We start from the raw sequence: 56350 nt of genomic DNA, 5'->3' as shown, positions 1-56350 counted from the left end.
CGGCATCACGGTCCGCACACCGGTCCCCTCCGCGCTCGACCTCGGAACCGGTTCCGGCATCCAGGCGCTGCACGCCGCCCAGCACGCCACCCTGGTCACCGCCACCGACCTCAATCCCCGCGCCCTGGAGTTCACCCGGCTCACCCTGGCCCTCTCCGGGGCCCGGGAGGCCGAGCTGTTGACGGGCTCGCTCTTCGAGCCCGTTCGGGGCGCCACCTACGACCTGATCGTTTCCAATCCGCCGTTCGTGATCTCCCCCGGCGCCGGGTTGACCTACCGGGACGGCGGGATGAGCGGCGACGACCTGTGCCGCACGCTCGTGCAGCAGGCCGGGGAGCGGCTCAACGACGGCGGTTACGCCCAGTTCCTCGCCAACTGGCAGCACGTCGAGGGAGAAGAGTGGCAGGACCGGCTGCGCTCCTGGGTGCCGCGCGGCTGTGACGCCTGGATCGTGCAGCGCGAGGTCCAGGACGTCACCCAGTACGCGGAGCTCTGGCTGCGGGACAGTGGCGACCACCGGGGGGACCCGGAGGCCTACCGGGCGGCGTACGACCGCTGGCTCGACTCCTTCGAGGCGAGCAAGACCCGTGCCATCGGTTTCGGCTGGATCACGATCCGGCGGAGCGAGGCGGTGGCCTCCGGTGCGGTCGAGCCCTCGATCCTCATCGAGGAGTGGCCGCACCCGGTCGAGCAGCCCCTCGGCCCCGCCGTCCGCGCCCACTTCGAGCGCCAGGACTATCTGCGCGACCACGATGACGCCGCGCTGCTCGCCGACCGGTTCGTGCTCGCTCCCGAGGTGGTGCAGGAGCAAGTGGGACTGCCGGGTGCCGAGGATCCCGAGCACGTGGTGCTCCGGCAGAACCGGGGCATGCGCCGCGCCACCAAGGTCGACCACGTGGGCGCCGGGTTCGCCGGGGTGTGCGACGGCACGCTCAGCGCGGGCCGCATCCTGGACGCGATCGGTCAGTTGACGGGCGAGGACCCGGTCATGTTGCGGGACCGCACGCCCCAGGCGATCCGACTGCTCGTCGAGGAGGGCTTCCTGGTTCCCGTCGGCGGGGAGGAGCACGCCGCTTGATACGGATCGAGCTGAACGAGGCTTCGCTCGGGGCCACCCGGATCGCGATCAGCCCGCTGCGCGACGCGTTCTGCGCGATGCACCTCGCGCTGCCGCACCGCCACCCGTCCTGGCCCTACCAGGGATGGCTGGGACGGGCGCGCGAAGTGTGGCGCGAGGACGATCGACTCCGCCCGCTCTGGGACCTGTTCACCCAAGGGCCGACGGACGTCTCCGATTTCCTGCTGCCCCGGCCGTTCGGCACGGTCCACGTCCGCGAGGAGCTCGCCGCGCTGCGGGACACCGACCCGGAGTTCGTCCGCGCCCAAGTGGCGGTCTGCTACCCCGGCATGGCCGACGCCCCTTTCGTGCGGCCGTACCTGAAGGACCCGGAGGCGGCCTGCGCGGCGCTCGCCGACGCGTACGAGGCCTACTGGGAGGGGGCGGTCGAGCCGTACTGGCCGACGATGCGGCGACTGGTCGAGGACGAAGTGCTGGTCCGGGCCAGGACGTTCGCGACCGAGGGCGTCGACGCGCTGTTCGCCGGCCTGGAGACGCGGGGCCGCTGGAATCCTCCGGTCCTCGAACTGACCAAGCACATCGACGCGGAGTACGCGCCGGGGGAGCGCCGACTCGTCCTGGTGCCGCTGATCTTCGCGGAGGGCTGCCGGTTGTACTCGACGGACGACCCCGAGGTGTTCGCGCTCAGTTTCCAGGCCCGGGGCGCCGCCGCACTGCGCGAACCGCCCGAACCCGTCGCCGAGGACCGGCTCGGACTCATGCTCGGCCGGGGCAGGGCCGCGGTGCTGCGGGAACTGGGCGGGCCCCTGACCACGGCCGGACTCGCCGACCGCCTCGGGCTCGCGCCCAGCACGGTCTCCGAGCACTTGTCGGTGCTCGCGGAGGCCGGGGTGGTCACCCGTCACCGCGTCGGGCGTTCCGTCTACTACCAGTTGACGGACACCGGCCGTTCCCTGCTCGCGCTCCTCGCGGGGGAGGGCGTTCTCACGGCCGTCGCCTGAGGGCGGGCCGCGGGCCGCGGGCCGCGGGGCCGGTGGGGGCCGGGGTCGGGGACGGCCTCGCAGCCGATGATTCGGGCGCGCCCGAATCGATGGTCCGGTCCTCCCACCCGCTCCTACCGTCCGGTGCATGCTCGCAATCGAGGCGGACGCACTGCGCCGCACCTTCACCAGCAGGACCGGATGGCCACGGCCCCGTCGCACCGAGACCGAGGCCGTGCGCGGGGTCACCTTCGAGGTGGCGCCGGGGGAACTGTTCGGCCTGCTCGGACCCAATGGCGCCGGGAAGACCACCACCATCAAGATGCTCAACACCCTGCTCCTGCCGACCTCCGGCACGGCCCGGGTGTTCGGCCACGACGTGGCCCACGACCCCGTCGCGGTGCGTCGCAGGATCGGCTACGTCTTCGGCGGCGACCGGGGCCTGTACGACCGGCTTTCCGCGCTCGACAACCTCCGCTACTTCGCCGAGCTCCACGGCGTCCCCGCCCGTGGTCAGAAGCGCCGCATCGACGAACTCCTCGACCTGGTCGGCCTCGCGGGCCGGGAGCGGGAACGCGTCGAGGGGTATTCGCGCGGCATGCGACAGCGCCTCCACATCGCCCGCGGCCTGCTCCACCGCCCCGACGTCCTCTTCCTCGACGAGCCGTCCATCGGGGTCGACCCGGTTGCCGCCCGCGATCTGCGCCGTACGGTCGCCGACCTGGCCGGCACCGGCACCACCGTCCTGCTCACCACGCACTACATGGCCGAGGCCGACGAGCTCTGCGGCCGGATCGCGGTGATCGCGGGCGGTCGGATCCGTGCCCTCGGGACCCCCGACGTCCTCAAGGGGCGGGTACGGGGGCGGGACGTGCTGGAGGTCGAGGCGTACGGCGTCGACGAGGCGCGGCTCGACCGGCTGCGCCAGGTCCCCGGAGTGCGGGGGGTGTCCGTGGAGGACCGCGGCGCCCTGCAGACCGTGGCCGTGCAGACCGGGCGTGGCGCCTCCGAACTGCACGGACCCGTCCTGGCCGCGCTCGACGGCGTACGGATCGGCAGGGTCACCAGTCGCGAACCGTCCCTGGAGGACGCCTACATCGCGATCGTGGAGGAGGCGGTGCGGCAGGAGGCGACGACCGAGGGTGCGGAGGGCACCGCAGGAAGGGGCCCGGGCGGGGAGGGGGCCTTCCGCCCGCCCGAGGGCGGCACCGCGGACCTGACCGGGGGCGTGATCGCGGACCCGTCCGAGGGCGTGACCGAGGAGGCGTCCGCATGAGGCGCCTGCCACGGCTGCTCCTCGTCGGGATGCGCATCCACGTCTCCTCCATGTCGCGCTCCCCGATCGAGATCACCTTCGCCGTCCTCGTGCCGCTCGTCCACGCCACCCTCGCCGTCTACCTGTTCCGCGCCGCCGGCGATCCCGACCGGCTGCTCACCGCCTCCGTCGGAGCCGGGCTGATGGGCATCTGGGGCTCCGTGCTCTTCGGCTCGGGCGGTGCCGTGCAGAACCAGCGCTGGCTGGGCACGTTGGAGACCCTCGTCGTGGCGCCGACGCCGCTCGCCCTCGTGCTGCTCCCGATCACCCTCGCGACCGCCGTCATCGGCACGTACGCGATGGGTGCCACGATCCTCTGGGGCGTCCTGCTCTTCGACGTGCCCCTCGACTTCGCGCACCCGCTGCTCTTCCTGCTCGCCGTTCCGGTGTGCGTCCTGGTCCTGGGGATGACGGGGCTGCTGCTCGCCGCCACCTTCGTCCTGCTGCGCAACGCCAATGCCCTCGCCAACCCGCTCGACACCCCCGTCTGGCTGCTGTCCGGACTGCTCGTGCCGATCACCGTGCTGCCCGCCTGGACCCGTCCGATCTCCTGGGCGTTGCCCACGACCTGGGGAGCGCGGGCCGTGCACGCGGCGACCTCCGGCGGGGACGTGGTCACGCCGCTGCTCACCGCCGCTGTGCTCGGGACCGGATGCGCCCTCGTCGCCGTCCTCGTCCTCGGGCGCGTGGAGCGCCGGGCCCGTGCCGCCGCCACCCTCGCCCTCACCTGAAAGGTCAGCAGTCATGTTCCGTTTCCTTGCCACGGCCAGGCTCGTGATCGTCGGCGGGGCGATTTCCTACCGGGCGCTCTTCAACTGGGCCACTCCTCCGATGTTCATCGGAACGCTGCTGGTCGGACCGCTCCTCCAGGTTTTCTTCTTCGTCTTCCTGGGCAGGGAACTGGGTGTCGCCGACGATCGTTTCCACCTCGTGGGCCATGCCGTCCTCGCAGCCTCCGCCTCCTGCGTGTACGGCGGCACGATGGCCGTCGCCAACGAGCGTCGGTACGGCACCCTCGGGGCCGTTCTGCTCTCGCCGCGGCGCCGGGTCCCGTTGTGGCTCGGACGTGCCGTCCCGTACGTCCTCAACGGACTGTTCGTCAGCGCCTTCGTGCTCACCGCCGCCGTACTCCTGCTGGGCTTGCCCGTGCCTGCCGGGTCAGTGCCCGCACTGGGGCTGGTGCTCCTCGTCGCTGCGGGGGGCTGTTCCGCCTTCGGGCTCGCGCTCGGGGCGCTCGGGCTGCGCTTCCGCGATGTGTTCCTGGTGTCGAACGTGGCCAGCTCGGGGCTGCTGCTCCTGACCGGTGCCGCCGTGCCCCGGGAGACGCTGCCGGAGTGGATGCGGAACGTCGGGGAGCTACTGCCGCTCACCCACGCGGCGGACGCGGCACGCGCGCTGACCGGGGGCGATGCCCTGGACGGGCGTCTTCTCGGTGCCGAGCTTGCGGTCGGCGTCGGATGGGGGCTGCTCGCCGTCGTGCTCCTCGCCGTCTTCGAGCGGGGCAGTCGGCGCCGGGCCACGCTCGACGTCATGTGACACACGCCTCCCTCCGTCGCCGGCCACTGCCGAGCATCGGGACCGGTACGGAGCATCGGGACCGGTACGGAGCATCGGGACCGGTACGGAGCGGAAGGAACCGCACAAAGGTTTTCACCCGAAAAGGAGGGAAACACCCCTTGGGTGACGTTTCGCGTGATGCCCGCGGTGCGGTGGCACCACCGGCGGAGGGCGGCAGGGCGGCAGGGCAGGAGGGCGGGAGGAAGGGGGTGGGGAAGGCCACTTGCCAGCGGATCACTACCGGCCATCTTCGTGAAACCGCAGAGGTCGGCCCGCGCCGTTCACCCGGAATTCGTGCCCCCGACGCCCGGAGCTGTCAGCCTCGGCCACGGGAGACGAAGATCGCAGGCGAACGGAACGGGGTACGGGCATGGAGAGCGGGCCGGCGATCTTCGCGGGGGCGGCGTTCACGCTGTTCGGAGGCGCGCTGCTGCTGTGGACGACCGTGCGCGCGCTGCACCGTGAGCCCGTCGTCCACGGGGTCGCTCCGGGTGCGGCGGTCGCGCTGACGAGCCTCGCCGGCTCCGTGTCCCTCCTCCTCGGCGTCTGGTGCTTCGGCCGGATCTGATCCCGCTCCGCACCGTCTCCCGATCTCCTTCTGACCTCACCGGCCCGTCCGCGCGCCCCGCCCGACCGGGAGTCCGGGCGGCAGGAATGCCAAGACTCGGGTTACCGTTCGAGTGGCCGTTGCGGGCTTTCGCCGTTTGACACGGGGGCGGGTTGTACCGTCACACTCCGCAGCGACGGGAGCGTCACCGTCCGTGCCGCTGCCGTGCGTGCCCACGTGCCGTGCGTGCCCGCACGGGCCAGAGAGTGTCGACCGGAGAGAAGAGCCAAGTTGTCCCCGACCAGCGAGACCGCACACGGCGGCCGCCGACTCGTCATTGTCGAGTCGCCCGCCAAGGCGAAGACGATCAAGGGCTACCTCGGCCCGGGTTACGTCGTCGAGGCGAGCGTCGGGCACATCCGTGACCTCCCCTCCGGCGCCGCCGAGGTGCCGGAGAAGTACACCGGCGAGGTGCGCCGCCTCGGCGTCGACGTCGAGCACGACTTCCAGCCCATCTATGTCGTCAACGCCGACAAGAAGGCACAGGTCAGGAAGCTCAAGGAGCTGCTCGCCGAGTCCGACGAGCTCTTCCTCGCCACCGATGAGGACCGCGAGGGCGAGGCCATCGCGTGGCACCTCCAGGAGGTTCTGAAGCCCAAGGTCCCGGTCCACCGGATGGTCTTCCACGAGATCACCAAGGACGCGATCCAGCAGGCGGTCCGCAATCCGCGCGAGCTGAACAAGCGGATGGTCGACGCCCAGGAGACCCGACGCATCCTCGACCGGCTGTACGGCTACGAGGTCTCGCCGGTCCTGTGGAAGAAGGTCATGCCCCGGCTGTCCGCCGGCCGCGTGCAGTCCGTCGCCACCCGTCTCGTCGTCGAGCGGGAGCGCGAGCGCATCGCCTTCCGCTCGGCCGAGTACTGGGACCTCACGGGCACCTTCGGCACCGGTCTCGCCGGTGACCCCTCGGGACCCTCCTCGCTGGTCGCCCGCCTCGCGGCGGTCGACGGCAAGCGCGTCGCACAGGGCCGTGACTTCGGCTCCGACGGCCGGCTGAAGACCGCGAACGTGCTCCACCTCGACGAGCAGGGGGCCCGCGCGCTCGCCGCCGCCCTCGCCGACGCCCGCTTCGCCGTCCGCTCGGTCGAGTCCAAGCCGTACCGCCGCTCCCCGTACGCCCCCTTCCGCACCACGACCCTCCAGCAGGAGGCGAGCCGCAAGCTGGGCTTCGGTGCGAAGGCGACCATGCAGGTGGCGCAGAAGCTGTACGAGAACGGCTTCATCACCTACATGCGTACGGACTCCACGATCCTGTCCGACACCGCGGTGACGGCGGCCCGTGCGCAGGTCACCCAGCTCTACGGTGCCGACTACCTTCCGGAGAAGCCGCGCGTCTACGCGGGCAAGGTCAAGAACGCCCAGGAGGCGCACGAGGCGATCCGACCTTCGGGTGATCGTTTCCGCACCCCTGCGGAGACCGGTCTGACCGGCGACCAGTTCAAGCTGTACGAGCTGATCTGGAAGCGGACCGTTGCCTCCCAGATGAAGGACGCGACCGGCAACTCGGTCACCGTGAAGATCGGCGGCCGGGCGGCCGACGGTCGTGACGCCGAGTTCAGCGCCTCGGGCAAGACGATCACCTTCCACGGCTTCATGAAGGCCTACGTGGAGGGGGCCGACGACCCGAACGCCGAGCTCGACGACCGCGAGCGGCGCCTGCCGCAGGTCGCCGAGGGCGATGCGCTGACCGCCGAGGAGATCACCGCGGACGGCCACGCGACCAAGCCGCCGGCCCGCTACACCGAGGCTTCGCTGGTCAAGGAGCTCGAAGAGCGCGAGATCGGCCGCCCGTCGACCTATGCCTCGATCATCGGCACCATCCTCGACCGCGGCTACGTCTTCAAGAAGGGCACGGCCCTCGTGCCGTCCTTCCTCTCCTTCGCCGTGGTCAACCTCCTGGAGAAGCACTTCGGGCGGCTGGTCGACTACGACTTCACCGCACGGATGGAGGACGACCTCGACCGCATCGCCCGTGGCGAGGCCCAGGCCGTGCCGTGGCTGAAGCGCTTCTACTTCGGCGAGGGCGGTTCCTCCGGCGAGGGCGGTGCTGCGGACGCCGGGAACGGCGACGGCGACCACCTCGGCGGTCTGAAGGAGCTCGTCACCGACCTCGGCGCGATCGACGCCCGGGAGATCTCCTCCTTCCCCGTCGGCAACGGCATCGTGCTGCGCGTCGGCAAGTTCGGCCCCTACGTCGAGCGCGGCGAGAAGGGGCAGGACGGCCACCAGAGCGCCGACGTGCCGGACGACATGGCACCGGACGAGCTGACCGTCGAGCTCGCCGAGGAACTGCTCGCCAAGCCGAGCGGCGACTTCGAGCTGGGCACCGACCCGGTCAGCGGTCACCAGATCGTCGCCAAGGACGGCCGCTACGGCCCGTACGTGACCGAGGTCCTGCCCGAGGGCACCCCGAAGACCGGCAAGAACGCGGTGAAGCCGCGCACGGCCTCCCTCTTCAAGTCGATGTCCCTCGACACCGTCACCCTGGAGGACGCGCTCCGGCTGATGTCGCTGCCGCGGACCGTCGGCGCGGACGCCGAGGGCGTCGAGATCACCGCGCAGAACGGCCGCTACGGCCCGTACCTGAAGAAGGGCACGGACTCGCGGTCGCTCACCGACGAGGAGCAGCTCTTCACCATCACCCTCGAAGAGGCGCTCGCGATCTACGCACAGCCGAAGCAGCGGGGGCGGGCCGCGGCCAAGCCGCCGCTGAAGGAGCTGGGCACCGATCCGGTCAGCGAGAAGCCCGTGGTCGTCAAGGACGGGCGCTTCGGCCCCTACGTGACGGACGGCGAGACCAACGCGACCCTGCGCACCGGCGACAGCGTGGAGACGATCACCCCGGAGCGCGGCTACGAGCTGCTCGCCGAGAAGCGGGCCAAGGGACCGGCGAAGAAGACCGCCAAGAAGGCCCCGGCGAAGAAGACCGCGGCCAAGAAGACGGCCACGAAGACGGCGGCGAAGAAGACCACCACGGCCAAGAAGACCGCGGCGAAGAAGACCACCACGGCCAAGAAGGCCCCGGCCAAGAAGACCGCCGCGAAGAAGACCGCGGCGGCCCAGCCGGAGTAGTCCGTCGAGCCGTGCGGTGCGGGGGAGAGCGGGGGTTTCCCGCTTTTCCCCGCACGTCCGGAAGCACCCCCTGGGGCACTCGTTTCCGACCCCCTTCCTGCGGTCCGTCCTACTGCCCGGGAGGAGGCCGCTCGGGCAAGTCCGGCCGGATAGGGTGGACGAATGACGCGAGCAGAGCAGCCAGACCGCTTGGGCGATTCCGACGCCACACTCGTCGCGGACTCCCGTGAGCGCGCCGTACGTGCCCTGTTGCGCCATCAGCCGCTGCGCAGGTTGTGGAGCGCCCATGCACTCGGCAGCACCGGTGACGCCCTCGCCCTCCTCGTCCTCGTCCTCCTCGGCTTCCAGGCGGCCGTCACGGAGGGCGCGCTCGGAGGCGGCGAGCGGGGTGCGGCCTTCGCCGTGGCCGCCGTCGTCGGTGCCCGGCTGCTGGCCGCGGTCCTCTTCGGGGCCGTCCTCCTCGGCCCGCTGACCGTGCTCACCGGGCCGACGGGCCCGTTCGACCGCCGCTGGACCATGATCGGTGCCGATGTCCTGCGCATCGCGCTGCTGGTGATCGCCCCGCTCTGGATCGACTGGACCCCCGACAGCGCCCTCTGGTACCTGCTCGGCACCGTCTTCGTCACCGGCGCGGCCGAGCGGCTCTGGACCGTCGCGCGCGAGGGCGCCGCGCCCGCACTGCTGCCCGCCCCGCCGGTGGAGGGCAGTGCCGTGCGGCCGCTGCCCGACCACCTCGGTGCGCTGCGCCGACTGTCCCAGCGCACCGCCTTCCTCGCCGTACCCGCGGCAGCGGCGGTGCTGCTGGTCGCCACGCTGGTCGGAAACCTGCTCGGCCTCGGAATCGACTGGTTCTCGCTGCACCAGGCGGCCCTCGGCTCCTACGTGGCGGCCGGACTGTTCGCCGCCACCGTCACCGTCCTCCACGCGGTGCTGCTGCCCACCGGTGCGACCCCCCGCCCCCGATCGCCCCTGGAGGGCCTGCGGCGGCCTTCGGCGCCCAAGAGCGACTCCGAGGAGGACAAGGGACGGACGCCGGAGAAGGGCCGCACCGGAGCCCTGCCGCTGCTCGTCCTGACCTGCGCCGCGGTCGCCGGGGCGATCGCCGCAGCAGCGTCCCTCGCCGTGCTGCACGCGTACGACCTGGACGGCGGACCCGTCACCTACGCGCTCCTGGTGCTGGCGCTCAGCGGCGCCACCGCCGTCGGCATCCGTACGGCGGGCTCCGTCCTGCCCGTCCTCTCGCGGCGCCGACTGCTCGCCCTCGCGACCGCCGTCACCGGTGTCGCCCTGATCGCGACGGGCCTGGTGCCGGACACGGCGACCGTGCTGTTCCTCGCCGCCCTCGCCGGCTATGCGGCCGGTGTCGCCGCGCACACCGGTCACACCCTCGTCGACCAGGAGGTCGAGGAGTCCCGCCGGGCCAGGACCACCGAACACCTCCAGGCCAATGCGCGCCTCGCCGTGGGCCTCGGCGCGGTCGCGGCCCCGCTCCTCGCCGCCGTGATCGGACCGCACCGACTGGCGTCCGGGGACCTCGTCTTCGCGCACGGCGGCGCGGCCTTCACGCTCGCCCTCGTCGGCGCTCTGCTGCTCCCGGTCTCCGCGCTCGTCCTCGGAAAGACCGACGACCGGGCAGGAGTTCCGCTCCGCCGCGACCTGCGCGACGCCCTGCGCGGCTCCGACCCGGCCCAGGCGCCCTTCCCGACCGGCTTCTTCATCGCCCTGGAGGGTGGTGACGGCGCCGGCAAGTCGACCCAGGTCCGGGCGCTCGCCGAGTGGATCCGTGCGAAGGGACACGAGGTCGTCGTCACCCGTGAGCCCGGTGCCACCCCGATCGGAAAGCGGCTCCGTTCGATCCTGCTCGACGTGTCGTCGGCGGGGTTGTCGAACCGTGCCGAGGCCCTGTTGTACGCGGCGGACCGGGCGGAGCACGTCGACTCCCTCGTCCGGCCGGCCCTGGAGCGGGGCGCGGTCGTCATCTCCGACCGCTACGTCGACTCCTCCGTGGCCTACCAGGGCGCGGGCCGTGACCTGTCCCCGACCGAGATCGCCCGCATCTCCCGCTGGGCGACCGACGGCCTCGTCCCCCACCTGACCGTGGTCCTCGACGTCTCCCCGGAGACCGCGCGGGAACGGTTCACCGAGGCGCCCGACCGGCTGGAGTCCGAGCCGCCGGAGTTCCACGCACGCGTACGGGCCGGATTCCTCGCCCTCGCAGCCGCCGACCCCAGCCGCTACCTCGTCGTCGACGCCGGCCAGGAGCCGGAGGCCGTCACCACCGTCGTGCGCCATCGGCTCGACCGGGTGCTACCGCTCTCCGAGGCCGAGGTGAAGGCCGTGGAGGAGGCCCGCCGCAAGGCGGAGGAAGAGGCCCGGCGGCTGGCGGAAGAAGAAGCCGCCCGCAAGGCGGAGGAGGAGCGTCTGGAGCGCGAGCGCCAGGCGCAGCTCGCCAAGCTCCGGGCCGAGGAGGCGGAACGCAAGCGGCGCGAGGAGGAAGAGGCGCGCCGCCTGGAGGCCGAACGGCAGGCCGAGGAGGAACGCAGGAAGGCGGAGGAGGCCAGGCTGGCCGCCGAGGAGGAGCGCAAGCGACTCGCCGCCGAGGAGAAGGCCCGTCAGGAGGAGCAGGAGCGGCTCCGCAAGGAGGCGGAGGAGGAGGCCCGACTGCGGGCCGAGGCCGAGGCGCTCCGTCTGGAGAAGCAGCGCAAGGCCGAGGAGGCCCTGCTCCGTGCCGAGGAGGCCCGCCGGATGGCCGAGGCCGCCGCGGCGGCGAAGGCGGCGGAGGAAGCGGCGGCGAAGGCAGCCGCGGAGAGGCTCGCGGCCGAGGCCGCTGCGAAGGCTGCTGCCGAGCGCGCTGCTGCCGAGCGGGCCGAGGCCGAGCGGGCAGCCGCCCAGCGGGCGGCGGAGGCGGAGGCGGCCCGCGAGCGGGAGGCCCGGGAGCGTGCGGCCGCCGAGCGCGCCGCGGCCGAACGGACGGCCGCGGCCGAGCGGGCGGCTCGCTCCGTCGAGGAGTCGGCGAACGAGGTCACGGTGGTGACCCCGGTCGTGAAGCCGGAAACGGACGCGCCGACGGTGTCCCCGGACGAGGTCACCGTGGCCACTCCGATCGTGCGGCCGACGTCCTTCGAGAATCCGGAGCCCACCCGGGCGGGTGACCCTCGGACGGCGGGGAAGTCCGAGCCCTCCGGGAAGTCCGAGCCCTCCGGGAAGCCCGAGCCCTCCGGGAAGCCCGAGGCCGAGACCGCCGTCCTGCCGCAGATCCGGGACGCCGGGGACGGCCGGGGCGTCGACGAGACCGCCGTCCTGCCGACCGTGCGGGACCCCCGGGTGCCCGCCCCGACCGACCGGGTGCCGCAGGGCTTCTTCCGCAAGGAGCCCGTCGAGCGGGAGGAGCCCCGAGGGGCGAACGACCGGACGCGGGAACTGCCGCAGCTCGACGAGGACGGCCGGCCGCGCCGCCGCTCCGACTGGGCGGAGGAGACTCCGCTCGACGACCTGCCGACCCTCGCGGACGAGCTGTTCGGCCCGCACGAGGACGAAGACCCGCGCCGACGCCGCTGAGGCGGTGCTCCGCCGGCTCCGGGACGCGGTGTGTTCTGCGGACCCGGGGACGCGGCGGTGCGGCATCGGCACGGAGGGCGGCGGCCCCCCGGGCCGGGGCGCGGCCTTCGAAGCCCTCCGTCCCTCCGCTCCTCGGCGGGGGATGTCGGAGGGCTGCCCCACAATGGAGGACGTACCTGAGGAGGGGCAGACATGGCCGTATGGGACGACCTGGTCGGACAGACCCGGGTCGAGGAGCAGCTTGCCGCCGCCGCGCGCGACGCCGATGCCTTGGTGACCGCCCATGCCGCCGGAGAGCCGGGCCCCGAGGCCTCGAAGATGACCCATGCCTGGCTCTTCACCGGTCCGCCGGGGTCCGGCCGGGCGACGGCGGCCCGCGCCTTCGCCGCCGCACTGCAGTGCGTGAGCCCCGACCGGGCGCTCGGCGGAGCCCCGGGCTGCGGCTTCTGCGACGGCTGCCACACGACGCTCGTCGGTACGCACGCGGACGTGGAGGTGGTCCGCACGGACCTGCTGTCCATCGGTGTGAAGGAGACCCGGGAGCTCGTCCGACGCGCCCAGCTCTCCCCGGCGGGCGGCCGTTGGCAGGTCATCGTCCTGGAGGACGCCGACCGCCTCACGGAGGGCGCCGGAAACGTGCTCCTCAAGGCCATCGAGGAGCCCGCACCGCGCACGGTCTGGCTGCTCTGCGCCCCGTCCCTCGAGGACGTGCTGCCCACGATCCGCTCCCGCTGCCGCCACCTGACGCTGCGCACCCCCCCGGTGGACGCGGTCGCCGACGTGTTGGTCCGACGCGACGGCATCGAGCCGGAGGCGGCGCACGCCGCCGCCCGCGCCACCCAGGGGCACATCGATCGGGCCCGTCGGCTCGCCACCGACGAACGCGCCCGCTCCCGCCGCTCCGTCGTCCTGAAGCTGCCGCTGCGGGTCGAGGACATCGGCGGTTGCCTCAAGGCCGCGCAGGAGTTGGTCGATGCGGCGTCGGAGGACGCGAAGCAGGTTGCGGAGGAGGTCGACGTCAAGGAGACCGAGGAGCTGAAGGCGGCCCTCGGTGCGGTGCAGGGCGGACGAATGCCGCGGGGTACGGCCGGGGCGATGAAGGAGTTGGAGGAGCGGCAGAAGCGGCGCAGGACGCGCACCCAGCGCGACAGCCTGGACCTCGCGCTGACCGACCTGACCGGTTTCTACCGGGACGTGTTGGCCCTCCAGCTCCACTCGCGCACCGCCCTCGCCAACACGGACGTACGGGACGCGCTCGAACGGATCGCCCGCGACACCACCCCCGAGCGGACCCTTCGACGGATCGAAGCGGTCCTCGCCTGCCGCAAGGCCCTCGACCGGAACGTGGCACCGCTGCTTGCCGTGGAGGCGATGACGATGGCCCTGCGCGACTGAACCGACCGCCGGCGGAGACGGTCCGGTCCCCACCGCGGCGGTCGCGGGCCGGAACCCGGGCCCGCACCGACCGCGCCCCGGTCCACCGACCCACCGGTCAACGGCTGCGCCGCGCCCGATCGCCGCAGGAGGAGCCGGGAACGATTGGACACATTCCGTACCTTGCCGGATACCCTCCGGCAATGGACTCCAGGCGTTTGCTCCGCACGTCCGCCACGGCCCTCGCCGCCGCCGGACTGATCCTCTCCGGCTGCTCGGGCGGAAGCGGCGCCGCCGCGTCCCGCAATGCCGAGGGCCAGAGCCCGGCAGCGGGTCTCTCCGCGCCCTCGTCCGGGGCGCTGAAGAAGTACTACGGCCAGACCCTGAAGTGGCGCGACTGCGGAGTCGAGGGCTTCCAGTGCGCCACGCTGCGCGCCCCGCTCGACTACGCGAAGCCGGACGGGGAGGAGATCGAGCTCGCGGTCTCCCGGGTCCGGGCCACCGGCCCCGGCAAGCGCCTCGGCTCGCTCCTGGTCAACCCGGGCGGTCCCGGCGGCTCCGCCGTCGGCTACCTCCAGGGGTACGCGGGCATCGGCTACCCGGCACCGGTCCGCGCCCGTTACGACATGGTGGCCGTCGATCCGCGCGGCGTCGCCCGCAGCGCGCCCGTCGAGTGCCTGACGGGCGCCCAGATGGACGCGTACACCCAGGTCGACCAGACGCCCGACGACCCCGCGGAGGTCGACGCGCTGAGCACCGCCTTCAAGGAGTTCGCGGCGGGCTGCGAGAAGCGCTCGGGAAAGGTGCTGCCGCACGTCTCCACCGTCGACGCGGCCCGTGACATGGACGTCCTGCGGGCGGTGCTCGGCGATGCGAAGCTCAGCTACGTGGGGGCCTCGTACGGCACCTTCCTCGGTGCCACCTATGCCGAGCTCTTCCCCGACCGCGTCGGCCGTCTCGTTCTGGACGGGGCAATGGACCCGTCACTCTCCGCGCTCGACCTCAACCGGGACCAGACCGGTGGCTTCGAGACCTCTTTCCGCGCCTTCGCGGCCGACTGCATCCGCCAGCCGGACTGTCCCCTCGGCACCGGGTCCGTCGCCGCTGCCGGGGAAGCGCTGAAGAAGTTCTTCCGCGACGTGGACGCCGAGCCCGTGCCCACGGGGGAGAGCCGTGAGCTCGGCGAGTCCCTCGCGACCATCGGGGTGATCGCCGCCATGTACGACGAGGGTGCCTGGCCCCAGCTGCGGGAGGCCCTCACCCGGGCGATGAACGGCGAGGGCTCCGGCCTCCTCGCCCTGGCCGACAGCTACTACGAGCGCGAGGCCGACGGCACCTACGCCAACCTGATGTCCGCCAACGCCGCGGTCAACTGCCTGGACCTGCCGCCCGCCTTCTCCAGTGCCGCCGAGGTTTCGAAGGCCGTCCCGTCCTTCGAGAAGGCATCCCCGGTCTTCGGCGAAGGACTCGCCTGGGCCGCCCTCAACTGCACCTACTGGCCGGCCCCGGCCACCGGCCGGCCGCACCGCATCACCGCGGAGGGCGCCGCCCCGATCCTCGTCGTCGGGACCACCCGCGACCCGGCCACCCCGTACCGCTGGGCCCGGTCCCTGGCCGAACAGCTCTCCTCCGGCACCCTGCTGACCTACGAGGGCGACGGTCACACCGCCTACGGCCGGGGCAGCGACTGCATCGACACCGCGATCAACGCCTACCTCCTCGAAGGCACCCCGCCTGAGGACGGAAAGCGCTGCTCGTAGGCCCCCTCCGGGGGTGGTCGGAGCACCTTCGGAAACTGTGTAGACTTGGCGACGCTGCTGCACCCACGATGGGTCTGCACGGTGTGCCGCCTTAGCTCAGTTGGCCAGAGCAACGCACTCGTAATGCGTAGGTCTCGGGTTCGAATCCCGAAGGCGGCTCAAGAAGAGGGGCCAGGTCACATTGCCCGTGACCTGGCCCTTTGTCATTTCCTGATCTTCGGATTGGTAGAGACCACTTGGCGTGTAGGTCTCGTTCCCACCCTCCATGGGAACGGAATGGGAACATGCCGGTTCCCGGGCGTTCCCACAGCCTGATTAGGTGGGGCCGAGCTTCTTCCCGGCGGTCTTGCCCTTGGGGCTCTTCTCCGGCCCCTTTTTGTCCTTCTTCGGCTTCCTGGCGGCCTTCGCCGCCTTCTTGCGCGCCTTCTCCACCAGGACGACCGCAGCTTCGGCGGCGGCGTCTTCCAGGGTGGGCATGATCGAGGTGTAGGTGTCCATCGTCATGCGCAGCGACGAGTGGCCGAGCATCTGCTGAATGACCTTCGGGGCCACGCCGGCGGCGAACGCCTGAGATCCGGCGCCGTGGCGGGCGTCGTGCAGACGGATGGGCGGGAGGCCGGACAACTCAACCAGCCGGTCCCAGCGGTCGGTAAACACCTGGGGGTGGTACTCCTTGCCGTTCTCGTGAGTGAAGACCCGGCCGCCGGAGTCGATCCAGGCGTTCTCCTTCTCCCATGTCTCGCGCTCGGCCTGCTGTGCCTTCCGCCATGCCTTCAACAGGGCCACGGCCTGGGAGTCGAGCTTGATGTCGCGGACGGAGTCCGCCTTCGGGGTGGCGTCGTGGACCTCGTACGAGACGGTGACCAGCTGCTCGGTGACGTGCAGCACGCTCTTCTTGAGGTCGATCTCGTGCCAGGTGATCGCGGCAGCCTCACCGCGGCGCAGGCCCCGGAAGACAACGAGGTGCCACAGAGGGAACAACCTGTCGCTGGACGCGAAGTCGAGGAACTGGGCGGTCTGCTCTGTCGTCCAGACCATGACAGGACTGGGCTTCTTCCCGGTGCGCTTCCAGCGGGCTACCCGCTCGTCCGTCCAGACCAGACCCTTGGGTTTGGTGACCTTGGGCAGGCTGACCATCGTGGCGTAGTTCTTCGCGATCAGCTCCTCGTCCACGGCGTCGGCGAGGGCCGAGGACAGAGTCGCGTTGATCGAGCGCATGGTCGCCGGTCCGGTGACCCGCTGGACCTTCTTGCGGGCTTCGGTGTGCTGTCGGCGAAGGTCCCACCAGCGGGCGCGCAGCTCGGTGCGCAGCTCCTTCTGGTCCTGTGGCGTGGCCATCCATGTCTCGTAGGCGGTGCGGGCCTCTTCGCCGAGTTTGTCAGTCTTGGCGCGGTGCTCCTCCCGGCGCTCGTTATCCTCCACGATCCAGTCGTACATGGCCTGGATGCTGCGCGTGTGCAGGTGGCGCATCTGCAGCTTGCCCAGGTGCGGGATGAAGTACAGCTCCGCGTCCCTGGTGTACTCGTGGTGGGTGGTGACGGCCAGGTCGTGCTTCTTCTTCTTGAGCCAGCGGCGCAGGTACTCCTCGACGGTCTCCTTGGATAGGACGTTGATGCCGTTCTGGGCGGCCTTCCAGACCTTCTCGGCGGCGTTGGCCGCGTCCTCCTGGGTGCGGAAGCCGCCCTTCTTCGCCCGAGGCCGGCGGGAGCCGTCCGGGTTGGGCGGCAGCTCTATGGAGTAGTACCAGGAGCCGTGAGCGCGCTGGGTGAGCTTTGGGCAGGTCTTCTCCAAGCCCCCGATCTTCGGGGACCCGTCAGGGTTGTAGAGGAGCTTGCCCTCCTTGTCGGAGAGCTGCCCCTTGCAGGAGCACCGCTTATAGGTCTTGTCCTCGAACATGTTCTCGATTACCCCCCTGGGCTGATCGTTCCCTTTGGATCACCGTACGCATACAGTCTTCATCGGGAAGACCTGTATCACCTGGAGATCTCCTCTCTAGCCTGTAAAGTGATCGCGAGTTGGCGCGGGGGAGAAACGCGGCAACGAGATGACGACATCGAGCACAACCGCAAATGCCGACCAGCCCGGGATGAGCTTGAGCGAGGTCTTGGCGCTGCCCGCGACGGTCAACGTCGTGACGGCTGCCCGCGCGCTGGGCATCGGTCACAACAAGGCGTACGACCTGATCCGGGAGGGCAGGTTCCCCGTTCGGACGCTCCCGCTCGGGAGTACGGTGCGCATTCCCACAGCTGCGCTGTGGGAGGCGCTGGGGATCGGCCCGCTGCCGCATAGGGATGCAGCGAGCCGCTGAGAGGGTGGGCCCTATGCCTCGGCTGTACGGTTTCGAGGACCAGAGACTGTCCCGGGTTCGGGAGCAAGAGCGGCAGGTCACGCGGGAAGCGGTAAGCCGCCTCCTCGCTGGCCAGCCGCGTTCCGCTGTCGTCTCCTGGATGAACGCGGAGGGGCACCGAGGCACGATGGGCGGCGAGTGGACCAACGGGTCCCTGGGTCGGTACCTCGCCAACCCTGCCGTCGCTGGCCTGGAGCGTAACCAAGCGGGGGAACTGGTCGAGACTGGTCGCCCTGCCCTGATCACGTCGGCGGAGTTCCTCCAGTTGGAGGCCCAGTCAGGCCGTGCGGACGCTGCGGTCCGGGAGGATGACTTCCCTTACCTGCTCTCGGAGGGGCTCACCGAGTGCGGCCTGTGTGATCACGGGATGACTGGGGGCCGGTCCAATGCCGGCACCCCCTCGTACCGATGCCATGACTGTGGCCGCGTCCGGGTCACGGCCACCGCCCTTGAGGACTATGTCGGCGAGCACGCGCTTGCCGAGCTATCCCGGCCGGGCACGCGAGCTGCCCTTGAAGCCGCCCAGGAGGAGATGAAGGTCGAGGCGGAGGCGCTGCGCGTGCGAATCCAGGACCTCGTGGCCTCACGGGGCGCTCTCGCTGAGCCGTACGCAGAGGGCCACGTCGGGCGCGTGGCCCTCGCGGCAGCGGACGGGACGATCAACGAGAAGTTGAAGGCCGCCCGCTCGCGCTTGCGGTACGTCGAGCAGATCGCCGATGCCAAGCTGCCCCTCGGCACAGTCAAGAATCTGGTTCGCTGGTGGGGGCACGCGCCTTCCAGCTCGAAGAGGGCCATCATTGCGCTTCTCTTCGACCGTGTGCGCGTGCTGCCTGCTCGGGCCCGCGGCGTGCGAAGCGTGGATGATCGGGTCGAACTCAAGTGGCGCACAGCACCGAAGGTCTGACCTGGCGGCGTGTCGGCGCCGGTCAGTCGCGAGCTACGCCTCTGCGCTCTGCCGCTGCTCGCGTTTCTGCGTGAGGTGTCTTTCGTAGGCCATTCCCAACGAAAACTTGTCGCCAGGCTTCAAGTCGAGGCTCTTGTAGATGCGGCCGAGCCGGTTGGTGACGGTCCTGAGGTCCACGCCGAGCTCGGCGGCGATGGACTCGTGTGTACGACGGTCGAGGAGGCCGCGCAGGATCTTCTCGTCGTCGAGCGTGAACGCCACACTCCCGGAGAAACGCGCGTAACCGCCGGTCCAGGGGTCGGCACGATTCCACTGCTCTTCGTAGACAGCAACGAGTTGGGCGACCATGCCAGGGTTCGTTACCAACCAACCCGTGTTCCGGTTGAGGTAGCCAGGGCCGGGCCGGTGGTCGGAGATGATGGCGCGGCCGTTGGCTTCCTTGCCGTCGACGATGACCATGCGGTGGAACCCTCCGGGCAGGGTACGTACTTCGCCGCCGAGCTCGGTGACCTTCTCCGCCCATGTGCGTTGGTGCGCCTGGTGTCGTGCGCTGTCGAGGTAAATCGTGCGGTACTTGATGCCTTTCCCCAGATTGTCGAGGTCACGAGGCGTTGTCTTGTCTATGACCTTCTGGCTGCGTTCGACCGGCTGCGCCGTCCAGACCGTGGCTCTGACGCCGTGCAGGGCCTCCACGACGGCCGCATTGCACTCCGGGGGGTTGGCGAGGAACTTCATGCCGCCCTCATCCGAGCTTGGGCGTCGGGGAAGTTCTTCAACAAGCCGCGCCGTATCGAGAACGTGGGCGATCCGCTTTTGCACCGCGCGGAGTTCGATTTCGACCTGTTGACGCAGCACATCACTGCTTTCCAGCAGGACGTAGTGATTGGGAGTCCATGGGTTGGCGACGATGAGGCCGCCCGTGAGGAGTTCTTCGAGTCCTGGTGTGCCTGGCTCAACCTGCTGGGAACCGTCCGCGATCACGGCGTAGAGAGAGCGTGCGACAGCCGAGAGGCCACCAATCAGACCTGACGGACTGTGATCCCCTTTGTCGTGATCCATGCCAACCTGCCCCTTACGTGTTCAGGAAATGCGCGTACGCGCATGCCTTCTAGCTTGATTGTTCAACTCCAAATCGATCAAGCTCGGTATCCATAGTTCGTCGACTCCGCCTGGCGTAAACCATCAGGTGACGCGTGGGGCTTGAGGGGATGAACTGAGCCATGTGCTGGGCGACGGGATGACGTTGCCGGAGGGGGCCTGATATGACCGACCGTGTTCGAACAGCCCCGAGAAAGTGGAAATCCATGAAGAAGCTGCGACGCAACGTACTGACCAGCCTCGCCGGCGCTACCGCGGTCACCGCCCTGCTGATAGCAGGCGTCGGCGGCACCTCGTCCGTCCAGGCGGACCCGGAGTGGGGCACTCTCACCCCGGAGGTAGTCCTGGCGGACCCGGAGTGGGGTCGGGTCGCGCCGCTTCCCACGGCCGAGCTGGACCCCGAGTGGGGCAGCGCACCGAGGGCGGAAGCACTGACGGACCCCGAATGGGGATGAAGAACCCCTAAGAGCGGCCCTGTCCTCTCTTAGGCGCTGGGCGGGAGGTTGATGGCCTGACCCCCGCCCAGCGTCTCTCCAGGAGCGGCCTCGACCTGCCCAAAGGCCCGTAAGTGATGGTTGTGGGCGTGCAGGCGAGTGATGACGCTCGGGCCGGAGCGATGCGGGTCGCGATGCCGGAAACGGCGGGGGTTGATACGGCCCGGTAGTGCCCGGCTGCGTGTGTCCTGGGGGGCGCAGTGCGTAGCAGTGGGACGTTGGGTGACGCAAGGGGATAGGGCGGCCACGCGGAGACGTGCTGGCCGGTGGTGGCATGCGCGGGGCTGCAGGGGCCCCGCAACGGGGAGGGCAGCAGAGTGGCGATCGATCCGAGACGGGTGCAGCAGCTGGCGAAGGAAGCGGATGCGAGCGGAAGGCCCGTGTTGAGCCCCGGTGCCGCGAGGGAGGCTCTGGCTGCACTGACCGTGACGGATGTCGAGAGGGTCGAACCGAGACCGCAGCGCGTCCCCATCGGTGGAGTTTCCGCCCTGCAGCAGGCAAGTTGACCAGACGTCGAGACCCGGGGCGCTGGCTGTTCTTCCAGCCCCCCGGTCACGGGGTAGAGGCTTGAAGATCAGGAAGCCTGCGCCAAAAGATAGGCTGCAACATTGGAACGTGATACTTTCACCTCGTGATCGGGGACGGCCGCAGCCGCGGAACCGGCCCGCTCACACGCCGGTACGACATCCCCACCTCGGTGTCTGGCGGGTGGCACATCCCCCGCGCCCTGCCCGTCAGACGCCGGCGCCGTCCCATGCGGAGCCACCAGGGAGAACGGACCGGCGGTCCGGACGCACGGACCCGCCTCGATTCCGGTCGAGGCGGGTCCCCGCGCGTCCGGGGCCATCCCTTGCCCGCCGCTCCGGCGGTCGGCCCGGCTGCAGGAGGACGACATGGCGGCGACCGCCGAAGGCCCCATCCCCACCGGCAAGAAGGAGCGAACCCCGCCCTTCCCGGGCGCGGTATGGTGCGACGCCTGCGAACGCTGGTGCTCCCCCGCAGGAATCTGCGGCTGCAACAACCGCTGACGAGCACCCCATGACGGACACGACTCCTGCCACGCCGGTGACGCCAACGCAGCTTCTCCATCTCGTCGGCCACGCAGAGAAGCGCCGACTCACCCCCGAGGAAGCGGCCCGACTACGCGAGGGGGTGAGCCTCAACACGCCGGAACCCGCGGCCCCTAAGGGCCACTCCGGGAAGCCCACACCCCTTGGCCCCACACCTGACACCGCCCGCCTGCCCCGGCCAGACCTCCTGAGCAAGGCACCGCTACTCAATCGCCGCGTCCTCACCATCGCGGAGCAGGACGCACTGTGGGCCACCATCGCCCACCTCGTCGGATCGGCCGGACATCGCCCCGTTCCATTTCCCGTCGTCCGTACGGTGGTTCGTGCGACTCTCAACGAGTTCGGCCTCCTCCTCCCCCCGCCGGCCCCGGACCCCGGCGTGTGCTCCAGCAGGTTCGCCGACCACCAGGGCCTGTGGTGGCAGTGCCGAAAGCCCAGGCACCACAACCCCACCGAAGGCCACGCAGCTAGGGAATGGATCTGGGCGGACGAGAGCTCCGGGCGGGAAGCGTGAGAGCGTTCTACCGGGGTTACGACGAGCGCACCAACCGGCGGCACCCACTAGTCAGGAGGCTCCATGTCGTGCGCGAAGACGGGAAGTTCCCCGGCCGGGCCGCCGAGTGTGGCACAGGCGGATGGCCTGTCACCAACAGTCCGGTCGTCATCCTCGACCCCATGCCGTCCGTCCCTCCCGAGGGTCTGACCTGGTGCCCTCTCTGTGTCGGACGAGCTGCCGAGCGCGCCGGACTGCTGCCTGAGTTCGCCGCCCGACTGGCCACAGCTGGTCACGAGGGGGCGCGGTGAGCAACCTCCACGCCGGTGTCGGAGATGCCCAGCCCTCGTGGTGCTGTTGCCCAGTATTGGGGCCCGGTTGCCCCTGTAGCCACTGAGCGGCGAGCCCAGTCGCTGGCGCCCCTGTTCTCACCCTTGGCGCCCCGATTGCCAGGCGCCAACGAAGGGGGCGCTGCCCGCCAGCTCCTGACCAGTCGACCCATAAAAGAGGGGTGCTCGCCGAATAGGTGAGCGCCCCTCTTTATGTGGACACGAAATAAAAGAGTGTCGAATTCTCTTTTTGAATTCTTCCCTATTTCCTATTGCTCTCAAGATTGAATGCCTATAGGTTCTAAGTAGTTCGACCGCATCAAACCGGATTCACCGGAACGGCGAACAAAGTGAAAGGAAGAAGAAATGACCGAGATCGAGAACCAGACCCCGGCCTCCTTCCCCAACGTCCGTATCGAGGAGATCGCGCCCAACCCGAAGCAGCCCCGTCGCTTCTTCGATGAGGAGGCGCTGCAGGAGCTGGCCACCTCTATTCAGGCGAACGGGCTGCTCCAGCCGATTGTTGTCCGCCCTTACGACTTCGAGGGCGAGGGTGAGGCGCGCTTCATGATCATCGCCGGTGAGCGGCGCTGGAGGGCCTGCCAGATGGCCGGCATCGCCACGGTCGACGTCCGGGTTCTGGAGAACCTGAACGAGGTGGAGGCGTTCATCCTCTCCGTCGCGGAGAACGTGAACCGCGAGGATATGACGATCATGGAGGAGGCCGGCGCCTACGCCGACATGATGGCCCTCGGCTGGGACCCCAAGAAGATTGCAGCCCAGTGGGGCAAGACGGAGACGCACATCAAGTGGCGGATCGGGCTCCTCACCTTGCGCGATGAGGTCGCGGCCTGGGTCACGGAGGGCAAGATCAAGCCGAACCTGGCCTGGCACATCGCCCAGCTCTCCCCGGCCAACCAGATGGTCGCTGCCATGCGCTACCTCAAGGGCGACTTCGACAGTGAAGCGGACGCCGCCAACTTCGCCCAGGGGCTGCGAATGGCAGAGCAGCAAATCTCGATGATCACCGACGAGGAGCCCACCGTCGAGGAGAAGGAGAAGCGGGAGAAGGCGAAGAAGCAGGCCACTGACAAGCTTGGCAAGATTGAGGAAGGGCTGCTGCCGCTCCTCGATGAGCTGACCAAGGTCGCCAAGCCGGAGGAGCTGGCCGACATCCTCGGTACGGAGCTCGGCCGATACGTCCGCGTCATGGATCGGCTCCACAGCCAGGTGACGCTGGCCCGTCGGATGCTCCGCCAGGCCAACGGCATCGCCACGGCCAAGGAGGTCGCCTGGGCGGAGGCGGTCAAGACCACTCAGGCGCCGGCGAAGAGTGAGGAGCCGGTCAAGGCCGACAACCTGGAGGAGCCGGAGACCCAGCCCGAGGCGGCCCCGGAGAAGAAGGCCCCCGCCAAGAAGGCCCCCGCCAAGAAGGTGGCCCCCCGTAAGCCGGCCGCGCCCCGCACCCGGGCCGCGGCGAAGCAGGACGCCTGACATGAGGCCGGGCGGGTCCGGAAGGAGGCCGGACCCGCCCGGCGGCCAATCTACAGCGAGCACATCGCCCACCAGGGCGGTGTGCTCGTTGTGCTGTGCGGTGACACGGGCAGCCTTTTGTAGTCCCTTGGACCTGTTGGGTCCCGCAGGTGGGTGCGTACGGGGCGATTTCGGGCGGCGAATCCATTCCCCCTCGGGCCTGCCTATCGGGTGCGTACGCCCCCGCCGGTGTCCGCTAGCCAGGGATCGCTCCCTCATCTCCTCGGCTCGCTACCCCCTCGCCCAACTGTGAAATTCAAGAGAATTAAATGGGAAATCAATGGGGCGATTTAAGAGGTAAAACATTGCTTTATGGAGTGCTGTCCAATAGGTTTAAAGAGAAGCAAACAAAACACCCCAATCGGGGTGGGCTCTTTATTAACTCAACAGGGGGTTCGCATGGGCGAGCAGACGGCACGACAGCTGACCGAGTTCTTTTCGGCGCGCCAGCTCCTCGACACGCTGCAGGCACTCTTGGACGGTCTGGGATCTCCCTCCGCCGACCTGGACGTGGAGATAGCACTGCCTCGGCACATGCCGGCGCAGTCGACCGATGTCACACCGGTCGTCGTTAAGGGATCGGCGGGCAGGATCTGGATCACCGCGTACGACGTGGACGGCGAACTGCCGGCCTCGGTGTATGAGGACATGGGTGTCAGCCGCGAGCGCATCGCCGAACTCGAAGACATCGAGGCCGGCGGCTAACCCAAAGCAAAAGCGCCCGCTGCCGCAACGGCAGCGGGCGCGCCCCCCGTTGGGGATCACAACTACACCAGAGAGGACAGCAGCACGTGCTGACCCTGTTCACGAACCGGTTCCCGGACGTCCAGATAGCCCAAGGGGTGCCGGTCCGCATCACCCGTGGCCACCCTCGCTACAAGCTCGCCTACCAGCTCCAGTACCAGGTGCCGGAGCTTGCTCCGGCCGCTGCCTACTTCAACGAGCCCGAGCCGCTCTTCACCGCGGCCTACCGCGCCGACCTCGACAAGCTTGGCGCTCCCCGGATCGCCGACCTCCTCAATGCCGTCGCCACGGCCGCCGGCGATCACCGCCTGGTCCTGCTGTGCTTCGAGGACTTGTCGAAGCCCGGACTCTGGTGTCACCGGCGGGTGTTCGCCGACTGGTGGCAGGAACGCACCGGCGACGCTGTGCGGGAACTGGGACCGCGACTGACCCACGAGCAGATCCCGCTGATGTGACCTCCTGGCGGCCCGGCCGACATACCGACCGGGCCGCCACCCAACACCTGTGCGGCGGGGCACCCCCAAGGGCGCCCCGCCGCACAGTCGTGTCCAGGGCCTGCGCTGATAGCCTCCACATGGCGCGGGGAACGCCTTGAGGGGAACCATGTTCCAGGGCACGATCCCTCAGCCCATGCGCGCCATAGTCCACGAGACCGCCCGAGAGTGGCCCGCCAGCGCCCCGGTCTACGTCCCGTGCTGCGGCAATTTCACCATCGAACGGTCGATCGCGGACCTCGGCTTCGAGCTCCACTCCTCCGACGTGTCGATCTACACCAGTGCGATCGGCCGGTGGCTGACCCGGCAGCCCGTCGGGATCCAGCTCCGCCCCGAGTCCGAAGACGAGCTCGGCTGGCTCGCCGACTCCCTGGACGATGCGGTCGGCACGGTCGCGACCATGATGCTGGGCACCCGGTTCCTGCCCGCCCTGGGCCGCGAAACCCTGTACCACCAGCGGGTCGTCTCCTCGCATCGCGCACAGTGGGAGCGGATGCACGCCGAGACAGTGGAGAAGCTGTCGGCCACGGACCTCCAACTCGCCTCGTACGACGCCGAGGACGTCCGCTCGTGGCTCACGCGGGTCCCCGAGGCTGCCCCCGTGTGCTCCTTCCCTCCCTTCTACGGAGGCGGCTACGAGAAGCTGTACGCCCCCCTAGAAGCCCACTTCACTTGGGATGCGCCGACCTACTCCCCCCTGACGGACGCCGACGTGGTGAGCGTCCTCGGAGCTATCACCGAGCGTCCGTACTGGCTCACCGCGTCCAACCACCACGTCCCCGAGCTGGAGTCCCACCTGCGCGGCGTGATCAAGGCGACGCCCCGGGCCGCGCCGTTCTACGTCTACGCCTCGAAGGCGCGCACTCGGATCGTCGCCCCCCGCCAGCCGCTCCAGCCGGTCGCTGCTCCTCGCCTACGTCAGGGAGAGGAGATCACCGGCCCGCTCACCCTCTCCCCCCTGACGGCCGCCCAGTTCAACGCGCTGCGCTCCCGCTACCTCAACCCAAAGATCGCGCCCGGCTCGGCGCACCTGTCCGTCGCGGTCCGTGCCGGCGGCCGGATCGTCGGAGTCTTCGCCATGTCGCCGTCCTCGTACACCCCCGACGAGGCGTACCTGCTGTCCGACTTCGCGGTGGCTCCGACGGACTACCCCCGCCTGTCGAAGCTGGTCGTTCTCGCGGCAACGAGCACCGAGGCCCAACTGCTCTGCCAGCGCGCCTTCTCCAAGCGGATCCGGGCTGTGGCCACGACCGCGTTCACCCAGAAGCCCGTGTCGATGAAGTACCGCGGACTGCTCAAGCTCACCAAGCGCGGCCCCTCCAACGAGTCCGGCTACGCCTACCAGCTCCAGTACCAGGGGCCGATGGGCGGGCACACCCTCGCCGAAGCCTTCGACACCTGGACCACCAAGTGGGGCACCCCCAAGACCACCCCGGCCGCCGCGAAGGAGAAGAAGTGACCGAGCAACTGACCCCGCCCGCCTACGTAGAGGGCGATCCCCGAGACCTCACCCTCCTCGACCTCAACGCCCGCTTTCTGCCGCATGAGCAGTTCAAGCAGCTCGTGGAGAACATCCGGCAGGACGGGTGCCTCACCTCGACGCCGCTGGTCTGGAACGACGCCGACTCCGGACGGCGCATCGTGCTGTCCGGCAACCACCGCACGATGGCCGCGATCGAGGCCGGCCTGACCCGCATCGGCTGGCTGGAGATAACCGACCCGCTGCCACGGCAGCGGCAGATCGCGCTCCAGCTCTCCCACAACGCCATCGCGGGCCAGGACGATCCTGCGATCCTCAAGGAGCTGTACGAGGAGCTGGAATCCGTCGAGTGGCGGCAGTACACGGGCCTGGACGACAAGGCCCTGGAGCTACTGGAGAAGGTCGACGTCGGCGGCCTTGGTGAGGCGAACCTCGACTTCGCCACCGTCACGATCGTCTTCCTGCCCGACGAGCTGGAGCGAGCCGAAGCCGCCCTGGACGAGGCGAAGAAGACGGGCACCGCCGACGCCCGCTGGGGCTTGGCCCTCACCCAGTACGAAGGTGTCCTGGACGCGCTGGAGACCACTCGCGCCGCCTACAAGATCGGCAACGCAGCCACGGCGTTCGGGGTCATCCTCGACACCTTCGAGCGGCACCTGACGGAACTCTCCGAAGGCTGGTACGACCCGCAGGCCCGCTCCGCGTCCCGAGACGGCACGGCCCCGATCGAGACCGTGTTTGGCCTCCGCGAGATACCGACCGCCACCGCAGCCGCCGTCCGTACGGCGATCGCCGACCTGGTCCGCGCCGGCGACGTTCCCGAGGACGAACCATGGCGGGCCCTGGACGTGTGGGCCGGTACGGCAGGCGGAGACGACGAGGAGTAACCCGACAGGGAGGAGCGCAGGGCAAGGAGCCTGACGGTGGCAGGAAGCGACAACGACCCGTGGGACCGCCAGACCGACGAGTCGCCGGTGGCGTTCGCGGGGTTCGCGGCGTACCGGGACATGGGCCCCGCCCGGAGTATCACGCGAGTGGCACGGGAGTTGAACAAGTCCCGGGCCCTGATCGCCCGCTGGTCCTCCGCCCACGCCTGGGTCCTGCGCGCCCAGGCGTGGGACCGCGAGCAGGACCGCGTGTTCCTCGCCGAGCAGGCCGACGCCCGCCGCGCCGCCGCCCGCCGTCACGTGAAGATCAGCCAGGCGTTCCTCGGCAAGGTCGTCGCCCGCCTCCAGTCCCTCGACCCCCGCGAGCTGTCCCCTGACCAGCTCCTGCGGTACTTCCAGGTCGCCGCCGAGATCGAACGGAAGGTCCTCTCTCCCGACGGCACGACGCTTCCCGACGCCGTCGACGACAACGTCCTGCAGGCCGGCGAGATGAGCGACGAGGAGCGCCACGCCCGCATGGAGCAGTTGCGTCGCGAACTGGAGCGTCGCATCGGTGAGACGCCGGAGGAGGAGGCGTGACGCGCAGAGGATGGGCGCGCCGACGCGGCATCGAGGCCCTGCCCGACCCGCGGGCCATGAGTGAGCGGCAGCTCCAGCAGGAAGTCGCCGCTCTGATCCAGGCCGACGAAGTCTCCCGCCGCCGCTGGGCGTGCGACCGGCAGGGCTGCAACGGCCTGCCGCACGCCGGCTGGTTCCACAACCACGCCCGTGCCGCCCAGCGGACTCCGCTCGGGCTGTGGACGGCGTGGCTGCTGCTCACCGGCCGAGGCTGGGGCAAGACGCGCACAGCGGCGGAGTCGGTGCGGGAGTGGGCTGCCACCCCGAATCAGCAGATCGCGGTGATCGCGAAGAACGCGACGCTCGTGCGCGACATCTGCTTCCTGTCGCCGAAGTCCGGTCTGCTGAGCGTGATCCCGCCCGAGGACATCCTCCGCTTCAACAGCTCCCTCGGTGACACGACGCTGTGGTTGAAGAACGGCACGATGATCCGCGGGTTCGGCGCCGAAACCCCTGACAACCTGCGCGGCTGGGCCTTCGATAAGGGCTGGTGCGACGAGTACGCGGCCTGGTCGCGGCACACGGCGCAGGAGGTCTACGACATGCTCTGGTTCTGCCTGCGCGAGGCCGACAACCCGCAGGTCATCCTTTCGACCACCCCGAAGCCGCTCCCGCACGTGAAAAAGCTCGTGGAGCGCGGCCGGGCCCAGGAGAAACGTCACCGCGAAGGCGGGCCGCCGCCGCGCGTGCTCCTGACCCGCGGGCACATGTCCGACAACGACGCGAACCTGTCGATGGCCGCTCGTGAAGAACTGGAGGAGGAGTACGCAGGCACCCGCCTCGGCCGCCAAGAGCTGTCCGGCGAGCTGCTGGAAGACGTGGAAGGCGCCCTGTGGGCAGGCTGGATGCTCGAAGTCGAAGGGTTTCGCCTCCCGCGCGAGCACGTGCCGCACCTCGACCGCATCGTCATCGGAGTGGACCCGGCGACCAAAAGCCACGAGAACGCCGACCTGACCGGGTTCACCGTCGCCGGACGCGGCACCCCGTATGTGTCGACGTACGGAGACAACCGGCCCCGCGGGTACGTCCTGCACGCCGAGGAGAAGCGCCTCACCCCGACGGCCGCGATGCGCCGGGCTGCCGCGCTGTACCACGAGCACAAGGCGGACTGCGTGGTCATCGAGGCGAACAACGGTGGCGAGTACCTGCCGGCGCTCCTGGAGCAGGTTGACCCCCGGGTGCCGTGGCGGATCGTCCACGCCACCCGAGGCAAGCGGGCCCGGGCCGCGCCGGCAGCCCAGCTCTACGAGCAGGCCCGCATCCACCACGTCGGCCCGCCGCGGGGCTTCGCCGAACTGGAGGAGCAGATGCTGACGTTCGTTGGCCTCGGCGAGACGGAGGACTCGCCCGACCTTCTTGATTCGGCGGTATGGGCGCTGTGGGACCTATTCCTCGACATGCCCGGCCGCGTCGGCCCGAGCAACGATCAACGCCTGGAAGGGCGCCGCTGACCCCGCCAGGGTGCGTAGGCTGCTCGGTACGGGCGCGGGGCTCGGACGCCTGGAGGCGCTGTGGGTCTGCGCGAGTTGTTCATCGACGCGTGGAGCTGGCTCAACTACAAGGAGACGACGTCCGACCCAGGACGCGTGTTCCCCGAGCTGGCGAGGCAGTGGATCCCGGACGACGACCTGCGCCGGCTGACCGCGTACAAGATGCTTGTTGCCTACGACCAGAACCAGGCCGGGCAGCTGGCCGCCGCGTACGGTGACGAAGACGGACTCGAACGTCGCGAGCTCGGCGACCCGGCGCGGCTCATCGACGCGGCGGTGAGCTACCTCCTCGGCTCGGACCAGAAGGTCGTGGTCCCGGGCGCGGAGCACGCCGACGAGGAGACCCCAGTCGAAGGCGCGCAGGCGGCGGCCGAGCTGCAGGAGCGGCTTCGAGCGTGGGCGAAGAAGGAACAGCTCCTGCTGCGTATCCAGCAGGCGGAGCGGTGCGCAGTCCGCTGCGGCGACGCCGTGTACGCGCTGTCGTGGGCGCCCGAGAAGAACCGCGTCCTGCTGCGTACGTACGACCCGGGCTGGTACTTCCCGGAGTGGGACGAGGGCGAGCAGGACATTGCCGAGTACCCGACGCGGGTGCACTTCGCATGGGGGCTTCCCGCTGACCCGGCCAAGGGCCTGAAAGAGCGGGTACGTCGGATCACCTACGAACTGGGGCAGATCCGGCCGGCCACCCGCTCCGGTGCCGACATCGACGGGCAGCCGGCGCGGGAGACGGTCCTCGCGGAGGACGGCACACCGGTGCTGACGGCGGGCGACACCCTCGACGTCGAGACCGGGCAGATCACCCGCGTCTATCCGTGGGCTGCCGGGCCGTCGCCGTTGACGTGCTACCTGACGGACGCCGAGTGGGTACTCGACGACCTCAAGGGAGGTCAGGACGTCTACACCCTGCCCGAGAGCAAGGCCAGGTACCGGACACGGTCCGACGGCCAGATCCTCGACCGCCTGGACCTCCAGGTGGACTTCCTGCCCGTGGTCCACATTCCGAACTTGATCCCGGACGTGGGAGAGCACTGGGGCAAGAGCACCCTGGCACTGGTCCTCCAGGCCCTGGATGAACTGGCCGCGACGGATACGGACTCGGCGTCGGCGTCGGATACGACCGGTAGCCCGATCATCGCGCTCGCTGGTGCACGGCTGCCCATCGACCGGAGCACCGGCCAGCCGCTGCCGGTGAAGGTGAAGGCGGGCTCCGTGTGGGAGCTGAACGAGTCCGGCCGGATGGACACGCTCGACACCTCGCCTCAGCTGGCGGAGCTGCGCTCCCGCATCGACCACCTCCAGGACCGGATCGCGGCGAACAGCCGGCTCACCGCTGCCGGGCTTGGCCTGCTCGACCCCACCGAAGTGCCGTCCGGATACGCGCTCCAGCTCGCGCTGAGCCCGCTGGACTCCCTCGTCGGCGCGATGCGGCTTGCGCGCGCCGACAAGTACGAGATCCTGCTGCGCATGGTGCAGCGCCTCCACCAGGCCGGACACGCATGGCCTGCGGGGGAGTGCCTGCCTGCGGAACTGTCGTGGGGCCCGCCTACCCCGACCGACCGGACCGCAGTTCTCACCGACGTGGTGACCGGCGTGACCAAGGGCGTGATCAGCCTGGAGACCGGCGTACGGATGCTGCAGGACGCGGGCTACCCGATCGAAGACGCGACCGAGGAGATCCAGCGCATTCAGAAGAGGGCCTTCGAGCAGGCCGCGCGCCTTGCGGATGCCACCGGCGACAACGCTGCCGTGCGCGAGTACCTGGGCCTGCCGAAGCCGAACCCAGGTGTGCCGCCGGTGCCGCTACTGCCGCCGAAGCCGGCCGATCAGTGAGGTGCGTCCAAAGCCCGGCAGAACTCGTCGTACACGGTGCGCAGATCGCTGGCGATCCGTTCGTAGTCCTCGTCCGAGACCAGGACGATGTCGGCCAGATCCTCGGGCGTGCGCACCTTGCCGAAGTGCATCACGTGCGCACTGGCTGTGTTCCAGTCCCCGATCAGCCGATCGGCGACGTCACCAGTCGGTTTCTGCCAGTCGGACACGAGGGCGCGGGCGTCGGTGTTACCAGGGTGGGTAGTGAACTTCACCAGGTACTCCACGAGGAGCCGCACGTTCACCCAGAACGACTCGATGCACGCGACGCGCAACACACCGGGCATGTCCTTGCCGTCGGTGAGGTAGTCGCGGCAGCCTTCAACCTGGTCCATCGCCATGTCCACGAAGGCCCGGGTTCGGGCGTCCGGCGGGTAGTTTCCGTTCCACCATGCAGTGTCAGTCATGGCCCGCACCCTAGGATGCGGGCACAGGACCTCATGAGCGATTTCCGAAGTGGCTAGACTGGATCACGGCGCGGGGGCGCTGCTGCTGGAGGACACCACCATGGCCCGTCCGCTGCCCGACCCCCTGATGCCCCTCGGACACCGGCGTGACGGACGTCCGATCTTCCCGATCCTGGGTGCTGCGCCCACCGATCCGTCTGCGCAACCCGGCAGCGAACCGAACCCGTCCGGTACCGGCACGGGGGTAGTGGTCGATCAGGACACACTCGCGCGGCTGCTGGCCCGGGAGAAGGACCAGGGCGGCCGGACAGCAGTGAAAAAGCTCCTCGGAGAGCTCGGCTTCGAGAAGCCCGACGAGCTGGCCACGTTCGTGACGGCGCAGCGCGAGGCACAGCAGGCGCAGCTGACCGAGATCGAGCGCCGTGAGCAGGCCGCCGCCGATGCGACGAAGGCGGCCGAGACCCGCGAACGCGCCGCCGCCGCCCGAGAGCGAGCGGCCGTCCGCAGGGGCGCGCTGGTTGCCCTCGGCGCGAGCGGCGACAACCTCGCTGACGCCGAACTGCTGCTCACCGTCACGGACGACGCCGACGAGCAGACCGTGGCGGACGCGGCGGCAACACTGGCACAGCGCCGCCCGGAGCTGTTCGGGCAGCCGGGGCAGATCACCCCGCCGCCGGCGCCCGGAGGTTCTCCTGCCGGCGGGCCGCCGCTGCGCGGCAGCGGCCAGCCCAAGGCAGGATCCGGAGGCCTTGAGATGGCGCGCCGACGCGGCCACCTCAAGGCCGCCGAGTAGCTGTAACCGTTCGCGAGACTTCCCACCGGCGGGACAAGGCCGGACCAGGGACCACGCCCTTCTCCTTCGTGGACGACGTCGCCACCTGGTGAGCGTGTGCCCAACCACGTTCACCAGGAGCAGGATGTCTATCCAGCCGATCTCCCGGTCGAGTACGTACACCGCGAACCGTGACTGGCTCGCGTCGCTGCACGGCACCGACCAGACCGAGACGATCACGCTCGACCTGTCGAAGTTCACCGCGGGCACCCACTACGTGGCGTCCACCGATCCCGTGCAGCCCTACAGCCGGTTCCTGTCCGGCGTCCCTGTAGGCCGGATCACCGCGACCGGCTTGTACGGGCTGTGGGACAAGGCGAACGCCGACGGCACGCAGGAGCTCGCCGGGTTCGTCTTCGCCGAGGCGTACTTCGCGCCCGGTCAGACCCGGGTGCCGGCCGCGCTGCTGTGGCACGGCGTCGTCCACGCGGCGAAGGTCACTGGCGGCCCGCTCGTCCCGGCCGACGTGACGCTCTCGCCCACCTCCGCTCAGATCCGCTTCGTGTAAGGAGGCACCCCCCATGACGATCCAGGACCTCTTGAAGGACGTGTCGGTCAAGGACCTCACCACCTTCGCGCGGGCGATCCCGACGCCTGCGGACTTCCTGCTGCAGACGACCGTGTTCCCCTCTCTCAGCGTCAACGAGGTGAAGTGGCGGATCCGTGACAACGGGCGGTACGTCAACAGCGCGAAGTACCGGGCCTACGATGCCTCGGTGCCGATCGCGTCCCGCGAGGCGTGGTCGAACGTCCGCGAAGGCGCCCTCATCGAGATGGGCCAGAAGCTCATTGTCGGTGAGCAGGAACAGCTACTCCTTGACGCCGAGCGGGGCGCCGACCAGGACCGGCTGGTCGAGCTGCTGTACGACGATGTCGAGCGGCACGTGGAGTCCGTCCACTCCCGGCTGGAGCTGGCCGCCGCCGATGTTCTGCTGGACGGCAAGCTGTCCATCAACGAGAACAGGCTGATCACCGAGGCCGATTACGGGATGCCGGCCGGAAACCGGGTCACGGCGGCCGTGCCGTGGACGGACGCCCAGAACGCGGACCCGATCGCGGACGAGCTGGGCTGGCTGCAGTACCTCGACGACCTCGGCGTTCCCGAGCCCGAGTTCGTCCTCACGTCGAAGAAGGCATACGCGACGCTGGCGAACAACCACGCGTATCGGGCAGCGTTCTACCAGTCGGTGAGCCCGTCGACCACGCCGACAGCGACCCTGAATCCGGCGCAGGTGCAGTCGGTGCGTGCCACGTATGGCCTGCCGCCGGTGCGTTTCTACAAGGCACAGGTCCGTGTCGATGGGGTCGCCCAGAAGGTGCTCCCGGACGACAAGTGGATCTACGTGCCACCGAATCGAGAGCGGTGGGCACAGATTCAGTGGGGCCGGACGTGGGACTCTCTGAACCTGACGCGCGGCACCAATCCCGAGATTCTCCGGGAGGACGCGTCGGGCCTGATCGTCACCAGGGGCATCCAGACCGATCCGGGCCAGATCTGGACCAAGGTCGCCGCCGCGGCGATGCCGGTCATGCACACGCCTGACGCTCACCTTGTTGCGAGCGTGATCTGACATGGGGCGGCTGGCGAGCACAGTGCACGTGTACGACCCGGAACGGCGAGAGCGGGTGATCCTCCTGCCAGGTGACGAGCCGAGTTCGGCGGTGGCGCGGATGATCACAGCGCCGAAGGCATGGGAGGACGGGGCGCTCCCGGAGATTCCGGACGATGAGCCCGAGCCCGAGGTCGAGGTCGAACCGGACCCCGCGGTGACGGAGAAGCCGGCGGCTCCGCCCCGGACCAGCCGCAAGGCCCAGGAGTAACGAGCGGGGCGCGGCGCCCACGAGGGGAGGCGCCGCGCCCTTCACCATGCAAGGAGGAGACTGGTGGACGAGGCGGTACGGACGTGGCTGCTCGCGCAGCTCGGGCCCGAGACGGACACGACAGACCTGGAGGCCCGGTACACCCGTCTCGGGACGGCGCGCGCCGTGGCCCTGGAGGTGTTGGCGGAGCGGCGAGCCGGGCTGCTCGCCGAGCCGCTGCGCCTCACCGTCGACGGCGTGATGACGGTCGACAACTCGGGCAACCTCACCGGGCTGGAACGGCAGATCACCTCGGTGAGCGGTGCCGTAGCCCCCGACGAGACCACGACCAGCGAGGAAGGGCCGCCGGTCGTGGTCGTCGCGTCGCTGCGTCCGGCCCGGCGCCGCTGGTAGGGGAGGACGATGACCTACGAGTGGCCGCCGCTGACCCCGGGCGACCCGGACGAGGTGGCTCGCCGTGTCGCCGTCGTTCTGCAGGACGCCTGGCAGAGGCTCGCCGACGCGCAGGAGAAGGTACTGACCTCGATCACGGTCCGCTGGAGGCTTCCGTACGTCCTGCAGACCCTGGAGGAGTTCAAGGAGTCGATCGCCGAATTCGCGACCCGGGCGGACGAGGAGGCCCGCGCGTTCGTACAGCGGCAGCTCCCGCACCTGTACGAGCAGGGCGCGCGGGCCGCCGCCGTGGACCCGGGCCGGCCGTTCGGGTGGACGGTGATGCACACCGAGGCGCTGCAGTCGCTCGCCGCCGACAGCTACGACGACTTCCTGCGCCGCTCCCAGGAAGCGGAGCGGATGGCCAACCAGTGGTACCGGGCAGTGCGCGCCGTGGCCCGGCGAGAGGTTCCCCTGCTGGCAGCCGGGAACCGTACCGCGGTGCAGAGCGCGCGGGAGCTCGCGAAGCGGCTGGAGGGCCAGGGGGTGAATCACGTCGTCTACCGCAACGGGGCACGGGTGCCTGTGCGGACGTGGGCGGAGGCGGCGGCGCTGGCGAAGTCGGCGGTGGCGTACAACGCGGGGACGCTGAACAGGGCGCGCGAGGTCGGCGTGAGCCACGTCGAGGTCTTCGACAGCGTCGGGTGCGGGTGGACGCGGCACAACGATCCGGACGTGGCAGCCGGTTCGGTGAGAAGCGTGGAGGAGGCCGCGCAGTGGCCAATCTCCCACCCGAGGTGCAGGCGCTCGTTCGGGCCTCGTCCCGACGTGGCGTAGGGCTTCAGTCCAGCCCGTTCACTCTGCGCCTTCTTGAAGTTGCAGCATCTCGTGGAACGTGGAGTTGGCACCGCGCTGGGTGAGCTCGTGATAGGTGCCGGTCTCGATGATGCGTCCGCCCTCGATGACGATGATGCGGTCGGCGAGTCTGGCGTTGGCGAGGCGGTGGGTGATGAAGAGGGTGGCCCGGCCGGTGGCAAGGTTCTTGAGGCGGGTGAAGATGCGGTGCTCTGCCCGGGCATCGAGGGCGGCGGTGGGTTCGTCCATGACGAGGACGGGAGCGTCGCGGTGGAAGGCGCGGGCGATGGCGAGGCGCTGCCACTGCCCGCCGGAGAGGTCGTGCCCGCCCCACCAGGAGCGCGCGAGGGACGTGTCGAGGCCCTTGGGGAGCTGGGCGATGACTGCGTCGGCGCCAGATGCTTCGGCTGCAGCGTGGATGGCGGGGTCACCTTCTGGCCTGGGCTGGCCAAGGTGGATGTTGGCGCGGGCGTCGAGCGGCCAGCGGGTGTAGTCCTGCGGGACCAGCCCGAGGTGCCGGTACACGGTGGCCGGGTCGGCTTGGGCGAGGTCGATGCCGTCCCAGTGGACACTTCCGCTGGTCGGGAGGTACAGACCGGTCAGGAGCTTGGCCAGGGTGGTCTTCCCGGAGCCGTTCTCGCCGACGAGGGCGATGACCTCACCGCGCTTGAGGTCGAGGCTGATGTCGGAGAGCGCGGGCCGATCGGTTCCGGGGTAGATGAAGGTGGCGTCCTTGACGCTGATCACTTCGGGGCCGGTTTCCGGGATGCGGGCGGTGCCTCGGCGGGCCGTCCAGGGGCCGGCGACGGCGAGGAAGCGGTGCCAGTCTCCAACGGCGAGCGAGGTACGGAAGAGACCGGCCCCGGCGCGCACGGTGGTGGAGAGCGCGGCGGAGGCGGTGCGTAGGGCGAGGGCTGCGGCGCCGGCGGCGGCGAGTTCGATGCGGCCGGTGGAGACGAGCAGGATGAGCGCGGCCCACGCGGCGGCCGTACCGAGGGCGGTGAAGGCGTCGCCGATGCCGCGAACGGTGAGGGCCTTGCGGGTGGCGGTGAGCTGCTCGGCTTCCAGGCGGCCGGAGATGATGCGGTACTGGCTGGTGAGGAAGTCGGCCATGGTGCCGGCGCGGACCTCGTCGGCGGTGGTCTGTTCGGTGGTGTAGGAGCGGAAGACGTTGCGCAGCCGGGAGTCGCCGAGGTTGCGGTGGTGCGCGTCGTGTTCGATCCGTGCGGCGCGGACGGCGCCCCAGGCGCAGGGGGTGGCGGCGAGCAGGAGCAGGCCGAGGACGGCGGGGTGGAGGAGGGCGACGACGGCAGCCGCGGCGACGATCTGGGCGGCAGCGGAGGTGAGGAGCTGGGCGTCGAGGATCAGGTCGCGGGTCTTGTCGGCGCCGTCGGCAGCGGCCTGGCGGGCGTTTTCGAACTCGGGGTCCTCGTACGCGGCGAGTTCGGCCGCGGTGGAGGCGGCGATGACGCGGAGGTCGGCTTCCCGTACGACCTTCGGGGCCAGGCGGGCGGCGGCGGCCCGGGCGGCGGCGTCGAAGATGTATCGGCCGCACAGAGCGGCGCAGAGGACGGCCAGGGCCCCGGTGCGGTTCTGCAGCCCGGCAAGGATGTCGGCGTTGGTGAACAGGCCGGCCAGCACGCGGGTGGTCGCGGTGAGCGCGGCGGCGGTGAGCAGGGCGGCAGCGACCTGGCAGGCGGCCAGCGTCAGGACGGCGCGGTGGTCGGTGGCCCAGCCCAGTCGGATGGCTTCGCCGAGGGTCTTCGGCAGGCGGCGGGCGATGGCCCCGGTCGACATGGTCGCGTTGGCGTCCTGGTACCGGTCGGAGGCCATGCGCATGACGGGGGGCTGGCCGACGGCGGCCGGCGGCGCGATGGTGGCGGTAGAACTCACGGGCCTAGGAACGCGCGCCGTGACGTTGTGGGGCAACGGGATTGTCGGCTGTCTGTGTGCATCAGGGCCGGTCAGACAATCAGGCCGTCAACTTTGCGTTACGAGATTCACCCGATCGAGGAGCCGTGGCCCGGGAAGGCGGAGGCGTGTCTCCCGGGGCCACGGCCGTTCTCAGCGCGTCTCTACGGGACGGACAGGACGCGTGTGTAGGGCCGGTCCGCGCCGTCGCCGGCGTCGTGGCCGACGGGCCCCTCGGCAGTGTCGACCCAGGCATGCGCGGCGTCGGGCAGTCGACGCGCGCCGAGGGCCCAGGAGGCGCGGCGGCCGGTGAGGGCGGTGGCCAGGACGGTGGCGAGGCTGATCTCCATGCATGCGATCCGGCCCGTCCACCACGTGGGGGTGATGTGGCGCACGGCCGTGTCGAGGCGAATGACTCGCCCGCGGCTGGCGGCCGGCAGGCGGTGCAGGGTGCGGATGGCGGCGATGCGGTGTCTCAGCGGTAGGCGGCCGAGCGCGAGGGAAAGGGCGAGTCCCATGGTGGCGACGGCCCGCTCGGGCAGGGTGGGGGTGTCCAGTGGGGCGGGGACCATCTGGGTCATCGTCGCCACCACTTTCGCTGCGGCGCGTGGGTGGGGTCGATGAGGATTCCGTCCTGTTTCCACTGGTTCACGAGGTTGTTGATGCCCTGGCGGACGGCGTGCGGGTCGCGGCCGGTGGGGATCGCGAGTTCGTCGGCGAGGCCGTCGGCGGTGCCGTTGACCACGATCGCCTTCCAGATGCGGGAGACGTCCGGGCCGAGCATCGACCACGTTGCGGTGCGGACGTCGAGGAGGACGATGCCGTGCTCGTCGGTGGCGTGGTGGATGTGGCCGGCCGGGGTCAGCACGATGCCCCCGTGAAGGGGTGCGTGCCGGTGAGCCACCAGGAGACCGTCAGCATCTGGTGCATGTCTGCCGAGCCGATCGGGGTCCGCCCCTGCCCGAGGTGACCGAGGGTGCCGGCCACGGCCTCGTGGTCGAACAGGCCGGTCGTGATCAGAGGGCTGACGGTGAGGAGGTCGTCCAACTGGGTGCGGTGCTGCTGGAAGGCCACGATCCGCTGAGGGGTGAAGGATCCCTTGGAGCGGCGTCCGAGCAGCCAGTCGGGCAGATCGGGCAGGGCTGCGGCCAGCAGTGGCTTGAAGGTGTAGAGGCCGCGGCGGGCCGCAGGCGGTATAGCGAATGCGGCGCGCACCACGGTGTTGTCGAGGTACGGGTGGACGGGGCGAACGCCCAGAGCGTCGGCGTAGGGGGACCAGCCGCGCTCGGCGGCGCCGGTGAAACGGAGCGCGGTCCACTGGTCGAACTCGTCGGCCTTCTCCGGCTGGGAGGTGTCGGCGGCGGCCTGCCGGAGTAGTGCGGCCACCTGGGCGCGGCCGTCGGCGGTCAGCCAGGACGCAGCCGGGCCCAGACGGCACCAGGACCACCCCGCCATACCCGGCGTGGGCTGCGGCCGGTTCTTCTCCAGCTGTTCGACGGCCTTCTCCAGCACGCCGGTCCGGCCGAGCGCAGCGGTTTCCCGCAGGCCCTTCCAGAAAGGACCAGGGGCCATGTTCCGCATCCGGGCATAGGCGACGACCTGCCGGTGCGCGGCGCGGCGCTGCCCGTCTTGGAGAAGCCGGACCCAGACCGAGGAAGTCGCGTCCAAGACGACGTCGCCGCCGTGCCCGGTCAGGTGCAGCGGCAGGCCGGCCACCGGAGCGAGGTAGGTGCGATCCATCTCGAACAGGGCGGCACCCATGGCCGGTTCCAGGCCCGTCGGCTGGCCGACGGGGAAGGAGAAGGGCAGGTCCTCGTCGCTGCCGTGCGCGATGGTGTGCTCGACGTTGGTGTGCTCAGCGATCCGGGCGGCGAAGGACGCATCCTCGGCGCTGGTGTAGCCGTCGGTGTAGGTGACCGCGTGCACCTGACCGACACGGGAGGCAAGAACCACGGCCGCGGAGGAGTCGAGACCGCCCGACAGGTCCGCGCCCACCGTCCCGCCCGCAGCCTTCACCCGGTACTGAACCGCTTGGGCGAGAGCGGATCCGAACTGCGCGGCGCCGGACGGCAGGTCCTCGACCGGCCGGATCGCGGCAATATCGAGGAGCTGCGGAACCTGCCCGGCGCGCAGCAGCAGGCCGTAGCCGCCCGGCACCAGGCTGATCCCCTCGTAGGGGCTGCGGTCGGGCCAGTGGTCGCTTCCTGCGACGATCCGCGCGGCTGCCAGCGCCAGGTCGGCTACGAGCGGCGTCCCGAGACGACGCAGGTGGGTCGCCCATGTGCCGTCGGCGGTGTAGTAGACCGGCCGGAGCCCGGCCAGGTCCCCGCAGACGAACTGCTCGCGCTCGTTGCCAGCGACCACCCAGTACGAGCCCGGCCAGCCCGTCAGGTTCTCCCACCGTCCCGCCCGTACGGATGCAAGCGCGCCGTACAGCTCCTTCTCCTCCACCGGGCAGTCGCCGACGACCACCACGGCGGCGCCGCCTTCGACCGCGCTGCGCACGCGGCTCCCGGGGCCGGTGCGCGCGCTGTCGAAACCGGCGACGGTGAATCCGCTGTCCCCGGTCGCCGGACCGCCGGCGAGCCACTGCTTTCTCATGCCTCTCTGCCTCCTGCTCGTTTCCGGAAACGGGCCCGGGGGCCGCCGCAGTGCGACGACCCCCGGGTTCGTGTGACGCCGGGGCTGATCAGCCCTCGAAGTAGTTGTCCTTGTCGGAGTCGTTGAAGGTCTGGCGCCCGAGGGTGAGCTCGGCGACGTCGTGGGTGTTGATCTCGGCCGTGAAGTCGACGGCGGGGACGGTGGTCTGGGTCTGCTCGGCCATGGCCGGCCTCCTTGGTGTCGGTGGTGCCTTCTTGGGTGGTGCACATCTATGACACCGCTTTTGAACTCCCTTTCTTAGAGCGTGAGTTAGTGACTTCCTAGGGGAAAAGTAGGGGCGGCTGCGATCTGCCGACACCTGGACATGGGGCCGGGGGCCGCCGCAGTGCGACGGCCCCCGGACGGGCATGGCATCGGGCAGGTCAGCCCTCGAAGTAGTTGTCCTTGTCGTCGGAGCGACCCATGTAGGTACCGAGGGTGAGCTCGGCGACGGGGTGGGTGTTGACCTCGGCCGTGAAGTCGACGGCGGGGACGGTGGTCTGGGTCTGCTCGGTCATGGCTGGCCTCCTTGGTGTCGGTGGTGCCTTCTTGGGTGGTGCACATCTATGACACCGAGCGCGAGCCGCCATCAGTAGAGCCGAAGGTGGTGACTTTCTGGGGGAAAAGTGGGGGCAATCAATGTGCGCCCAGCAGATCCACTACAGCCCTCTGATGCACGGCATACACCTGAGGGAGTTCAGCCAAAGACGCACGCTCGTCGATGCCGTGCAGACCCTCGTAGGGGATGCCGAAACCTGCCGTGGCGGGGATGCCGTGCCCTGCGAGGAGGTTGCCAATGTTCGAGGGGCCCGCGGTCTTCGCCCGGACATCGAGCCCTGCTGACCGGGCCGCGGACAGCAGGGCGGCGGCCGGCTGCTCGTCTTCCTCCAGCCGGAACGCCGGCCAGGACGCCACCTCGGCGACCTCCGTCGGCACGGGGGCGGGGAGCTCGGCGTCGAGCTCGGCCACCGCCTTGCGCACAAGGGTTTCGGCGTCGTGCGCGTCGAAGGCGGGGGTGGTGCGGACATCGACGTTGATGTCGACCCGGTCGGGGGTCACGGAGAAGCCCTCGCCCCCGTGGAAGGCAGTGACAGTGAGCTTCGGTCCAAGCGGAAACCCCGAGGCGCTGTCAGCACCGGGCAGATCGGCCGCGTCGAGCAGGCCCACCAAGCGTGCGGCACGGGTGATGGCGCCGATGACGGTGCGGCTGGAGCCGGAGTGCCCGGACGGCGCGTGTACGGCGATCGTGGCGCGCCACAGGCCGCGGCCACCGACCACGACCTCGTCCATGCCGGGGTAACCGATGATCACTCCGGCCGGCCGGGCGGCAAGAGGGTCGGCGAGGTAGGCACGGGCGCCGCCGAAGTTGCCGGTGTGCTCGTCCACGTCCAAAAGCACGGCGAGGCCACCAGCGAAGGCACGCGGGCGGGCGGCGAGATCGGCGGCGATGTGGCAGTACATCGCGGCAGCAAGCTTGGAGTCGGCCGCGCCCCGTCCCAGCAACCAGCCGTCCCGGACCGCGCCGGAATCCGGGGCGAAGGACCAGCGGGTCAGGTCCCCGTACGAGGCGGTGTCCACACAGGCGTCAAGCGTCCACCACGGCCCCGGCCGGTCACCGGTGACCTCGGCCAGGAGCCCGACCAGGGCGCCCGCACCGTCGTGCAGGCGCCGGTGCGGCACCGCGCGGCCGGTCAACCACTGCTCCAGGACATCAAGAACGGGGACGTAGTCGTCGATCCCGCCACGGCTCGGCCGGCGGACCAACTCCTGCGCAAGCCCCACCACCGACCGCATCGTCTCGTCCTGCCCGACCTCCCGAGGGCCACCGATCATGCCCTTCCACCAACTTCCTATCTGCGGCGCACGGGCAGTTCCCGCACGTCCCGTATCGTGCCCAGCAGTCGCGCCGCCGCGCACGCTTCTCGCCCGTGATGGACAAGACCAGCCGCCGCCTCGCCCTCAAGGACGATGCCGCAGTCGAAGCCGTCCGCACTGTGTAGGGACGGCAGCGGCACCACGGCCTGCTTCTCCGACGCCACGAAGAACCTCTCCAGCGTCTCCCCGCGCTCGACAAACCCGATGCTCAGCGTCCGGACCCCGTTGCGGCGCTCGGCCGGATCCCTCAACTCCATCAGCCGCACCAGGTGCTCGGCCAGCTCCGGGTGCCGCGGCGGACCGTAGAGCACACGGGTATGCACCAGATCCGGGTTCTGTGCAACGGCCGTCTCGATCGCCCCCAGGTACGCTTTCTCGCGACTCCGGCTGCCGGTCACCACCAGGTGCTCACGAGCGTCAGACACCACTGTGATCATCGCCTCCACCAGATCGGACCACCGCGTCACGAGCGTGCCCTGTACCTGATTCAGGGCCTGCGCGACACCGCTGCGCCCGTCCTGGTGAGCGAACAGCACCTCGCTCGGCTTCCCGTACAACTCGACCAGACCACGCCGGTTCCGCAGCCCTGTTCGCCGCCGCCCAGACTCCCATGCACTGAGCTGACTGGTGTCGCTTGTTCCGCCTGTAATCGCATTCAGCTCCGCGACCACCTCCTCAAGCGTGAGGTTTTTCTCCAGCCGCGCCCGCTTGAGCGCCGATCCCGTCGGCGTGCTCATCGAGACCGCCTCCTCCCGACTCCACCGTGCTTCCAGATGGTCCAGATCGCTGTGCCGGTCGTACAGGTGGTGCAAGGGGCGGGACGGAGCACATGCTCACCACAGCCCGCCCCTGGTCCTACTCAGACCCTCCGTTTGTGGGCAGAACGTAGTAGCCAGGTCCGCGTGGGTTCTCCCGGAAGGCCACTAGCCTGTCCCTGATGATCATGCGGAGAGCCCGGGGTATCACCTCCGGAGCCAAGCCATGCTGGTGGGCGAGGATCGCGGTTGGGAGTGGCGTGCCCGCCTTGTGCCGGCCGCTCTCGATACCGGATCGAACGGCCCGGTCGAAGGCAACGTCGTTGGGGTGCTGCTCGTGCGGACCCAGGCGACGTCGTTGGCCGCACCGCAATCTTGCCGGGCTGTAGACCTCTCCCATCTGGTCCAACTGCGCCATCGCCGAAGACACGTACCGCTGGTCTTGACCGAGCTGCTCGGCCAGTTCTCGGACGCTTGGCAAGGCCGCACCGATGGGGTGCTGCCGTAAGAGGGCACGCAGACTGTGCAGAAGAACCGCGCGCCGTTTAGCGAAGGAGACACCAACCCTTCCTACCTCGTTCTCAGGACTGTCGGCGTACACCATCGGGGTACCTGCGCTGTTGGAGTCTGGGAGTCTCTTGGGCTGCACCGATATGGCTGTGATGGACATGCTTCCTGCCAAGGGGCCTGGGGTTGTCGTGGAGAAAGGCCGGCTGCTCTTCCCTCGTGTCCGCTGGAGAGAGGGTGGCTCGACCGGACGGAGGTGATGTTCGCCTGGGCTGCGTTTCGTGGTGGACGCGGTGTGTCGTTCCGAAGGCAGGTTGAGGCGGAGTCTGGACGGTCAGGAGTTCGTCTTGCACTGGCCACCCCTTGGCCAGAAGGCAGCCTCGGCGTCGGCCAAGAGGCCGTGGATCAAGCCGTGTGAGCGCCGGCGCCCTTGGCGGCTACGGGGCGGTGCTCTCTAGGAATTGATGATGGCCGCGGCGTGCTCGCGGTCGAAGACCGAGATGAACTTCTGGCTGGCCCAGTCTCCGCACTCTTCAGACCGGAAGGCACGGGTCTTGCTCCAGAAGTCTTGGACGGCGGGCCGCTCCATGAGGCTGCGGGCTTGTACGTACAGCTTCTTCGAACTAATCAATCCCAGCTCGAAGTTGAGGTGGGTGAGGCTGACCTGGCTGTTGACTCTCACCATCTTGCCGAGCTCTTCTGGGGTGATGCCTTCCTTGGCCCAGAGCTGCCAGTGCTCGGGATCGGCTGCGATGGCCGCAAGCAGTCGCTGATGGAGAGCAGCGGTGCCGAGTCGGAGCTGTTGACGGTGCTGCTTCTTGCTGAGGTTGATTTCCTCCCGGTGCCGACGTTCGGCGCGCCAGATGCCGACGACAGCCGTGGCGGCGGCGATAAGAATGGTGTTGGAGGTCTTCATGGGCTGCCTTTCGGGAAAGTGGGATCGGGCCCGGAAGCTCCTGAGGTGAGAGGTAGCACCCGGTAGAGGGAGGCGGTGTCGTGCCTGGCTCGCAGCCCCGTCTTGGGTATCGGAGCAGGCACGAAAGCAGGGAGCGAGTTCGGGGCAGTTCAGCCGTGTGGGCCGCGCAGGACCACGGCCGTGACCATGCCGTTGGGGGCAAGGTCGTAGCGGTCGCAGGAGGCCCAGCCCATGGCGAGTTCCTGCACTGCGGCCTCGGGTAGGGCGTGGGTCTTCGAGCCGGCGGGCAGCTTCTCGGCGACGGCCGTCGTCACGTGCAGCACCCCGGTTCTGCTCAGCCACCGACGGACGTCGGTGAGGAACCTGGGCGCGTCCAGGAACTGGAGTACGTGGCGGCAGGTCACGATGTCGACGCTGCCCGGTACGAGACGCGGCGGAATCGGGTCGATATTGAAGTCGTGGAGCTCGAACTTCGCAGTGGAGTGCCCAGCGTGGTGCCGATGCGCGCGCTCGATCGCGGTCGCGGAGGAGTCGTAGCCGGTGACACGCAGCCCGAACTTGGCCATCCGGCAGGCGAGCATCCCCAACCCCGTACCGACGTCGACCGCGACCTGACCGGAAGCGGCCTCAGTGCGGTCGCGGAAGTAGAACAGCTCGCGTTCACCGATTGGCTGGGGAATCGCCCCCTGCCGGTGGGCGAGGTCCCAGTCGGGCAGAGCCCGGGCGAAGGAGGGGACAAGGATCATGAACAGCCCCTCTGCTCATGAGCATCGTTGGTGGGGGTGATGGTGACGCGGTGCAGCCGGGCCGGTTCGAAGCGGCGCTCGACGGTGTCCCCGAGCGCGGCGTCGAACAGGTTCACTGCCAGGGGCTCGGCGGGTTCAGGGACGATCGCGGCCAAGGCGCGGCCGGGGGTGCGCATGTCCAGCGCGCTCATCGTGCACTCCTCAGAGGCTTGTTCCGTACAGGGCGAGCGTGATCACGAGCGCGCTGACGAGGACGACGTAGAGGATCTGGCCGAGGATCTGGCGCCACCCCACACCGCGGTCATCGAGCCAGCGGGCTGGGCTCCTTCAAGTCGACGGCTCCGGTACAAGGAGCGAGGTGAAGCAGCGGTGCTTGTGGACGCCATAGAGCGCGGTCTCGTAGTACGCCTCGTCCACGCTGATGTGCCGGTACGTCGGGGCCAGCACGCCTCGGGCGAAGCCGCCGGCCAAGGCCTTCATCAGCTCGTTCCACGCCGCACTCTGGGTGGGAACGATTTCTCCTGAGTCATCGTGGATCGTGCACCGCACGGCCCACTTCCGGCCGGCTGCCTTGGCGCGCAGCTGCTGGAAGTGTGGCTCCGGGTCTTCGCCCGGCAGGGTTTTTACGTACAGGACCACCCGGCTTCCCGCACCCCCACCGGTGGTGTCGCTGTTCAGGGAGCGGCGTAACCGCTCCAGCCGCTTTCGGGCCGGACTGGCCGCCTCTACGAGCGTGGTGGTGCTCTGGTGAATCTTCATGATCGACCTCGGCTGGTCGGGACTGGGTAACGGCTGCTGTTCCAGGACCTGGGCGGCGGCCATGGCCGCACGGCCGCAGCGAAGTGACTGACACAGTCACGATTTGCGACTGGGCCGGTTGCTTTCCGTAGCGGAACTACCGTCCTCCATGCGACAGTTGCTTTGCAACCCCCAAGTGAAAACTCCACTTGAAATGGCATATGCCGTTGGGTATGTCATGGGCTTTGCAAGGAGGACGTGAGGTGCAAAACTCGGGGCCGATGTCCCGATCCGGCGAACAGTCCCCCGAAAGTGCCGAACTGTCACCTAAATTGGCAGGACCGTCACTCGCATCAGCCGGACTGTAGGCAGGATCCGGCGAACTTGATGAGACAGGAGGACAGCACGTGGCGGCGCCTACTGGGCCGACAGTTCGGCGAATGCAGCTCGGCAAGCAGCTCACCCAGGTCCGTAAGCAGGCCGGCTTCTCCACACCGAAGGCGGCCGTGGAGGGCCTGGAGATCTCCGAGGCGCAGTACAGGCGCGTCGAGCTCGGCCAGTCCGCGTTCCGCAGGGCCGCGGACCTGATCACGGTCTTGGAGCACTTCGGTATCACCGACAAGGGTGACCTCAAGCACTTCACCGACCTGCACCGGGACGGCCAGACCCGAGGATGGTGGTCCTCCTACGCCCGGACCATGTCCTCCGGAATGAAGATCTACGTCGGCCTGGAAGACGGTGCGGAGGCGATAAGGGCCTGGCAGCCCAACGTGGTCCACGGGCTGCTTCAGACCAGGGGGTACGCCGAGGCGCTCTTCGCCACTCACAAGCCCGTCGATGAGATGACCACCGAGGAGGTCATCCGTGGCGTCGAGGTACGCATGGAGCGCCGCGAGATCCTGACGCGGGACAATCCGGTTGAGTTCCGAGTCGTACTCGATGAGGCTGCTCTCCGTCGCGAGGTCGGCGGTCCGGAGGTGATGCGCGAGCAGTACGAGGAGCTAGCCTCCCTCTCCACCCGCTCCAACGTGTTCATCCACATGATTCCGCTGGACAAGGCAACCTACCGTTGCCCGTCCGACTTCGCCGTCCTCGACTTCGATGAGGGACTTCCGACCATCGTGCAGATGGACATGCCGGATGGTGAGGTGCGGATGACCGACAAGGCGGACCAGATCCGTACGTACTCCCGCAGGTTCGATGCCCTGCGGGATGGCGCTCTCTCCACCGAAGAGACGTCAAAATTCCTGCACCAACTAGCCCGAGAGATCTGAGACATGGCCCTCACCTCCCTGGACCTCGCCCCCGCCGGCGACTGGTTCAAGTCGTCGTACAGCGGCGGCAACGGCAACAGCTGCGTCGAGGTCGCCGACCTCACCGAGCGCGGCACCATCGGCACCCGTGACTCGAAGCAGAGCAACGGCCCGGCCTTCGAGAGTTCGCCGACCGCCTGGTCCACCTTCGTGACCAGCGTGGCAGCGGGTGAACTTTCCGCCTGACGTGCATAGCCGAGCGGCCCGGTTTCCCCCACGCCGTATGAGGGGGAGGCCGGGCCGCTTCGTGTATCTGTACCCTCGGGCTGTGTGAGCCTACCTATCCCGATGGGCCTGCGTCAGTGCTCTCGTACGTGCATGTGACATGGCGGCATGGGCTGGGTGGGCGAGCAGGAATGTGTCGCCATCACTCGACGGGCTTCCACTCCCCGCAGCCCTCGCTGTTGAAGGAGTAGTCGCTGGCGCGGATCGTCACCTGGACACGGGCGGCGCCGGCAGTGAAGTAGTTGTCGATCGGGTTGCCGTTCCGGTCGGTGCGTTCCCAGTAGCAGTTCTCCACGTCGGTGGTGACGTAGGTACCGGGCTGCACGTCCTTACCGACGGTGAGGACGCCGGACCCGAAGATCTTGCCCTCTGCCAAGAGCCGGTTGTCCTTCTCGGCGCTGGCCAGCAGCGTTGTGATGCGACCCTTTTGCGGGTGGTCGGGGCACAGAAGGAGTGCGCCACGGACTTCGGCGATCTGCTCGGGCGAGCCGGCGTCCTCGAGGTAGCCGAAGCTGTCGGTCGCGTTCTGGGCGCACATCGAGTAGAGGGTGCCGAGCGGGCTGATGTCGCCATCGTCGCTCTCGCCGTATGCGGTTGTGAGGGCCTTCTGCTCCTTCGGGCTGAGTTCGTCCCCGGAAACGGTGCCTTCGCAGAGGTGGTACTTGCCGGACCATGCCTGGTCGGGGGTGCTGAATTCGGTGTCGATGCCCGTGCACTCGATCGACGCCGTGATGGGCATGGGCGTGTACTCGACCTCTGGAGCCGTCGTGATCAGCGGTGGCGGAGTCTCCGTGATCACCGGCGGAGGCGCGGTGTGCCCTGACTTCCCCTCCGACGAAGCGTTTGAGCACGCGGTCAGCGCCAACGCGGCCACGGCCGCCGCGGTGACAGTCCGTCTTCTCAAGGTCCCCCCAGACTGTTCAGGGCCCCGAGGAAAGGGCCCAGGTTGGTAGGAGCACGGTAACCCCGGATGCGGGAGTGCGTGGTGACGTGGAGCCGCCGTGCGTCAGGTCCTGTAGCGAAGATATTTCCGTCGCCCCAGGAAGGCTGGGTGGGTATCAACCATGACCGGGAAAGGCCGGGATTCCGGCTACGTCGAGCTGTGAAGTCATCGCTGCATAGAAGGCTTTGAGCTGCGCATACTGAGGCCATGACGATGTCAGCCGACCCTCTTGCGCGTGCTCGCGCGGTGGCCGAGAAGCGCGTCTGCACTGACACGGTGAGGATTTACATTCCGGGCACCTTCGACCCCGACACGTGGGAGACGACACCAGACATCGTGCTGTGGGAAGGGGTAGGAGCTGTCCTCCCGGACCATGCGTCAGACGTGACGGTGACGGTGCAGGACGGACAGGGAACTCCTGTCTCGAAGATGGGGCGGTATCGGATGTTCACTCCGCTCTCGGCACCGGTGCCCACACTGGAGCACACCGTGACGCTGATCGCGTCGGCAGATCCGGACGCGGTAGGCCGCAAGTGGAGGGTTCAAGCGGTTGAGCGGTCCAGCGCCCCGGTGCTTCGCCTTACCTGGCTGACGTACGACACGACTGCGAACGGTGGGAGTTGATGGTCGACCTGGAGCAGGTCCGGACGGACCTGGAGAACCTGATGACGGACACGGTGCGGGTGCGCCGGCCGACCGGCAAGACCGACCCCGAGGACGGGGCGCCGGTCTGGGCAACGATCTACGAGGGCGCGGGCGCGCTGCTGTCGACGCACGGCCAGATCGTGGTTCGGCAGCTCCTGGGAGCGGACTGGCTGGGGGAGGCGTCAGCCTGGTACCAGATGATGACGCCGCTCTCCGCGCCGATCGCCGACCCGGGGGACCAGGTCGGCGTGATCCAGGGAGCTGAGGGGTTCGCCGGTCGGACCTGGTTCGTGGAGGCCCGCACCCAGGCGTCCACGGTGGAAGTCGTGCGGGTGACGCGCCTGGACGAGCAGACCGGTGCACTGGCGGTGGGCGTGTGAGCGAGCAGAACGAAGGGCTGCACCACGTGCGGATCGTCGCGGACGTGGCGCGGCCGACCGTGGAGATCGACGGCCAGGACGTGTCCCGACTGCTGCACTCCTACCACGTGCAGCAGGAGGCCGGGCGGGAGCCGACCGTCGTGCTGGAGCTGGCTGCCCACCGCACCACGGAGCTGGAGGGCTTGGCGCGGGTCGTCGTCGGCGTTCCGCCGGACCCGGGGCCGGCGGCAGCGGAATTCCTCCAGGCGATCGACGCCGCCCAGCTCGAACAGGCGGCGCTCGCCCGGCACGACCTGCAGGACGGCAGACCGAACGAGTTGACGAGGGCGATGCTGCAACTACTGGGGGAGTGGGCCCGCGGGCAGTGGGCCGGATGGGAGCCGAGCTGAGATGGCCGGGATCCTGAATCCGCACCCGAACGCCCACCCGGACGCCGGGCTCTACACCAACGGCGCGCAGATCGCGGCGGCGCTGGACCGGCGCGCTGCCCTGGTACTTCCGCACTCCGTCGCCCTCGTGCGGCACTTCGCGATGCTGCTGGAGACCCGGGTCAAGGCCAATGCGTCAGGCAGACCCGGGCCGAACGCCCCGACGGGTGACTACCGGAGGTCGTGGTCGCACGCCGTGTACGCATCGGGCACGGATGTGATCGGCGTGGTGGGCACGAACAAGCCGCAGGCCAGGAGGCTGGAGTACGGATTCGTCGGCACTGACGCGCTGGGCCGCACGTACGCCCAGCGGCCCTACCCCCACGTCGGCCCCGCCGTCGAGGCGATCCGGCCGCTGTTCCTGGAGGGGATGCGCCAGGTCGCGGAGGGAGGCGGGCAGACGTGAACGGAGTGTCGGAAGAGCAGTTCACCGAAGCCCTCGAAGGCGCCGTCGGCGAGGTCCTGGCCACGCTCGGGCTCGGCATCCTGTCGCGGATGACGCTGAGCATCGAGGTGATCGACCGCGGCGGTGACCTGGGCTTGTTCACGGTGGCGGCACCGGCCGGCACACCGGTCTGGGACCGGATCGGGATGCTGCGGTACGCGCTGACGGAACTCGAAGCGAACTCGGTCGGCCACGCCGTCATCGCCCACCTCCGTAGCAAGGAGGACGAGTGAGCGTTCCCGGCAGGCAGGTGGCCCAAGCGGTCATCCAGACGATCGTGGCCGCGTCGGGTCGGTCCTGCGGGTACAGCACGGTTCCGACGAGCCAGTCCCAGCCGACCGGCGCCCAACTCCCTTACCACGTGCTGTACGAGCTGGGGCAGGCCGTGAGCGGTCCGCCGTTTGGTGATCAGGCGGCCGACGCACGGATGCTCTTCCAGGTAACCACCGTCGGCAACAGTCCCGAGGCAGCGTCGTCCGGGGCGGACCGGGTGCGGACGGCGTTCCTCGGCCGCAGGGCAGACGGCTCCGGCTGGCAGTACCCGATCAACGTTCCGGCCGGATATGCGGTGATGGGACGGGAGCTTGATCGCGAGGACGGGATGAGCGTCGCCGGTTCCACGTACTCTTATGTCCATCGGTTCGCCGTGCACGTCACCACCACCAGGTGACCACGCCGACCTGATACTCCTCACCGCGGAGGTACACGCGGACGCTCGCACGACGTGACGGGCCGAATCCCCTGATGGGGACGGCCTCTGCGTGCTCTGGGCCAGTCCCCGGAGAGCGAGTCACCCAGATGCCCGAGCTGACCACTCAGAAGCGGTTCATGCGCCGTGGCGTGAGCAAGTTCTTCTTCCTCGCCACCATCGCCAACCCGAAGATCGGCCCGTCCCGTGAGGAGATCATCGCTGGCACCGAGCTGTCCGACCGCATCAGCGACGTCGAAGGGTGGGCGCTGGAGAACACGCCGATCGACACCCCGGACATGGGCACCGACTACACCAGCTCCATTCCCGGCGAGGACAAGGCCGAGAACAGCGCGCTGACTTTCTACGAGGACAGGGAGGACTCCAGCGTCGAGACCCTCCTCAGCAAGGGCGTCGAGGGGTACGTGGTGATCTTCCGGAAGGGCGACATCCCTGCATCGCCGTCCATGGACACCTTCTCGGTTCGTGTTGGCGCCCGGTCGGCCAGCTACACGACGGCGGCCGAGCCCGCGAAGTTCCGGGTCTCCTTCAACATCACCTCCAAGCCGGCGCTCGACAGCGCCATCCCGGCCGCTGCTGTTTCGGGTGGTGGCGCGTGAGCGGCAAGCAGCCGGAGGGGACTGCTGTGGCTGCCGAGCCGCCGGCGCACGTGGTGGCCCGCGACGCGCACTGGGCGGCGAAGATGGAGCGCCTGCGGAGGCGGAAGCTCCTTGAGCGAACCGCGACGTTCGCCGACGACCCGGAGGCGAAGAAGGCGGTCGCGGAAGCGGCGCTCGGGCTGGCAAAGGCCCGCGCGGACGCCGACCGGAGAGCGGATGCCGAGGAGATCCCGGCCGAGCAGCGCGAGGCGTGGATCAGCGGCCAGCCGAACGTCCTGGCTGCCGACTCGAAGCTCGTCGAGGCGAACGCGGCGCTGGAGGACGCCACGATCACGCTGACCTTTCGCGCCCTTCCCCGGCCGGTGTGGGAGGACCTTCTGCAGGAGCATCCGCCGACGGAACAGGGCGCCGACCAGGGGCACGAGTACAACGTGGACACCTTCCCGGCCGCGTTGATCTCCGCCTCCTCGACGGACGGCATGACCGCAGGGGAGGCGCAGGAACTCCTGGACACGTGGTCGGACCCCGACGCCAAGGCACTGTTCACGGCGGCGCTCCTCGTTAACCAGACCCCCCGGGCTGACCTGGGAAAAGGCTGATCGAGGACTCCCAGTTCCGCGCCGAGATGCAGCTGTGCGCCTCGTACGGCATCCCGCACAGCCAGTACCTCGGCGCGGACACCGGCGGCCGGTGGACCGCTCTGGACCGGGCCAAGGCCCTGGCCTGGCAGGCGTATCAGCGGGCGACGTGCGATGGCTGCGGAACCCGTATGGCGGAGTGGGACCCCGAACTCGGCGGTGACCGCTTCGCGTACGTACCCGAGCCGGTGCGCTGTGTGGGGTGCGAGCTGATCGAGATGGAACGGGAGCAGGTCCCCTCGGGGGCCGAGGGGCGCGGGGTGAAGATCGGGCTGAGGCCCAGAGAGGGAGCCTGACGTGGCCTCCGGCTACAACCTGTACGTCAACCTGCTCGCGTCCACCGGGGGCCTCGCCTCCGGCCTGCGACAGGGCGCGGGACAGCTGCGCGCCTTCGACGGGCAACTCGGCGCGACGGCCGGCCGCCTGAACCAGGTGAGGGTCGCTTCCCAGGCGCTCGCACGCGCGCAGGCGGAGGCGTCGGCGCAGATGGTGACGGCGCAGGGCCGGGCCAGTGCGGCGGCTCGGCGCGCTGCCCAGCTCCAGCAGCGCGCGGGGCGGGCCCAGACGGTTGCCGCGCAGACGGCCGCGAGAGCGGAGACGGCGCGGGCCGCGGCGGTGCAGGCCGGTGAGCGGGCCGCACGGGCGCAGGCCGTCGCGCAGACGATGGCCGGCCGGGCGGCGACGGCCAGCGGGAGGGACGCGGAACGTGCGGCCCGGACCGCGGCAGCGGCACAGCAGTCCGCTTCCCGGGCCGCGGAAGTTCACGCGCAGGCGGTGCAGCGGGTGCAGACGGCACAGTCCCTTGCAGCACGGGCGGCCGGCTTGTCCGCGCAGTCATCGGAGCGCGCTCGGCAGGCGGCACACCAGCAGGACGAAGCGGCGGCGCAGGCTGCCCGCGCCCGGCAGGCTGCCGCGGCCCGCACCATGCAGGCCGAAGCTGACCTAGCGCAGGCCCGCGAGCACGCGGCGGCCCGGTCGGCGCAGCACGCTCTCGTCCTCGGTGCCGCTCTCGGCGTCGGCGTGGCGCAGGCGATCGCCCTGGAACGGGAGATGGCCAACGTCATGACGATCAGCCAGCAGATCAACGGCGACACGATCGAGCAGTTCACCGACCAGATCGTGGAGCTGTCCACGAAGCTTCCGCAGACCGCGCAGCAGCTCGCGGAGGGGCTGTATCAGGTCGTCAGTACAGGCTTCGATGGCCAAGAGGCGTTGGAGATCCTGGAGGTCGCAGCCGAGGGCGCTGCCGCCGGCCTGACCACGTCGGAGACAGCCGCCCGCGCGCTGCTCGGTGTCCTCAAGGCGTACGGGATGCCCGCCAGCCAGGCGACGGACGTCATGGACACCATGTTCCAGACGGTCAACCTTGGCGTCGTCTCCTTCGAGGAACTTGCGCAGCAGCTCGGCGACGTGGTGCCGATGGCGGCAGCGGCCGGTGTTGAGTTCGATGACCTATCGGCTGCGTTCGCAGCGGTCACGCTGTCCGGTATCCCCGCGGCCGAGACCGCAACCTCGCTGAACATGCTGCTCACCCGGATGATGGCGCCGACCTCCGAACTGCGGAACGTCGTCCGCGACCTCGGCTACGAGTCGGCGTCGGCGGCCCTGCGGCAGGACGGCCTGTACGTGGTGGTCAACAAGCTGAACACGGCGGCGGGCGGCACCGCCGAGAGCCTGCAGCACATGTGGAAGGACATCCGCGCCACTCGCGCGGCCCTTGCCCTCGCCGCGGCCGACGGGCAGAACTACCGCGACACTTACGCCGGCATCGCGGTCGAGGTGGCGAGGGCGGGCGCCACCCAGCGCGCGTACGCGATCCAGACAGACACGGTGGCCGGACAGTGGCAGCTGGCCGCCAACCAGGCGCGGGCGCTCGGAATCGACCTGGGGCGCGCCCTGATTCCGGCGCTGAAAGCGGTCGGGACGGTCCTGCACACGGTGGTCGGCGCCGTTCAGGACATGCCCGGCCCGATGAAGTCCACCCTCGCGGTGATCGCCGCCACGGCGGTCGGCGTGCTGCTGCTGCGCTCCGCCTACCAGAAGGTGACCGCCCAGATTGCGGCCTTCCGTATCGCGCAGGCGGCGGCGGCGACCTCCGGTACGGGGATGCCGACCCTCCTCGCTGGCACCAGTCTCGCCGTGTCGGGGCTGTTCGCGGTGCTCACCCTCGGCATCGCCGGATACGCGGCCTACACGGCGTCGAAGCAGAAGGCGAAGGATGCCACCGAGGAATTGACCAAGGCGCTGCAGGCCGAGCGCGAGCAGGGTGGCTCCGGGCTTGGACTCCGTGAGCTGGTTGACCAGCTCACGGCTGACGGGGCGCTGGAGGACCTGAAGAAGGTCGGGATCGGCGCGACCGAAGCGATCGACGCCATCACCGCGGGCGGCGGGAAGTTGGCCGCGCTCAAGTCCCGCCTCGATCAGGACGCCCTGGCCTACACCCGGGCAGTGCAGCGCCGAGAGAAGTCCGGCAACGTCAACGACCTGTTGCAGTGGTCCAAGGCGAAGAAGCTCCTCGACGAGCGGCACAAGGTATGGACCGACGCGGTCAGGAAGGAAGCGGACCTCGCCAACCAGCAGGCGATCGTTGCCGCCCGCATCAAGCAGCAGGCCGCGAACACCGGTGGTCTCTTCGACCTGATGTCGCTGGCGAATGTCGATAAGAACGGTGCCGCGCAGATCACCGACGAGATGCGTGCACTCGCCCAAGTCGTGGGGTCGGCAGTCGAGCCGGCCGAAGCGTTTCGCTCGGCACAGCAGAAGGTCGCGGAATCGCTGCGGAAGGCGGGGAAAGAGGCTGACACCGCCAAGGTCAAGCTGCAGGACTACATGAACGAGCTGCGCAGACAGCAAACTGCGCAGCGCGAATTCCAGGGAAACCTAAGCGAGTTGGCGGTCCAGGGCTATGTCGACCTCGCGGACCACTTCGCCGAGCTCGGCATCGACGCCGCTCCGATGCTGGATGAACTCGCGGAGCAGTTGAAGAAGGGCAACACGAAGGTTGCCGACGAGCTCCGCGGGATCGTCCTGGAGGACATGGAGCGGTCCAACGAGGGATACCGCATCGGCCTGGAGAACACCGCCCGCATCGCCGAAGAGTACGGGCAGAAGACTGCACGCGCATGGGCGAAGGCGTCCGAGCGTAACGATCCGGTGGCCTTCAAGAAGGTCCTCGGCGACATGGCTCTGATAGACCTCGACAAGGCCGTCGACAAGACGGTCAAGGGGGCGGGCGACAGGTTCCGGAAGGGCCTCGGGATCCTCGCCTCCATCGCGAGGGAGAAGGGCATCGACGCGGCTGGCGCGTTCGAGGACGCGCTGCTGTCCGGAGACGTTGAGCGGGCGATGACCAGCCTGCAGCAGGTATGGGGAGCAGACCTCCCAGTGCCCGAGGCTGAGCTCCAGCAGATCGTGGCCGCGTTCGCCGGCGCGGGCACCGCTGCCCGGGAGGAGTGGTCCGGCGCCCTCTCCCTGATCGCCCAGGTGTCCCAGCAGAAGGGCTCGGCAGCCGCCGCCGCGCTCACGTCCGCACTGCTGTCCGGGGACATGGCGGCGGTCAAGGCGCAGCTCGACGCGATCGGCGTGTCCGTGCAGAACATCCCCGGCAGCAAGTCCGTCACGGTCAGTGTCACCGCGCAGAAGCCGCCCCCGATCATCGTGCCGATCATCCTCCAGCGGCAGTCGTCGCCGTGGGACAGGGACGCGAACGGGGTGCCCGACAAGATCCAGGCACCCCAGGCCCGTGGCAGCGTCCTCGACTTCTACGCCCAAGGCGGCGTCCGCGAGCAGCACGTCGCGCAGATCGCACCGGCCGGTTCCTGGAGGGTGTGGGGTGAGGACGAGACGGGGGGCGAGGCTTACGTACCCCTCCACCGCTCTAAGCGGCCGAGGTCCCGAGCGATCGTGCAGGAGACCGTACGGCGCCTCGGCGGCGACCCCTCCTCCATCCAGTGGTTCGCCAATGGCGGTCTGAGCGGTTTCGACTACGAGGTGCCCCAGTCCCCGCAGCTCTTCGACCTGTCCGGGATCGCGGGGGACTCGAAGAACAAGAAGGGCAAGTTCGACCTCAATCTCTTCGCGAAGAACCTCGACCGCGCCGTGTCGGTGGCCCGCCGCTGGCGTGCCGACCTGCAGACGGTGGCCCGCCGAGCCGGCCAGGACGTCGCCGACGCCCTCGAAGCGATGGGCGAGGACGGCATCGAGCTGACCCGCAAGATGGCCACCGGCAGCTCGAAGTACCTCAAGGACATGGCCGCGGACCTGCGGGCACTGGCGGACGCGTCCAAGGCCACCCTGGGCGACTTCACCGGACAGTTGAAGGCGGCGGTCGCGGACCAGAAGACGTTCGAGAAGAACCTCGCGACGCTGGCGGCCAGCGGATACGGCGACCTGGCGAAGCTCCTCGCCGAACAGGGCGACGCCGACGCCGAACTCCTGGCCGGGCAGGCGGTGAAGGACAAGAAGAAGGCGAAGGCCGCGAACGACGCGGCGAAGTC

56 protein-coding genes and 1 tRNA gene (1 of these 57 cut by a window edge) are annotated in these 56350 nt (G+C 69.5%); 41 read left to right on the top strand and 16 right to left on the bottom strand.

Annotation, left to right across the window (positions count from 1 at the left end; all coding sequences use genetic code 11):
* The 11 genes from ACFW22_RS21095 to ACFW22_RS21045 all read left to right on the top strand — a co-directional run.
* On the top strand, positions 1 to 1078 hold the 3' portion of the coding sequence (locus tag ACFW22_RS21095) for a methyltransferase (protein WP_386406775.1). Its footprint begins 464 nt before the window's first position; only the last 1078 of its 1542 coding nucleotides appear in the window; the start codon falls outside the window, past its left edge; its stop codon occupies positions 1076 to 1078.
* Positions 1075 to 2079 carry an ArsR/SmtB family transcription factor gene (locus tag ACFW22_RS21090; protein WP_386406772.1) on the top strand — a complete coding sequence of 335 codons (1005 nt, stop codon included), beginning with the start codon at positions 1075 to 1077 and terminating at the stop codon, positions 2077 to 2079. Before ACFW22_RS21095 ends, ACFW22_RS21090 begins: the two co-directional genes overlap by 4 nt.
* Before the next feature lie 127 nt (positions 2080 to 2206).
* Complete coding sequence (locus ACFW22_RS21085) at positions 2207 to 3334, top strand: ATP-binding cassette domain-containing protein (RefSeq protein ID WP_386406769.1); 1128 nt, start codon at positions 2207 to 2209, stop codon at positions 3332 to 3334.
* Complete coding sequence (locus ACFW22_RS21080) at positions 3331 to 4104, top strand: ABC transporter permease (protein WP_386406766.1); 774 nt, start codon at positions 3331 to 3333, stop codon at positions 4102 to 4104. The genes ACFW22_RS21085 and ACFW22_RS21080 overlap by 4 nt, the downstream gene beginning before the upstream one ends.
* A gap of 13 nt (positions 4105 to 4117) precedes the next feature.
* Entirely contained in the window at positions 4118 to 4909 is a 792-nt protein-coding gene (locus ACFW22_RS21075) for an ABC transporter permease (protein WP_386406763.1), read from the top strand.
* 391 nt (positions 4910 to 5300) lie between these two features.
* Positions 5301 to 5498, top strand: a complete 198-nt coding sequence (locus ACFW22_RS21070) for a hypothetical protein (RefSeq protein WP_386406760.1) — start codon at positions 5301 to 5303, stop codon at positions 5496 to 5498.
* A gap of 270 nt (positions 5499 to 5768) precedes the next feature.
* Positions 5769 to 8612 carry a type I DNA topoisomerase gene (topA, locus tag ACFW22_RS21065; protein WP_386406757.1) on the top strand — a complete coding sequence of 948 codons (2844 nt, stop codon included), beginning with the start codon at positions 5769 to 5771 and terminating at the stop codon, positions 8610 to 8612.
* A 162-nt stretch (positions 8613 to 8774) separates the two neighbouring features.
* Positions 8775 to 12170: a dTMP kinase gene (gene tmk, locus ACFW22_RS21060; RefSeq protein WP_386406753.1), complete on the top strand. Its 3396-nt coding sequence runs from the start codon at positions 8775 to 8777 to the stop codon at positions 12168 to 12170.
* Between the two features lie 192 nt (positions 12171 to 12362).
* The gene (locus ACFW22_RS21055; protein WP_386406750.1) at positions 12363 to 13565 is read left to right on the top strand and encodes a DNA polymerase III subunit delta'; all 1203 of its coding nucleotides are present in this window, start codon (positions 12363 to 12365) and stop codon (positions 13563 to 13565) included.
* 182 nt (positions 13566 to 13747) lie between these two features.
* Positions 13748 to 15304 (top strand): alpha/beta hydrolase, encoded by a 1557-nt coding sequence (locus tag ACFW22_RS21050; RefSeq protein ID WP_386406747.1) that lies wholly within the window; start codon positions 13748 to 13750, stop codon positions 15302 to 15304.
* An 85-nt stretch (positions 15305 to 15389) separates the two neighbouring features.
* Positions 15390 to 15463 (top strand) — tRNA-Thr (locus ACFW22_RS21045).
* Positions 15464 to 15619: 156 nt separating this feature from the next.
* Here the strand turns inward: ACFW22_RS21045 and ACFW22_RS21040 are convergent.
* Positions 15620 to 17200, bottom strand: coding sequence for a tyrosine-type recombinase/integrase (locus tag ACFW22_RS21040; RefSeq protein WP_386406744.1), 1581 nt, complete (start codon positions 17198 to 17200; stop codon positions 15620 to 15622).
* Between the two features lie 190 nt (positions 17201 to 17390).
* On the opposite strand from ACFW22_RS21040, the gene ACFW22_RS21035 reads away from it, so the two are divergent.
* The gene (locus tag ACFW22_RS21035; RefSeq protein WP_384874490.1) at positions 17391 to 17612 is read left to right on the top strand and encodes a DNA-binding protein; all 222 of its coding nucleotides are present in this window, start codon (positions 17391 to 17393) and stop codon (positions 17610 to 17612) included.
* Positions 17596 to 18555 (top strand): recombinase family protein, encoded by a 960-nt coding sequence (locus tag ACFW22_RS21030; protein WP_386406739.1) that lies wholly within the window; start codon positions 17596 to 17598, stop codon positions 18553 to 18555. The genes ACFW22_RS21035 and ACFW22_RS21030 overlap by 17 nt, the downstream gene beginning before the upstream one ends.
* Positions 18556 to 18588: 33 nt before the next feature.
* Here ACFW22_RS21030 and ACFW22_RS21025 read toward each other — a convergent pair whose 3' ends face one another.
* Positions 18589 to 19614: a hypothetical protein gene (locus tag ACFW22_RS21025; protein ID WP_386406736.1), complete on the bottom strand. Its 1026-nt coding sequence runs from the start codon at positions 19612 to 19614 to the stop codon at positions 18589 to 18591.
* Between the two features lie 245 nt (positions 19615 to 19859).
* Here ACFW22_RS21025 and ACFW22_RS21020 point away from each other — a divergent pair, with 245 nt between their 5' ends.
* From ACFW22_RS21020 to ACFW22_RS20980, 9 genes are all read left to right on the top strand, one after another.
* Positions 19860 to 20108, top strand: coding sequence for a hypothetical protein (locus ACFW22_RS21020; RefSeq protein ID WP_384874498.1), 249 nt, complete (start codon positions 19860 to 19862; stop codon positions 20106 to 20108).
* Between the two features lie 2297 nt (positions 20109 to 22405).
* On the top strand, positions 22406 to 23533 hold the full coding sequence (locus tag ACFW22_RS21015) for a ParB/RepB/Spo0J family partition protein (RefSeq protein ID WP_386406733.1): 1128 nt from the start codon (positions 22406 to 22408) through the stop codon (positions 23531 to 23533).
* A gap of 438 nt (positions 23534 to 23971) precedes the next feature.
* The gene (locus ACFW22_RS21010; protein ID WP_386406730.1) at positions 23972 to 24277 is read left to right on the top strand and encodes a hypothetical protein; all 306 of its coding nucleotides are present in this window, start codon (positions 23972 to 23974) and stop codon (positions 24275 to 24277) included.
* An 86-nt stretch (positions 24278 to 24363) separates the two neighbouring features.
* Positions 24364 to 24771, top strand: a complete 408-nt coding sequence (locus ACFW22_RS21005) for a hypothetical protein (protein WP_384871369.1) — start codon at positions 24364 to 24366, stop codon at positions 24769 to 24771.
* Between the two features lie 148 nt (positions 24772 to 24919).
* Entirely contained in the window at positions 24920 to 26269 is a 1350-nt protein-coding gene (locus tag ACFW22_RS21000; RefSeq protein ID WP_386406726.1) for a hypothetical protein, read from the top strand.
* Positions 26266 to 27177: a ParB N-terminal domain-containing protein gene (locus tag ACFW22_RS20995; protein ID WP_384871374.1), complete on the top strand. Its 912-nt coding sequence runs from the start codon at positions 26266 to 26268 to the stop codon at positions 27175 to 27177. Before ACFW22_RS21000 ends, ACFW22_RS20995 begins: the two co-directional genes overlap by 4 nt.
* Positions 27178 to 27213: 36 nt before the next feature.
* On the top strand, positions 27214 to 27756 hold the full coding sequence (locus ACFW22_RS20990) for a hypothetical protein (protein WP_384871377.1): 543 nt from the start codon (positions 27214 to 27216) through the stop codon (positions 27754 to 27756).
* Positions 27753 to 29246 (top strand): terminase large subunit domain-containing protein, encoded by a 1494-nt coding sequence (locus ACFW22_RS20985; RefSeq protein ID WP_384871379.1) that lies wholly within the window; start codon positions 27753 to 27755, stop codon positions 29244 to 29246. Before ACFW22_RS20990 ends, ACFW22_RS20985 begins: the two co-directional genes overlap by 4 nt.
* 60 nt (positions 29247 to 29306) lie before the next feature.
* The gene (locus ACFW22_RS20980) at positions 29307 to 31115 is read left to right on the top strand and encodes a hypothetical protein (protein ID WP_386406721.1); all 1809 of its coding nucleotides are present in this window, start codon (positions 29307 to 29309) and stop codon (positions 31113 to 31115) included.
* Here the strand turns inward: ACFW22_RS20980 and ACFW22_RS20975 are convergent.
* Positions 31109 to 31561 carry a hypothetical protein gene (locus ACFW22_RS20975; protein WP_384871384.1) on the bottom strand — a complete coding sequence of 151 codons (453 nt, stop codon included), beginning with the start codon at positions 31559 to 31561 and terminating at the stop codon, positions 31109 to 31111. The two genes, ACFW22_RS20980 and ACFW22_RS20975, sit on opposite strands and share 7 nt — an antisense overlap.
* A 49-nt stretch (positions 31562 to 31610) precedes the next feature.
* Here ACFW22_RS20975 and ACFW22_RS20970 point away from each other — a divergent pair, with 49 nt between their 5' ends.
* From ACFW22_RS20970 to ACFW22_RS20945, 6 genes are all read left to right on the top strand, one after another.
* Entirely contained in the window at positions 31611 to 32354 is a 744-nt protein-coding gene (locus ACFW22_RS20970; protein ID WP_386406717.1) for a hypothetical protein, read from the top strand.
* A gap of 124 nt (positions 32355 to 32478) precedes the next feature.
* Positions 32479 to 32901: a head decoration protein gene (locus ACFW22_RS20965; RefSeq protein ID WP_384871389.1), complete on the top strand. Its 423-nt coding sequence runs from the start codon at positions 32479 to 32481 to the stop codon at positions 32899 to 32901.
* 13 nt (positions 32902 to 32914) lie between these two features.
* Positions 32915 to 33964, top strand: a complete 1050-nt coding sequence (locus tag ACFW22_RS20960; RefSeq protein ID WP_384871392.1) for a major capsid protein — start codon at positions 32915 to 32917, stop codon at positions 33962 to 33964.
* Between the two features lie 100 nt (positions 33965 to 34064).
* The gene (locus ACFW22_RS20955; RefSeq protein ID WP_384871394.1) at positions 34065 to 34214 is read left to right on the top strand and encodes a hypothetical protein; all 150 of its coding nucleotides are present in this window, start codon (positions 34065 to 34067) and stop codon (positions 34212 to 34214) included.
* Between the two features lie 63 nt (positions 34215 to 34277).
* Entirely contained in the window at positions 34278 to 34607 is a 330-nt protein-coding gene (locus ACFW22_RS20950) for a hypothetical protein (protein ID WP_386406712.1), read from the top strand.
* Positions 34608 to 34616: 9 nt separating this feature from the next.
* Positions 34617 to 35423: a phage minor capsid protein gene (locus ACFW22_RS20945; RefSeq protein WP_384871399.1), complete on the top strand. Its 807-nt coding sequence runs from the start codon at positions 34617 to 34619 to the stop codon at positions 35421 to 35423.
* 18 nt (positions 35424 to 35441) lie between these two features.
* Here the strand turns inward: ACFW22_RS20945 and ACFW22_RS20940 are convergent, their stop codons facing one another.
* From ACFW22_RS20940 to ACFW22_RS20905, 8 genes are all read right to left on the bottom strand, one after another.
* Positions 35442 to 37334 carry an ATP-binding cassette domain-containing protein gene (locus ACFW22_RS20940; RefSeq protein WP_384871402.1) on the bottom strand — a complete coding sequence of 631 codons (1893 nt, stop codon included), beginning with the start codon at positions 37332 to 37334 and terminating at the stop codon, positions 35442 to 35444.
* 182 nt (positions 37335 to 37516) lie between these two features.
* Positions 37517 to 37933 (bottom strand): lasso peptide biosynthesis B2 protein, encoded by a 417-nt coding sequence (locus tag ACFW22_RS20935; RefSeq protein ID WP_384871405.1) that lies wholly within the window; start codon positions 37931 to 37933, stop codon positions 37517 to 37519.
* On the bottom strand, positions 37930 to 38220 hold the full coding sequence (locus ACFW22_RS20930) for a PqqD family protein (protein WP_384871408.1): 291 nt from the start codon (positions 38218 to 38220) through the stop codon (positions 37930 to 37932). The genes ACFW22_RS20935 and ACFW22_RS20930 overlap by 4 nt, the downstream gene beginning before the upstream one ends.
* Positions 38214 to 39953 (bottom strand): asparagine synthase-related protein, encoded by a 1740-nt coding sequence (locus tag ACFW22_RS20925; RefSeq protein WP_384871410.1) that lies wholly within the window; start codon positions 39951 to 39953, stop codon positions 38214 to 38216. Before ACFW22_RS20925 ends, ACFW22_RS20930 begins: the two co-directional genes overlap by 7 nt.
* 88 nt (positions 39954 to 40041) lie before the next feature.
* Positions 40042 to 40176: a hypothetical protein gene (locus ACFW22_RS20920; RefSeq protein ID WP_384871413.1), complete on the bottom strand. Its 135-nt coding sequence runs from the start codon at positions 40174 to 40176 to the stop codon at positions 40042 to 40044.
* Between the two features lie 199 nt (positions 40177 to 40375).
* Complete coding sequence (locus ACFW22_RS20915) at positions 40376 to 40510, bottom strand: hypothetical protein (RefSeq protein WP_384871415.1); 135 nt, start codon at positions 40508 to 40510, stop codon at positions 40376 to 40378.
* Between the two features lie 118 nt (positions 40511 to 40628).
* Positions 40629 to 41825, bottom strand: coding sequence for a M20 family metallopeptidase (locus ACFW22_RS20910; RefSeq protein WP_384871418.1), 1197 nt, complete (start codon positions 41823 to 41825; stop codon positions 40629 to 40631).
* Positions 41826 to 41842: 17 nt separating this feature from the next.
* Entirely contained in the window at positions 41843 to 42604 is a 762-nt protein-coding gene (locus ACFW22_RS20905; RefSeq protein ID WP_384871421.1) for an XRE family transcriptional regulator, read from the bottom strand.
* 244 nt (positions 42605 to 42848) lie between these two features.
* Between ACFW22_RS20905 and ACFW22_RS20900 the strand changes: the two genes are divergently transcribed.
* Positions 42849 to 43130: a hypothetical protein gene (locus tag ACFW22_RS20900; RefSeq protein ID WP_384871424.1), complete on the top strand. Its 282-nt coding sequence runs from the start codon at positions 42849 to 42851 to the stop codon at positions 43128 to 43130.
* Between the two features lie 453 nt (positions 43131 to 43583).
* Here the strand turns inward: ACFW22_RS20900 and ACFW22_RS20895 are convergent, their stop codons facing one another.
* The 4 genes from ACFW22_RS20895 to ACFW22_RS20880 form a co-directional block, all read right to left on the bottom strand.
* Entirely contained in the window at positions 43584 to 44045 is a 462-nt protein-coding gene (locus tag ACFW22_RS20895) for a DUF6082 family protein (RefSeq protein ID WP_384871426.1), read from the bottom strand.
* 149 nt (positions 44046 to 44194) lie between these two features.
* Complete coding sequence (locus ACFW22_RS20890; RefSeq protein WP_384871428.1) at positions 44195 to 44791, bottom strand: class I SAM-dependent methyltransferase; 597 nt, start codon at positions 44789 to 44791, stop codon at positions 44195 to 44197.
* Positions 44788 to 44982 (bottom strand): hypothetical protein, encoded by a 195-nt coding sequence (locus tag ACFW22_RS20885; RefSeq protein WP_384871431.1) that lies wholly within the window; start codon positions 44980 to 44982, stop codon positions 44788 to 44790. The genes ACFW22_RS20890 and ACFW22_RS20885 overlap by 4 nt, the downstream gene beginning before the upstream one ends.
* A 136-nt stretch (positions 44983 to 45118) precedes the next feature.
* On the bottom strand, positions 45119 to 45550 hold the full coding sequence (locus ACFW22_RS20880; protein WP_384871434.1) for a hypothetical protein: 432 nt from the start codon (positions 45548 to 45550) through the stop codon (positions 45119 to 45121).
* Positions 45551 to 45969: 419 nt separating this feature from the next.
* Here ACFW22_RS20880 and ACFW22_RS20875 point away from each other — a divergent pair, with 419 nt between their 5' ends.
* Positions 45970 to 46803: a DUF5753 domain-containing protein gene (locus ACFW22_RS20875; RefSeq protein ID WP_384871436.1), complete on the top strand. Its 834-nt coding sequence runs from the start codon at positions 45970 to 45972 to the stop codon at positions 46801 to 46803.
* Between the two features lie 3 nt (positions 46804 to 46806).
* On the top strand, positions 46807 to 47028 hold the full coding sequence (locus tag ACFW22_RS20870; protein ID WP_384871438.1) for a DUF397 domain-containing protein: 222 nt from the start codon (positions 46807 to 46809) through the stop codon (positions 47026 to 47028).
* Between the two features lie 181 nt (positions 47029 to 47209).
* On the opposite strand, the gene ACFW22_RS20865 is transcribed toward ACFW22_RS20870, so the two are convergent.
* Entirely contained in the window at positions 47210 to 47866 is a 657-nt protein-coding gene (locus ACFW22_RS20865; protein ID WP_386406699.1) for a hypothetical protein, read from the bottom strand.
* A gap of 351 nt (positions 47867 to 48217) precedes the next feature.
* On the opposite strand from ACFW22_RS20865, the gene ACFW22_RS20860 reads away from it, so the two are divergent.
* The 10 genes from ACFW22_RS20860 to ACFW22_RS20815 all read left to right on the top strand — a co-directional run.
* Entirely contained in the window at positions 48218 to 48634 is a 417-nt protein-coding gene (locus tag ACFW22_RS20860; protein ID WP_386406696.1) for a DUF6093 family protein, read from the top strand.
* Positions 48634 to 49035 carry a DUF6093 family protein gene (locus ACFW22_RS20855; RefSeq protein ID WP_384871446.1) on the top strand — a complete coding sequence of 134 codons (402 nt, stop codon included), beginning with the start codon at positions 48634 to 48636 and terminating at the stop codon, positions 49033 to 49035. Before ACFW22_RS20860 ends, ACFW22_RS20855 begins: the two co-directional genes overlap by 1 nt.
* Positions 49032 to 49424: a hypothetical protein gene (locus tag ACFW22_RS20850; RefSeq protein ID WP_384871448.1), complete on the top strand. Its 393-nt coding sequence runs from the start codon at positions 49032 to 49034 to the stop codon at positions 49422 to 49424. Before ACFW22_RS20855 ends, ACFW22_RS20850 begins: the two co-directional genes overlap by 4 nt.
* A 1-nt stretch (position 49425) precedes the next feature.
* The gene (locus ACFW22_RS20845; RefSeq protein ID WP_384871451.1) at positions 49426 to 49869 is read left to right on the top strand and encodes an HK97 gp10 family phage protein; all 444 of its coding nucleotides are present in this window, start codon (positions 49426 to 49428) and stop codon (positions 49867 to 49869) included.
* Complete coding sequence (locus tag ACFW22_RS20840; RefSeq protein ID WP_384871453.1) at positions 49866 to 50141, top strand: hypothetical protein; 276 nt, start codon at positions 49866 to 49868, stop codon at positions 50139 to 50141. Before ACFW22_RS20845 ends, ACFW22_RS20840 begins: the two co-directional genes overlap by 4 nt.
* Positions 50138 to 50578 carry a hypothetical protein gene (locus tag ACFW22_RS20835; protein ID WP_384871456.1) on the top strand — a complete coding sequence of 147 codons (441 nt, stop codon included), beginning with the start codon at positions 50138 to 50140 and terminating at the stop codon, positions 50576 to 50578. Before ACFW22_RS20840 ends, ACFW22_RS20835 begins: the two co-directional genes overlap by 4 nt.
* Before the next feature lie 128 nt (positions 50579 to 50706).
* On the top strand, positions 50707 to 51216 hold the full coding sequence (locus tag ACFW22_RS20830) for a hypothetical protein (RefSeq protein ID WP_384871460.1): 510 nt from the start codon (positions 50707 to 50709) through the stop codon (positions 51214 to 51216).
* Positions 51213 to 51815, top strand: coding sequence for a hypothetical protein (locus ACFW22_RS20825; RefSeq protein ID WP_384871463.1), 603 nt, complete (start codon positions 51213 to 51215; stop codon positions 51813 to 51815). Before ACFW22_RS20830 ends, ACFW22_RS20825 begins: the two co-directional genes overlap by 4 nt.
* 26 nt (positions 51816 to 51841) lie before the next feature.
* Positions 51842 to 52150, top strand: a complete 309-nt coding sequence (locus ACFW22_RS20820; RefSeq protein ID WP_384871466.1) for a hypothetical protein — start codon at positions 51842 to 51844, stop codon at positions 52148 to 52150.
* Between the two features lies 1 nt (position 52151).
* Positions 52152 to 56350 (top strand): phage tail tape measure protein (locus tag ACFW22_RS20815; protein ID WP_386406687.1); only part of this gene is annotated, 4199 nt, incomplete at its 3' end.

It is taken from the genome of Streptomyces sp. NPDC058872, assembly GCF_042743065.1.
In the GTDB taxonomy this organism is placed as follows: Bacteria; Actinomycetota; Actinomycetes; order Streptomycetales; family Streptomycetaceae; genus Streptomyces.
The sequence above is the reverse complement of the archived record's forward strand: the minus strand, read 5'-3'. Positions and strand labels throughout refer to the sequence as shown.

What these genes read in the sequence shown, in the direction of transcription:
- ACFW22_RS21015 (WP_386406733.1), top strand. Translation starts at nt 22,406, where the DNA reads ATGACCGAGATCGAGAACCAGACCCCGGCCTCCTTCCCCAACGTCCGT.
- ACFW22_RS21085 (WP_386406769.1), top strand. Translation starts at nt 2,207, where the DNA reads ATGCTCGCAATCGAGGCGGACGCACTGCGCCGCACCTTCACCAGCAGG.
- ACFW22_RS20935 (WP_384871405.1), bottom strand. Translation starts at nt 37,933, where the DNA reads ATGACCCAGATGGTCCCCGCCCCACTGGACACCCCCACCCTGCCCGAG.
- ACFW22_RS20925 (WP_384871410.1), bottom strand. Translation starts at nt 39,953, where the DNA reads ATGAGAAAGCAGTGGCTCGCCGGCGGTCCGGCGACCGGGGACAGCGGA.
- ACFW22_RS21070 (WP_386406760.1), top strand. Translation starts at nt 5,301, where the DNA reads ATGGAGAGCGGGCCGGCGATCTTCGCGGGGGCGGCGTTCACGCTGTTC.
- ACFW22_RS21080 (WP_386406766.1), top strand. Translation starts at nt 3,331, where the DNA reads ATGAGGCGCCTGCCACGGCTGCTCCTCGTCGGGATGCGCATCCACGTC.
- ACFW22_RS20890 (WP_384871428.1), bottom strand. Translation starts at nt 44,791, where the DNA reads ATGATCCTTGTCCCCTCCTTCGCCCGGGCTCTGCCCGACTGGGACCTC.
- ACFW22_RS20845 (WP_384871451.1), top strand. Translation starts at nt 49,426, where the DNA reads ATGGCCGGGATCCTGAATCCGCACCCGAACGCCCACCCGGACGCCGGG.
- tmk (WP_386406753.1), top strand. Translation starts at nt 8,775, where the DNA reads ATGACGCGAGCAGAGCAGCCAGACCGCTTGGGCGATTCCGACGCCACA.
- ACFW22_RS20910 (WP_384871418.1), bottom strand. Translation starts at nt 41,825, where the DNA reads ATGATCGGTGGCCCTCGGGAGGTCGGGCAGGACGAGACGATGCGGTCG.
- ACFW22_RS20820 (WP_384871466.1), top strand. Translation starts at nt 51,842, where the DNA reads ATGCAGCTGTGCGCCTCGTACGGCATCCCGCACAGCCAGTACCTCGGC.
- ACFW22_RS20885 (WP_384871431.1), bottom strand. Translation starts at nt 44,982, where the DNA reads ATGAGCGCGCTGGACATGCGCACCCCCGGCCGCGCCTTGGCCGCGATC.
- ACFW22_RS21035 (WP_384874490.1), top strand. Translation starts at nt 17,391, where the DNA reads ATGAGCTTGAGCGAGGTCTTGGCGCTGCCCGCGACGGTCAACGTCGTG.
- ACFW22_RS20830 (WP_384871460.1), top strand. Translation starts at nt 50,707, where the DNA reads ATGCCCGAGCTGACCACTCAGAAGCGGTTCATGCGCCGTGGCGTGAGC.
- ACFW22_RS20905 (WP_384871421.1), bottom strand. Translation starts at nt 42,604, where the DNA reads ATGAGCACGCCGACGGGATCGGCGCTCAAGCGGGCGCGGCTGGAGAAA.
- ACFW22_RS20955 (WP_384871394.1), top strand. Translation starts at nt 34,065, where the DNA reads ATGATCACAGCGCCGAAGGCATGGGAGGACGGGGCGCTCCCGGAGATT.
- ACFW22_RS20920 (WP_384871413.1), bottom strand. Translation starts at nt 40,176, where the DNA reads ATGGCCGAGCAGACCCAGACCACCGTCCCCGCCGTCGACTTCACGGCC.
- ACFW22_RS21020 (WP_384874498.1), top strand. Translation starts at nt 19,860, where the DNA reads ATGAAGAAGCTGCGACGCAACGTACTGACCAGCCTCGCCGGCGCTACC.
- ACFW22_RS20875 (WP_384871436.1), top strand. Translation starts at nt 45,970, where the DNA reads ATGCAGCTCGGCAAGCAGCTCACCCAGGTCCGTAAGCAGGCCGGCTTC.
- ACFW22_RS20960 (WP_384871392.1), top strand. Translation starts at nt 32,915, where the DNA reads ATGACGATCCAGGACCTCTTGAAGGACGTGTCGGTCAAGGACCTCACC.
- ACFW22_RS21000 (WP_386406726.1), top strand. Translation starts at nt 24,920, where the DNA reads ATGTTCCAGGGCACGATCCCTCAGCCCATGCGCGCCATAGTCCACGAG.
- ACFW22_RS21010 (WP_386406730.1), top strand. Translation starts at nt 23,972, where the DNA reads ATGGGCGAGCAGACGGCACGACAGCTGACCGAGTTCTTTTCGGCGCGC.
- ACFW22_RS20895 (WP_384871426.1), bottom strand. Translation starts at nt 44,045, where the DNA reads ATGAAGACCTCCAACACCATTCTTATCGCCGCCGCCACGGCTGTCGTC.
- ACFW22_RS20900 (WP_384871424.1), top strand. Translation starts at nt 42,849, where the DNA reads ATGCTGGTGGGCGAGGATCGCGGTTGGGAGTGGCGTGCCCGCCTTGTG.
- ACFW22_RS20880 (WP_384871434.1), bottom strand. Translation starts at nt 45,550, where the DNA reads ATGAAGATTCACCAGAGCACCACCACGCTCGTAGAGGCGGCCAGTCCG.
- ACFW22_RS20915 (WP_384871415.1), bottom strand. Translation starts at nt 40,510, where the DNA reads ATGACCGAGCAGACCCAGACCACCGTCCCCGCCGTCGACTTCACGGCC.
- ACFW22_RS21030 (WP_386406739.1), top strand. Translation starts at nt 17,596, where the DNA reads ATGCAGCGAGCCGCTGAGAGGGTGGGCCCTATGCCTCGGCTGTACGGT.
- ACFW22_RS20870 (WP_384871438.1), top strand. Translation starts at nt 46,807, where the DNA reads ATGGCCCTCACCTCCCTGGACCTCGCCCCCGCCGGCGACTGGTTCAAG.
- ACFW22_RS21050 (WP_386406747.1), top strand. Translation starts at nt 13,748, where the DNA reads ATGGACTCCAGGCGTTTGCTCCGCACGTCCGCCACGGCCCTCGCCGCC.
- ACFW22_RS21055 (WP_386406750.1), top strand. Translation starts at nt 12,363, where the DNA reads ATGGCCGTATGGGACGACCTGGTCGGACAGACCCGGGTCGAGGAGCAG.
- ACFW22_RS20860 (WP_386406696.1), top strand. Translation starts at nt 48,218, where the DNA reads ATGACGATGTCAGCCGACCCTCTTGCGCGTGCTCGCGCGGTGGCCGAG.
- ACFW22_RS20975 (WP_384871384.1), bottom strand. Translation starts at nt 31,561, where the DNA reads ATGACTGACACTGCATGGTGGAACGGAAACTACCCGCCGGACGCCCGA.
- ACFW22_RS20945 (WP_384871399.1), top strand. Translation starts at nt 34,617, where the DNA reads ATGACCTACGAGTGGCCGCCGCTGACCCCGGGCGACCCGGACGAGGTG.
- ACFW22_RS20855 (WP_384871446.1), top strand. Translation starts at nt 48,634, where the DNA reads ATGGTCGACCTGGAGCAGGTCCGGACGGACCTGGAGAACCTGATGACG.
- ACFW22_RS21075 (WP_386406763.1), top strand. Translation starts at nt 4,118, where the DNA reads ATGTTCCGTTTCCTTGCCACGGCCAGGCTCGTGATCGTCGGCGGGGCG.
- ACFW22_RS21025 (WP_386406736.1), bottom strand. Translation starts at nt 19,614, where the DNA reads ATGGATCACGACAAAGGGGATCACAGTCCGTCAGGTCTGATTGGTGGC.
- ACFW22_RS21040 (WP_386406744.1), bottom strand. Translation starts at nt 17,200, where the DNA reads ATGTTCGAGGACAAGACCTATAAGCGGTGCTCCTGCAAGGGGCAGCTC.
- ACFW22_RS20965 (WP_384871389.1), top strand. Translation starts at nt 32,479, where the DNA reads ATGTCTATCCAGCCGATCTCCCGGTCGAGTACGTACACCGCGAACCGT.